The sequence below is a fragment of the Pseudomonas sp. R37(2017) genome (assembly GCF_002113375.1).
Classification (GTDB): domain Bacteria; phylum Pseudomonadota; class Gammaproteobacteria; order Pseudomonadales; family Pseudomonadaceae; genus Aquipseudomonas.
The window spans coordinates 1-41368 of the sequence record NZ_NEHO01000008.1 but is presented as its reverse complement, the minus strand read 5'-3'; the positions used below and the strand labels follow the sequence as shown (position 1 = coordinate 41368).

The 41368-nt window shown below is 61.0% G+C and carries 37 protein-coding genes; 29 read left to right on the top strand and 8 right to left on the bottom strand.

Annotated features, from left to right (window positions below; all coding sequences use genetic code 11):
• Positions 1-2913, bottom strand: a 2913-nt coding sequence (locus tag CAG47_RS14820; protein WP_218190680.1) for a VCBS domain-containing protein, incomplete at its 3' end; no start/stop codon positions are given.
• Between the two features lie 89 nt (positions 2914-3002).
• Entirely contained in the window at positions 3003-3290 is a 288-nt protein-coding gene (locus CAG47_RS14815) for a PilZ domain-containing protein (RefSeq protein ID WP_085617459.1), read from the bottom strand.
• Between the two features lie 203 nt (positions 3291-3493).
• On the opposite strand from CAG47_RS14815, the gene CAG47_RS14810 reads away from it, so the two are divergent.
• From CAG47_RS14810 to CAG47_RS14705, 22 genes are all read left to right on the top strand, one after another.
• A complete protein-coding gene (locus CAG47_RS14810; protein ID WP_085725606.1) occupies positions 3494-4159 on the top strand; it encodes a response regulator transcription factor in 666 nt (221 codons plus the stop codon).
• A gap of 60 nt (positions 4160-4219) precedes the next feature.
• Entirely contained in the window at positions 4220-4705 is a 486-nt protein-coding gene (locus CAG47_RS14805; RefSeq protein WP_085725605.1) for an adenosine-specific kinase, read from the top strand.
• 73 nt (positions 4706-4778) lie between these two features.
• The gene (locus tag CAG47_RS14800) at positions 4779-5519 is read left to right on the top strand and encodes a Mut7-C RNAse domain-containing protein (protein WP_085725604.1); all 741 of its coding nucleotides are present in this window, start codon (positions 4779-4781) and stop codon (positions 5517-5519) included.
• A gap of 108 nt (positions 5520-5627) precedes the next feature.
• Positions 5628-7754: a TonB-dependent receptor domain-containing protein gene (locus CAG47_RS14795; RefSeq protein ID WP_085725603.1), complete on the top strand. Its 2127-nt coding sequence runs from the start codon at positions 5628-5630 to the stop codon at positions 7752-7754.
• Positions 7755-7941: 187 nt separating this feature from the next.
• On the top strand, positions 7942-8406 hold the full coding sequence (locus CAG47_RS14790) for a MarR family winged helix-turn-helix transcriptional regulator (protein WP_085725602.1): 465 nt from the start codon (positions 7942-7944) through the stop codon (positions 8404-8406).
• Positions 8399-9472 (top strand): HlyD family secretion protein, encoded by a 1074-nt coding sequence (locus CAG47_RS14785; protein ID WP_256577441.1) that lies wholly within the window; start codon positions 8399-8401, stop codon positions 9470-9472. The genes CAG47_RS14790 and CAG47_RS14785 overlap by 8 nt, the downstream gene beginning before the upstream one ends.
• Positions 9465-11000 carry a DHA2 family efflux MFS transporter permease subunit gene (locus tag CAG47_RS14780; protein ID WP_085725601.1) on the top strand — a complete coding sequence of 512 codons (1536 nt, stop codon included), beginning with the start codon at positions 9465-9467 and terminating at the stop codon, positions 10998-11000. The genes CAG47_RS14785 and CAG47_RS14780 overlap by 8 nt, the downstream gene beginning before the upstream one ends.
• A gap of 166 nt (positions 11001-11166) precedes the next feature.
• Positions 11167-12444: a flavohemoglobin expression-modulating QEGLA motif protein gene (locus tag CAG47_RS14775; protein WP_085725600.1), complete on the top strand. Its 1278-nt coding sequence runs from the start codon at positions 11167-11169 to the stop codon at positions 12442-12444.
• Positions 12445-12602: 158 nt separating this feature from the next.
• The gene (locus tag CAG47_RS14770; RefSeq protein ID WP_085725599.1) at positions 12603-14144 is read left to right on the top strand and encodes a DUF3300 domain-containing protein; all 1542 of its coding nucleotides are present in this window, start codon (positions 12603-12605) and stop codon (positions 14142-14144) included.
• Positions 14145-14224: 80 nt separating this feature from the next.
• Positions 14225-15067: a DUF2950 domain-containing protein gene (locus CAG47_RS14765; protein ID WP_085725598.1), complete on the top strand. Its 843-nt coding sequence runs from the start codon at positions 14225-14227 to the stop codon at positions 15065-15067.
• Between the two features lie 536 nt (positions 15068-15603).
• Entirely contained in the window at positions 15604-16455 is an 852-nt protein-coding gene (locus CAG47_RS14760) for a sugar phosphate isomerase/epimerase (protein WP_085725597.1), read from the top strand.
• Positions 16456-16469: 14 nt separating this feature from the next.
• Positions 16470-17540, top strand: a complete 1071-nt coding sequence (locus CAG47_RS14755) for an isopenicillin N synthase family oxygenase (RefSeq protein WP_085725596.1) — start codon at positions 16470-16472, stop codon at positions 17538-17540.
• 44 nt (positions 17541-17584) lie between these two features.
• Positions 17585-18379, top strand: coding sequence for an ABC transporter substrate-binding protein (locus CAG47_RS14750; protein ID WP_085725595.1), 795 nt, complete (start codon positions 17585-17587; stop codon positions 18377-18379).
• Between the two features lie 64 nt (positions 18380-18443).
• Positions 18444-19991, top strand: coding sequence for an amino acid ABC transporter permease/ATP-binding protein (locus tag CAG47_RS14745; protein ID WP_085725594.1), 1548 nt, complete (start codon positions 18444-18446; stop codon positions 19989-19991).
• A 46-nt stretch (positions 19992-20037) separates the two neighbouring features.
• Positions 20038-20826 carry an SDR family oxidoreductase gene (locus CAG47_RS14740; RefSeq protein ID WP_085725593.1) on the top strand — a complete coding sequence of 263 codons (789 nt, stop codon included), beginning with the start codon at positions 20038-20040 and terminating at the stop codon, positions 20824-20826.
• A gap of 326 nt (positions 20827-21152) precedes the next feature.
• Positions 21153-21929 carry an ABC transporter substrate-binding protein gene (locus tag CAG47_RS14735; protein WP_085725592.1) on the top strand — a complete coding sequence of 259 codons (777 nt, stop codon included), beginning with the start codon at positions 21153-21155 and terminating at the stop codon, positions 21927-21929.
• A 103-nt stretch (positions 21930-22032) separates the two neighbouring features.
• A complete protein-coding gene (locus CAG47_RS14730) occupies positions 22033-22722 on the top strand; it encodes an ABC transporter permease (RefSeq protein WP_085725591.1) in 690 nt (229 codons plus the stop codon).
• Between the two features lie 12 nt (positions 22723-22734).
• A complete protein-coding gene (locus CAG47_RS14725) occupies positions 22735-23433 on the top strand; it encodes an ABC transporter permease (protein ID WP_085725590.1) in 699 nt (232 codons plus the stop codon).
• 9 nt (positions 23434-23442) lie between these two features.
• Positions 23443-24555, top strand: a complete 1113-nt coding sequence (locus tag CAG47_RS14720; RefSeq protein WP_085725589.1) for a succinylglutamate desuccinylase/aspartoacylase family protein — start codon at positions 23443-23445, stop codon at positions 24553-24555.
• 18 nt (positions 24556-24573) lie between these two features.
• The gene (locus CAG47_RS14715) at positions 24574-25338 is read left to right on the top strand and encodes an ABC transporter ATP-binding protein (RefSeq protein ID WP_085725588.1); all 765 of its coding nucleotides are present in this window, start codon (positions 24574-24576) and stop codon (positions 25336-25338) included.
• A gap of 125 nt (positions 25339-25463) precedes the next feature.
• Positions 25464-26372 carry a MurR/RpiR family transcriptional regulator gene (locus CAG47_RS14710; protein ID WP_085725587.1) on the top strand — a complete coding sequence of 303 codons (909 nt, stop codon included), beginning with the start codon at positions 25464-25466 and terminating at the stop codon, positions 26370-26372.
• Positions 26373-26793: 421 nt separating this feature from the next.
• On the top strand, positions 26794-29589 hold the full coding sequence (locus tag CAG47_RS14705; protein ID WP_256577458.1) for a multicopper oxidase domain-containing protein: 2796 nt from the start codon (positions 26794-26796) through the stop codon (positions 29587-29589).
• 73 nt (positions 29590-29662) lie between these two features.
• Here CAG47_RS14705 and CAG47_RS14700 read toward each other — a convergent pair whose 3' ends face one another.
• Positions 29663-30562 carry a LysR substrate-binding domain-containing protein gene (locus CAG47_RS14700; protein ID WP_085725585.1) on the bottom strand — a complete coding sequence of 300 codons (900 nt, stop codon included), beginning with the start codon at positions 30560-30562 and terminating at the stop codon, positions 29663-29665.
• A gap of 126 nt (positions 30563-30688) precedes the next feature.
• Between CAG47_RS14700 and CAG47_RS14695 the strand changes: the two genes are divergently transcribed.
• The 6 genes from CAG47_RS14695 to CAG47_RS14670 all read left to right on the top strand — a co-directional run bounded on the left by CAG47_RS14695 (position 30689) and on the right by CAG47_RS14670 (position 35813).
• Positions 30689-31669, top strand: coding sequence for a DMT family transporter (locus tag CAG47_RS14695; protein WP_085725584.1), 981 nt, complete (start codon positions 30689-30691; stop codon positions 31667-31669).
• A 162-nt stretch (positions 31670-31831) separates the two neighbouring features.
• Entirely contained in the window at positions 31832-32284 is a 453-nt protein-coding gene (locus tag CAG47_RS14690; protein ID WP_085725583.1) for a thiol-disulfide oxidoreductase DCC family protein, read from the top strand.
• Between the two features lie 89 nt (positions 32285-32373).
• On the top strand, positions 32374-33246 hold the full coding sequence (locus CAG47_RS14685) for a GNAT family N-acetyltransferase (RefSeq protein WP_085725582.1): 873 nt from the start codon (positions 32374-32376) through the stop codon (positions 33244-33246).
• The gene (gene puuE / locus CAG47_RS14680) at positions 33246-34160 is read left to right on the top strand and encodes an allantoinase PuuE (RefSeq protein WP_085725581.1); all 915 of its coding nucleotides are present in this window, start codon (positions 33246-33248) and stop codon (positions 34158-34160) included. Before CAG47_RS14685 ends, puuE begins: the two co-directional genes overlap by 1 nt.
• A gap of 710 nt (positions 34161-34870) precedes the next feature.
• A complete protein-coding gene (locus CAG47_RS14675; protein ID WP_085725580.1) occupies positions 34871-35524 on the top strand; it encodes a hypothetical protein in 654 nt (217 codons plus the stop codon).
• 82 nt (positions 35525-35606) lie between these two features.
• On the top strand, positions 35607-35813 hold the full coding sequence (locus CAG47_RS14670; RefSeq protein ID WP_085725579.1) for a co-regulatory protein PtrA N-terminal domain-containing protein: 207 nt from the start codon (positions 35607-35609) through the stop codon (positions 35811-35813).
• 187 nt (positions 35814-36000) lie between these two features.
• On the opposite strand, the gene CAG47_RS28710 is transcribed toward CAG47_RS14670, so the two are convergent.
• Positions 36001-36663 carry a hypothetical protein gene (locus CAG47_RS28710; protein ID WP_177408994.1) on the bottom strand — a complete coding sequence of 221 codons (663 nt, stop codon included), beginning with the start codon at positions 36661-36663 and terminating at the stop codon, positions 36001-36003.
• A gap of 6 nt (positions 36664-36669) precedes the next feature.
• Here CAG47_RS28710 and CAG47_RS28580 point away from each other — a divergent pair, with 6 nt between their 5' ends.
• Positions 36670-36927 carry a hypothetical protein gene (locus tag CAG47_RS28580; protein WP_158091317.1) on the top strand — a complete coding sequence of 86 codons (258 nt, stop codon included), beginning with the start codon at positions 36670-36672 and terminating at the stop codon, positions 36925-36927.
• 507 nt (positions 36928-37434) lie between these two features.
• On the opposite strand, the gene CAG47_RS14660 is transcribed toward CAG47_RS28580, so the two are convergent.
• From CAG47_RS14660 to CAG47_RS28995, 4 genes are all read right to left on the bottom strand, one after another.
• Positions 37435-38184 carry a hypothetical protein gene (locus CAG47_RS14660; RefSeq protein WP_085725578.1) on the bottom strand — a complete coding sequence of 250 codons (750 nt, stop codon included), beginning with the start codon at positions 38182-38184 and terminating at the stop codon, positions 37435-37437.
• Positions 38185-38286: 102 nt separating this feature from the next.
• Positions 38287-39900: a DUF5666 domain-containing protein gene (locus CAG47_RS14655; protein ID WP_085725577.1), complete on the bottom strand. Its 1614-nt coding sequence runs from the start codon at positions 39898-39900 to the stop codon at positions 38287-38289.
• Positions 39897-40739, bottom strand: coding sequence for a DUF6502 family protein (locus tag CAG47_RS14650; RefSeq protein WP_085725576.1), 843 nt, complete (start codon positions 40737-40739; stop codon positions 39897-39899). Before CAG47_RS14650 ends, CAG47_RS14655 begins: the two co-directional genes overlap by 4 nt.
• Positions 40740-40869: 130 nt before the next feature.
• Positions 40870-41368 (bottom strand): hypothetical protein (locus CAG47_RS28995; protein ID WP_085725821.1); only part of this gene is annotated, 499 nt, incomplete at its 5' end.

Genomic DNA, 41368 nt, shown 5'->3' with positions numbered 1-41368 from the left:
GGGTGCGTCATTGCTGCCAGTGACGGTGACGGTCACCAGCTGGGTGTCGACGCCGCCGAGGCCGTCGCTGACCTGCACCGTAAACACCTCGTTGTGACTCTCGCCGGCCTTCAGCGATTGCACCGCACTGGCAACGCCGTCGCTGCCATTGGCCAGGGTGTAAGTCCACTGGCCGCTGGTGTTCACGGCGATCGAACCGTAGGTGCCGGTGGACGCGCCATTGATGCTCCAGGTCGCCGTGGCATCGTGATCGATGTCGGTCGAGCTGAACTGGCCAGTCACGCTGAGGGTGGTGTCTTCCTGCACGGTGCCAACATCATTGCCGGTGGCGAAACTGAGCACCGGTGCGTCGTTGCTGCCGGTGACGGTGACGGTCACCAGCTGGGTATCCACGCCACCGAGGCCGTCGCTGACCTGCACCGTGAACACCTCGTTGTGACTCTCGCCGGCCTTCAGCGATTGCACCGCACTGGCAACGCCGTCGCTGCCGTTGGCCAGGGTGTAGGTCCATTGGCCGCTGGTGTCGACGGCGATCGAACCGTAGGTGCCGGTGGACGCGCCATTGATGCTCCAGGTCGCCGTGGCGTCGTGATCGATGTCGGTCGAGCTGAACTGGCCGCTGACGCTGAGGGTGGTGTCCTCCTGCACGGCACCGGCATCGTTGCCGGTGGCAAAACTGAGCACCGGTGCGTCATTGCTGCCAGTGACGGTGACGGTCACCAGCTGGGTGTCGACGCCGCCGAGGCCGTCGCTGACCTGCACCGTAAACACCTCGTTGTGACTCTCGCCGGCCTTCAGCGATTGCACGGCACTGGCAACGCCATCGGTGCCGTTGGCCAGGGTGTAAGTCCATTGACCGCTGTTGTTTACGGCGATCGAACCGTAGATGCCGGTATTTGACCCGGCAATACTCCAAGTGGCAGTGGCATCGTGATCGATATCGGTCGAGCTGAACTGGCCGCTGACGCTGAGGGTGGTGTCTTCCTGCACGGCACCGGCATCGTTGCCGGTGGCGAAACTGAGCACCGGCGCGTCGTTGCTGCCGGTGACGGTGATGGTCACCAGCTGGGTATCGACGCCGCCCAGGCCATCGCTGACCTGCACCGTAAACACCTCGTTGTGACTCTCGCCGGCCTTCAGCGATTGCACGGCACTGGCAACGCCGTCGGTGCCATTGGCCAGGGTGTAGGTCCACTGGCCGCTGTTGTTCACGGCGATCGAACCGTAGGTGCCGATATTTGCCCCGGCAATACTCCAGGTCGCCGTGGCATCGTGATCGATATCGGTCGAGCTGAACTGGCCGCTGACGCTGAGGGTGGTGTCCTCCTGCACGGCACCGGCATCATTGCCGGTAGCAAAACTGAGCACCGGTGCGTCGTTGCTGCCGGTGACGGTAATCGTCACCAGCTGGGTATCGACGCCACCGAGGCCATCGCTGACCTGCACACTGAACACTTCGTTGTGGCTCTCGCCTGCCTTCAACGACTGCACGGCACTGGCAACGCCGTCGCTGCCATTGGCCAGGGTGTAGGTCCATTGGCCGCTGTTGTCCACGGCAATCGAGCCGTAGGTGCCCGTATTTGACCCGGCAATACTCCAAGTGGCAGTGGCATCGTGATCGATGTCGGTCGAACTGAACTGACCGCTGACGCTGAGCGCGGTGTCTTCCTGCACCGCACCGGCATCGTTACCGGTGGCAAAACTGAGCACCGGTGCGTCGTTGCTGCCGGTGATGGTGATCGTCACGGCCTTGGTCACCGTCGCCCCGAAATCGTCAGTCAGCGTCACCGTGAACACTTCGGTCTTGGTCTGGCCCTCAGCCAGGTACTGCGCCGCGCTGTTGTTCAGCGTATAGGTCCAGCCCACGGTGCCCGCCGCGTCGCCGGTGCTCTCGTCGCTGACATTGGCCACCAGCGTACCCAGCGCACCGGATGGCGCGCTCACGCTGGTCACATGGGCGTCATCGGCCAGGTCCACGTCGCCGAAGGCGAAACTGCCGCCGGCCACCGTGGTGCCGTCCTCGGTCACCGCACCGTTTTCGAGTTCTGCCGCCGACACCGTTGGTCCGTCATTGGTGCCGGTGATAGTGATAGTCACATTCTGCGTTGCCGACGAACCATGACCATCACTGATAGTGACCAGGTAGGTTTCGGTGACTGTCTGTCCGTGGGCCAGGTACTGCGCCGCCGCATTGCTCAGGTTGTACGTCCATTGCACCGATCCGTCGGCCGCATTCGCAGCTTCGCTTACCGGCGAGAGCACGAACGTACCAAGATGAGTAGTGTTGCCCTGCGCCGCCGCGAACGTCGCTGTGTGCGTGTCACTCAGGTCGATGTCGTTGAAGGCAATCGTGCCGCTGGTCGTCAGCGAGTCGGTCGTGTTCGCAGTGGTATCGGCATCCTCGGTCACGATGCCGGCCTGCGCGCCGAGGCTGATTGTCACACCATCATTCACGCCCGAAAACTGCACGGTCGCGGTGGCCCAACTGAGCGTTCCGTTGCCGAGACGTATCGCATAGGTAAAGCTGTCCGTCAGAAGCTCGCCAGTAGCAAGCGCCTGGAGTTGTGCCTTGAAAGCAGAGGTGAAGGTAGCGGCGTCGTAGCCGACCTTACCGTCCGAGGTGATCCAGATCTTTGCACCATTCAAACTGGTGTCAGAGCTCGTCGCCTCGGCCCGCGCCGTATCCTGGGTCAGAAGGTCGGCCGGAGCATAAGTCTTGGTGGTAGCAGAAAGACTGTCCGCGTTGTCGATTGACCAGAGTGTCTTCGCGTTACCGCCGAGGTCATTGGACATGACGTCCCAATACATGATCCCCTGCAGATTTTCAGTGGTTGTGAAGACGTCGTCCTTCGCCTGCGGCGTGTTGGAAAACGAGGTAACGGTCCCGCCGCTGGTAGTTGTAGTGCTAGCCATGTCTTTCTCCCTAGAGTGTCACCCTGAGTGAAAAACCGCTGTGGGCCGCTATCAGCCACAAGTCGATTCTTCCTCCAACCACGAACACATCAATCCATCGGTACCAGCCGGCTGGCCAGCAACTTCACGCCCACCCCGGTCCTGCCGCCCTGCGGTTCAATACGCACGATTTGTCCTTGCGCCTTGAACTTCATGGGGCCGCCGGGAGTGTCGAGTTCGATCTCGAAGTCAATAACGCTACCCACCTGCTGCTCGTAATCGGTTTCGAAATACAAACCGGAGGCGCTGATGTCACGGGTGACACCGCTACCCCCGCCGATCAGTTGCAGCGACAGGGTGACTTGTTCACGGGGCTCAATTCGGTGTGCGTCTTTCATGGCGGCAGTCTAAAAACGACTGCTGTTTTCTACATGAGCGCGCTATCCCTTTTTTCTAGGAGTCAATCAGCCGTAAAACCGTGCTTTCATAGGACAAATGTCATGGGAGGGGTTGCCTGATGCGTTATGGAAAAAGGCGACAGGCAGCAACGATTGCTATCATCATCAGCTAACACAACCCGCCTAAAGAGGCAGCGAGCCGCATGCCAATTCAAGTCCTGTTAGTCGCTCTACCGCTCGTGGCCTGGGGCCTTGAGCGTCTGGTCGAAAGCGCTCAACCGAGGTTGGCGCTGGCGGGTTCGACAGCGTCGGTGGCGCAATACCTGCTTTCGCTGCACCAATACGCACCGGATGTGGTGGTACTGGACCTGGACAGCGAGGACTGTATCGAGTCGCTGGCCGACCTGCACAGCCGGACCAAAGCCAAGATTCTGGTAGTGACAGGGTCGAGTGACTCGGCACTGCATGACAGTGCGGTGCTGGCGGGTGCACGTGGCGTGGTGGATAAGCGGGAGTCGGCATCGGCCTCGATATTGCTCAAAGCCATAGAAAAAGTGCATGAAGGCGAACTGTGGATTGACCGCAATGCGACCAGCCGTATCTTCCTTGAACTGGCGCGCAAGAAAACCGAGCGCGATTCTGACCCGGAGCAACACAAAATCGCCAAGCTGACGCGCCGCGAACAGCAAACCATTGCATCGTTGGCCAGAGACCCCTCTGCCCCTGGCAAGTTGGTGGCCGAGAAGCTGCACATCAGCGAGCACACGCTGCGCAACCATTTGACCTCGATCTACAGCAAGCTGGGCCTGACGAACCGCGTGGATCTATACGCCTACGCACACAAGCATGGGCTTTCCACAGGCGACTGAGGGCTGTGCCTGGTTTGTTGCCGGACCCTGTCAGCAACATCGTGAAAGGAGGCGTTTGAAATGCAACTCATCACGTTGAAAATCGATAAGCCTGAATTGACGAACTTCATTCTGGGCCAGACGCACTTCATCAAATCCGTCGAGGACATCCACGAAGCGCTGGTCAATGCCGTGCCAGGCATCCAGTTTGGCGTGGCCTTTTGTGAAGCCTCTGGCCAATGCCTGGTGCGATGGTCTGGCACCGATGCCTCGATGATCAAGCTGGCACAGGACAATGCGAAAGAAATCGCCGCGGGTCACAGTTTCATCATTTTCCTGGGCGACGGTTTCTATCCGCTGAACGTGCTGAACGCCATCAAAATGGTGCCAGAGGTATGCCGCATTTTTTGTGCAACCGCCAACCCAACAGAAGTGATTCTCGCCGAGACGAGCCAAGGGCGAGCCATTCTGGGCGTAGTGGATGGCTTCCCTACCCAAGGCATTGAAGACGATAACGACGTCCAGTGGCGCAAGAATCTGTTGCGGCAGATCGGCTACAAGCAGTGAGTTGCAGAGCGGGGCCTGCGCAGAGTGTCCGGACCAGACGCGCAGACCCTGCAGCCCTGCCATACTGTCAAGCATGACCAGTGCAACTTTCCGCTTCTATGAGGAACTCAACGATTTCCTGCCGGCCGAACGGCGGCGGCAATCCTTCACCTGCGAGTGCGCGCAAGGGGCGACGATCAAGCACATGATCGAGGCGCTCGGGGTGCCGCACACCGAGGTCGAACTGGTGCTGCTCAACGGCGAGTCGGTGAGCTTCAATCGGATGATCCTCGACAGTGACCGGCTGGCGGTGTATCCCAAGTTCGAAGCGCTGGACATCAGCCCGCTGCTGAAGGTTCGTGCGCAACCCCTGCGGGTGCTGCGTTTCGTCGCTGATGCGCACCTTGGCGGGTTGGCCAGCCTGCTGCGCATGAGCGGCTTCGACACGCTCTACGACAATGGCTTCGAGGATGGCGAGATCGCCGAGATCGCCGCCACGCAAGGGCGCATCGTGCTGACCCGCGACCGCGAACTGCTCAAGCGGCGAATCATCAGCCACGGCTGTTATGTGCATGCCCTGAAACCGTCGCTGCAGTTGCGCGAACTGTACGAGCGCCTCGACCTGGCACGCAGCGCGCGGCCCTTCAGCCTGTGCCTGCATTGCAACCTGCCGCTGCACGAGATCAGCCCGGAACTGGCTCGGCTGCTGGTGCCGCCACGCATCGGCACTCTCTATTCGCACTTCCTGCGCTGCGACGCCTGCCAACGGGTTTACTGGGAAGGTTCGCACTGGCGCGGCATGTGCGCATTGCTGGCACCCCTGCTGAACCGATAACCGCCAGCCCTTGGTGGACACAAAAAAACAAAATTGCCCTGTGCTCCCTTCGTTCCTTCTTGCGTCGCACTGTTCATTGCCCGTTCCCGTACGTCTGGAGTTTCCCCCATGTCCTCGCCCGAATACTTGCCCACTGTACTGCTGGGCCTGGCCCTCGTTTGTCCGGCCATGGCCGAGGCTCAGGGCCTGGAACTGGGACAAGTGCTGATCGGGGCCGAAGACCAGAGTGATGAAGACCAGGTGATCGAGGACGCCAAGGCGCGGCTGGCCCAGGTGCCCGGCGGCACCAATGTTGTCGACATGCGCCGCCCGCTGCAGGGTCGCGTCGCCAGCAACCAGGATGTGCTGGCTTACCAGCCGGGCATCTATGCCCAGTCGGCAGGCAACGAAGGGGTGAAGATCTCGATCCGTGGATCGGGCATCAACCGCGCCCCGGGCGCCCATGCCTCGGGGTTGTACACCCTGCTCGACGGCCTGCCGCTGACCGGCCCTGGCGGCACGCCTTATGAATTGCTGGAGCCGCTGTGGCTCGACCATGTGGAAGTGCTGCGCGGCGCCAACGGATTCGACCGCGGCGCCCTTGCCCTGGGCGGGGCCATCGATTACGTCAGCCACACCGGCTACGACGCGCCAAAGTTGCAGGTGCGCTACGCGACCGGTAGCCACGGTTATCAGCAACGCCAGGTCAGCTCCGGTCAGGTGCTGGGGAACTTCGACTATTACCTGGCCATGACCGACGCCAACGCCGACGGCTACCAGGACCACACGGCCAGCGAGAGCCAGGGCGTCATCGCCAACTTCGGTTATCGCTTCAATCCCGACCTGGAAACGCGCTTTTACCTGCGTCACCGCCAGACCGACAACGATCTGGCGGGACGGGTGACCAAGCACTCCATCGAGCACGACCCACGGGCGGCCAACCCCGCGTACGTGGCGCGGGACGACCGCCGCGACGAGCCGGGCAGCACCTTTATCGGCAACAAGACCACCTACTACATCGATGACGATTCGAGCATCCAGGCCGGGCTTGTCTACCACGACTACCCAATGGATTTGCGTGAGGGCCCCAACCGCCTGAAGGTGGCGTACACCGATGTCAGCGGCACGTTCGACTACAAGCGCCGCGACACGCTCCGGGGCCTGGAAAGTGTCAGCACTGTGGGTCTGCGAACAACCAGGCACCTGCCCAATGCCGGCGCCAGCGAGTTCGTGCGCATCCCCACCGGCAACACCGCCGGCTATGCGCCAGGCACGTTGATGCGCAATTTCACCTACCAGGGTTCGGACAGCGTCCTGCATGTGGGTAACGACCTGGAGATCGCCGACGACCTGTGGCTCACCACCGGCCTCGCCGCCATCTACACCCGCCGAGAAAGCGATGTCACCTATCCGCAAGCGGGCGGCAAGACCAGCCTGCACGACTGGGACTACGCCCCGCGCGTGGGCCTGCGCTATCAGCTGACGCCCGACCTGCAACTGTTCGGCAATCTCAGTCGCTCGGTGGAAGCACCGCATCCGTGGTCGCTGATCTATAGCTCGAACATTCGCTTCCCCGCAGGCAGCGGTCCCGCCACAGGCACCCAGCGTGATCCGGTCAAGCTGCAAAACCAGACCGCCACCACCCTGGAAATCGGCGGTCGCGGCGACAGCGCGCTGGGGCAGTGGAGCCTGGCCTGGTACTACGCCCAGGTGCGCCACGAACTGCTTTCGGTGTTGCCGGACGCCAACGCCACGACGCCCTACGAACTCAACGCCAGCCCCACCGTGCACCAGGGCGTGGAAGCCAGCCTGCTGAGCCCCCTCTGGTCGCCGGACAATGGCGGCCGGTTGAGCCTGCGCCAGAGCTATACCTTCAGTGACTTCCACTACCGCGACGATGACCGCTTCGGCGACAACCGCCTGCCGGGCCTGCCGATGCACTATTACCAGGGCGAACTGCGCTACGACTGGCCCCAGGGTTTTTTCGCCGCGCTGAACACGCAATGGGTGTCGAAAGTGGCGGTCGATTACGCCAACAGCTACTACGCCGATCCCTACGCAATATTCGGCGCGACCCTGGGCTACAACGCGCCCAAGGGCGACTGGCAGACCTGGCTGGACCTGCGCAACCTGACCGACAAGCACTATGCCGCCACGGTCACGCCCGGCTACGACGACAAAGGTCTGGACGCCGCACGGTCCACGCCTGGCGAGGGCATGGCGATGTACGTCGGGGTTTCGTGGAGCCTGCTCTGAGACCGGATCAGCCGGCCGCAGGGCTCCTGGAAAAACACGCTCACGGGGTACTGAAAGGCACCGCTCGGTGCCCGTCCCCTGCTCTCGTCGGGAGAATCGATTCACCTGAAACATTTCGAAAATATAGATAGCTGACTAATTACAAGCTCAACTATGATGAGCTGACTCTAGCGCAGCAGATACCTCCATGACTGACATATTGACCCTTGGTTTTGCCCTGCACGACAGCGCCCGGCTGATGCGCAAGCGGTTCGAGCAACGCGCGCGGCATGTCGGCCTCACGCGCTCGCAATGGCAAGTGCTGGCCATGCTGTCGACCAACGAGGGCATCCATCAAAAAGGCCTCGCCGATCTACTGGAACTGGAATCGATCACCCTCGTGCGTCTGCTGGACAAAATGGCCGAACGCGGCCTGGTCGAGCGCCGTCGTCACCCTACGGATCGCCGCCTGTCCCTGCTGTTCTTGACGGAACAGGCCCATCCATTGCTGGAACTGATGCGTGACATGGGCCGAACGACCCGCGAGGAAGCCACGCGCGGGTTCTCTGCCGAAGAGGAACAACTGCTGCTGCAGATGATGAAGCGGATGAGGTCCAACCTGATCGAAGCCTGCAGTCTTCCCGTTGAAGAACAGGAGCATCGTCATGATTGAGAGACGGCAACTGGTGCGTACCACGCTTTTTGCCTTGCTGCCCATCGCGCTGCTGGTCGGCGGTTACCTGTATGTCACCGGCGGGCAGATCGTTTCCACCGACAATGCCTACATACAGGCCGATCGTGTCGGCGTCTCCACCGATGTCTCGGGGCTGGTCGCCTCGGTGGATGTCAAAGACAACCAGCAGGTGGTCAAGGGTCAAGTCCTGTTCACCCTCAAGCCCGAGCCCTTCGAGATCGCGCTGGCCAGTGCCCGGGCGCAACTGAGCAATGTGCGTAACCAGGTCCTCAATCTCCAGGCCAATTACAGGCAGGCGCAGGCCGAAATCGACCAGGCCCAAATCGACCTGGCGTACTACCAGGCCAGCTTCCAGCGCCAGCAAACCCTGCTCAGTGTCTCGGCAGTGTCCAGAACCAACTATGACGATGCCAAGCACGCGCTGGACAGCACCCGGCAGAAAATCACCGTGGCCAGGGCCACGGCACAAATGGTGCTGGCGCAACTGGGCGGGAACATCGAGACCCCCGTCGAACAACAATCCACCTATCTGATTGCACAGGCCGCCGTCGACGAAGCGCAGCGCAACCTGGACAACTCGGTGGTCAGGGCTTCGTTCGACGGTGTCGTGACCAACGTGGATTCGTTGCAGGTCGGCGCCTACCTGCAACCGCCACAATCGGGCATCAGCCTGGTGTCGGCCGACCACCTGTGGGTCGCCGCCTCCCCCAAGGAAACCGAACTGACCCACATGAAACCCGGTCAGTCCGTCGAGATCAGCGTCGACAGCTATCCCGGCGTGCAGTGGCACGGCACCGTCGACAGCATCAGCCCGGCGTCGGGCTCCAGCTTCTCGCTGCTGCCGGCACAAAACACCACGGGCAATTGGGTCAAGGTCGTGCAACGGATTCCCGTGCGCATCAGCATCGATGATGCCGCGCAGAAACCGCCTCTGCGCACCGGCATGAGTGTGCAGGCAGACATCCATACCGGTTCGGCACGTGGCCTGCCGCACCTGTTCTCGGGTCTGCTGGCGAGCAAGGCCCCGGCTCTGGCCCATGAGTAGCCCGGCACCGACCGAGCCGGTGGCCCATCGCGGGATGATCACCGCTTGCGTCGTGCTGGCGGTGATCATGCAAGCGCTCGACACCACCATTGCCAACGTCGCCCTGCCCTACATGCAAGGCAGCATCTCGGCCAGTTCGGACCAGATCAACTGGGTGCTGACCTCCTACATCGTCGCCGCCATCATGACGCCGCCGTCGGCCTTTCTGGCCCGGCGTTTCGGGCGCAAACGGGTGCTGCTGTGGGCGATTGTCGGCTTCGTGGTCTCATCGATCCTTTGCGGCCTGGCGCAGTCGCTGGAAGAAATCATCCTCGCCCGCCTGCTGCAGGGCCTGGCGGGCGCGGCGCTGGTGCCGCTGTCCCAGGGCATTCTGCTGGACATCTACAGCCTCAAGGAACGCGGCTCAGCCATGGCGCTGTTCGGCGTGTCGGTCATGGTCGGCCCCGTCCTGGGGCCGATGCTCGGCGGCTGGCTGACCGAGAATTTCAGCTGGCGCTGGGTATTCTTCATCAATTTGCCCATTGGTCTGGTGGCGCTGGCCGGGATCGTCTATTACGTCAGCGAAACCACCACCGACACAACTACCCGTCTGGACTGGCTCGGCTTTGGTTCGCTGAGCGTGGCGATCATGGCCCTGCAACTGTTCCTGGACCGGGGTGAGCAACTGGGCTGGTTCGCCAGCGGTGAAATCCTCGTCGAGGCGATAGTGGCCGCTGTCGCCCTGTATGTGTTCGTGGTCCACACCTTCACCACCGACAACCCCTTCATCAGCCCGAAGCTGTTCAAGGACCGTAACTTCTCGATCAGCGTGGTCTTTATTTTCATCGTCGGCATCACCTACCTCGCCTCACTGGCGTTGATGACCCCTTACCTGCAAACCCTGATGGGCTATCCGGTGCTGACCGCCGGCATGGTGATGGGCCCGCGCGGCCTGGGCACGATGCTGACCATGTTCCTTGCAGGCCGACTGCTGGGCAAAGTCGATACCCGCCTGCTGTTGCTGACGGGCCTCGGGCTGTCAGCACTGTCGATGGGGCTGATGACCGGCTGGACACCTGACGTGTCGATGCAGACTGTCATCTGGGTCGGCTTCATCCAGGGCACCAGCCTGGGCATGCTGTTCGTGCCCTTGACCACGGTGGCTTTCGCGACCTTGCCCGCCGCCTTGCGCGCCGAAGGCACCGGGCTCTACAGCCTGTCGCGAAACGTCGGTTCCAGCGTCGGCATCTCCATCGTGACCGTGCTGCTCACCCAGAACATCCAGATCAACCACGAGCAGATCGGTGCCTACGTCACCCCCTTCAACCGCGCGTTCGATGCAGGGGCGATCAAGAGTTACCTGGACCCGATGGCCGCCTCCGGCCGCGCGACCCTGGACGCGCTGGTCACCGTGCAAGCCAGCTGGGTCGCCTACGTCGACGACTTCAAATTGCTGATGCTGTTGTCACTGGCGGTCATGCCGTTGTTGCTGATTATCAGGACGCCAAAAGCCCAGGCCCATGAAGAACCGGCACCGGTGATGGAGTAAGGGCAGGCTTGCAGCGAACTTCGCAAACGTAAAACCGGATTACCCGAGCCGCCGTCATGTGCCCGCAGCGCTCAAGGCATTCATCGACTTTGCTCGCACGGTTCGCCAGCCCGACACGTGATGACTAAGCTTTTGGAATGCCACCTCGTCCTTCAGGAAGATATCCATGAGCGCCGCCGACCTGTCCGAACTCGATGCCGCCCTGCCCGGTCTGACCCGCAAGATCCGCGTGCTCGATGCCCTGTCCTGGCCCGATGGGGTCGAGGAAGACTTTCTGGCGAAATGGCGTGGCGGGCGGGCGCAGTTACCCAGGGTCGAGTTGCAGCCCCGCGACCACAGCGCCGACATCGCCGCCCTGGAAACTTTTATCGGACAATGCGATACAGGGCATCCGGCCGGGAATTTCCTGGCCATGACCGCCCGCAGCTATGCCACCGCCGGTCACATGCTGGGGGCCATTGGCACGCCTGCGTTCACGCAATATTCGTCGGCACTGTACCGGCGCCCGGACTTCTACTACGCGCGCTTGCAACTGAGCATGCTCGACGCGGCGCGATTCTTCCTCAAGACCACCGACGCCCTGCTCGGCGGTTCGCGAATTCCACCCAGCCCGGCCGAGATTCCGGCCAAGGCGTTCGCCGCCTGGATTCAACCGGAACTGGACCGCTTCTTCGGCGTCGGGCAGATCACGGTCGTACTCGATCCAAACCTGGCCGCCAAGGCCATCGCCGGCTCGAGCCGCATTCGCCTGCGGGCCAGCGCGCTGTTTTCGGAGCTGGACAAGAATCAGCTGTTGCAACACGAGGCCTTCGTGCATGTCGCAACCGCACAAAATGGCGCGCGGCAGCCCAACCTCACAAGCCTCGGCCTGGGAGCGCCCCGCACGACCCAGACCCAGGAGGGCATTGCCACCCTGGCCGAACTGTTCACCGGCAGCATGGACATCAACCGCCTGCGTCGCCTGGCCCTGCGCGTATTGGCCGTCCAGCAGGCGCTCGAGGGTGCCGACTTCATCCAGGTGTTCGAAGGTTTTCTGGCGGCCGGGCAGTCGCAAGAGGAATCTTTCCGCTCAACCCAACGGGTGTTTCGCGGGGCCGATCTGCGAGGTGGTTCGGCGTTTACCAAGGACGCCGCCTACCTGACCGGGCTGCTCGGCGTTCACACCCTGCTGCGCATCGCCATCCGCGATAACCGGCCGGAACTGGTGGGGCATTTGTTTGCCGGGCGCCTCAGCCTGGGGGACACCGTGCGCCTGGCGCCGCTATTCGAGTCCGGCTGGCTCAAGGGACCTGCCTACGTTCCGGCCTGGGCCAGCGACCTGCGCCTGCTGGCGGCCAATCTGGCCTTCTCGGCGTTCATCGCCCAGATCAAGCTGGATGTGCTGGACCTGGATGTACTCATGGCGTTCGCCGAAGAACACGAAAGCGATGCCAGCGCCCAGTGATCGACGCTCAATTCTACAGGCAGCCTTGACTCTTCAAATCAACTGCTACCATTAGGAAGCGGTGTCGAGGCCGGGCTCTGTGGCTTGCAAAGTCGGCTTCTACCGCCAGGGATGGGTCCACTCACTTCAAGCCTGCCTGACCCCATGGGGGGTGCAATGTGCACAATCCATTAGTTTACGCGTTGTCGGCTGTACTGTTCTTGAGCGGATCTTCCTGCCTGGCACTGGGTTCGGATGGTACCGCCGCCGCACCGGCACCCGCCGCAGCCCCCGCTCCGGCCAGCGCGACCACGGCAGCGCCAGCCGCCCCGGTGGCCAAGGATCCGGTGTTCAACGAGGAACAGCTGGATCAGATGCTGGCGCCCATTGCGCTTTACCCGGACCCACTGTTTGCACAGGTGCTGATGGCCACCACCTACCCCGGGGAAGTCGGCGAGGCGGTCGCTTGGTCCAAGGCGCACCCCGACGCCAAGGGTGACGATGCGGTCAAACAGGTGGCGAACCAGCCCTGGGATCCGAGCGTGCAGGCATTGGTCGCCTTCCCGCAGGTTCTGGTATTGCTGGGACAGGATCCCGTCTGGGTCCAACGCTTGGGTGATGCCTTCCTGGCGCAGCCCGACGATGTCATGCAAAGCGCGCAACGCTTGCGTCGCCAGGCACAGGCAGCCGGCAATCTGGAGAGCAACCAGTATCAGAACGTGACGATCCAGAATGTCGCGCCTTCAGCACCGGCGACCACGAACGCGGCACCAGCCCCTGAAGCGGCCCCGGCCAGCAATTCCACCATCATCATTCAACCCGCTGATCCGCAGGTGGTGTACGTCCCCACCTATAACCCCACAACCACCTACGGCACCTGGGCCTACCCGGCGTCGCCGCCCGCGTACTATCCACCGCCACCGGCCTATTACCCTGGTCAGGCGCTGATGACCGGACTCGCGTTTGGTGCCGGTGTGGCGATCATTGGATCCTTGTGGGGTGACTGTGACTGGGGCAACAACGACGTCGACATCGACGTCAATCGCTACAACAACATCAATGCAAACAACCGGATCAACAGCAACAAATGGCAGCACAACCCGGTGCACCGCAATGGGGTGCCCTATCGGGACAATGCGAGCCGTGCCCAGTACGGCCGGCAACTCAACGGTGCCAATCAGCGCGAAGCCTACCGCGGGGACAATGCCCAACGTGCCCAGGCCCGTGAAAATGCCCGCACCTCAATGGACAGGCACGGTATCGAGCGACCAGCCACCAGCAACCGCGAAGCCCGTGATCAAACGCGCAAACTCCAGTCCGCAACCGCAGGCGGCGACCGGCTGCAGGCCGGTGCAGACAGGCCCAAGGCGGCTGACAGAGGCCAGGGCACTGCCAGAAACACCCGGGAGAACCAGCAACCCCGCAGACAGGCTGCTGAAGGCAATCTGCAGTCCAGAAACCAGAGCTCCCAGTTGAATCAGCGCAGAGAAGGCTCCGCGCAAACGCGCCAAGCGACCAATAAACGGCCCGCTGCCAGTGCCGGCAGTGCCCGCAACAATGCGTTCGCCGGCGCACGCTCGCCGTCACAGGCCAACATGCAGGCCAATCGTGGCCGGGCCAGCCAGGCATCCGCCCAACGCCCAAGCGCCTCGCGATCGGCCGGTCACCAGGTCAGCCGGCCGTCCAATCCACCAGCGCGTCAAAGGGGGGGCCGCCGTTGAACAATCATCCGCGTGTGAAGGGACTGACGGGCTTGCTCCCACAGGTCCTTGCGATAGCAGCCGGCTTGGTGTGGTCATGCATGGCGACGGCGCAGGAGGCCTTTCCAACACCGGAAAAGGCCGCAGAAGCCTTCGTCGAAGCACTGGGCACGGATCACTCCGACCAGGCCCGCCTGACCGAGCTGCTGGGCAGCGACTGGCACAGCTACATTCCCCGTGAAGGCGTACAGCGCGAAGATGTGGATGCGTTCTTGCAGCAATACCGCGAGCAACATCACATTGAAAACGCCAGCGAGCGCAAGGCAATCCTGGCGGTTGGCAAGGATAACTGGACACTGCCCATCCCCATGACGAAAGACGCCAGCGGTTGGCGCTTCGACTTGAAGGCCGGCAGTGCCGAAATCCGCACCCGTCGAATCGGCCGCAATGAACTGGCCGCCGTGCAATCGGTGCTGGCCTATCACGATGCCCAGATGGACTACGCGTCCGTCGATCGTGACGGTGACGGCGCGCTCGAATATGCGCAGAAAATCGTCAGCACCCCCGGCAAGCACGACGGACTCTATTGGGTGGAGGACGACAGCGACCAGATCAGCCCGCTGGGGCCTTCGTTCGGCAAAGCCGTCGCCGACGAAGAATGGCATGGATACCGCTTCCGCATCCTGCATGGCCAGGGTCCTTCGGCCCCGGGTGGCGCCTACAGCTACCTCATCGGTGACAAGATGAGCCGGGGCTTTGCACTGATCGCCTGGCCGGCGAAATACGACGACACCGGGGTGATGAGTTTCATGATCAGCCATGAGGGACAGGTGTTCGAGAAAGACCTGGGGCCCGATGGGGAAAAACTGGCGAAAGCGATGAAAAGCTTCGACCCGGATGACAGTTGGAAAGAAGTGCCGGACGATCAGGCGCAGCAGGAGTGACCGGGACGAGCCTTCCCCTTTCTCGAATCCGAGTGGCTTGCAGGCAACAGCCAAGGCCAAAGCGACCGGTCTGCTGGCTAGCTTGATCGCAATTGAACCCGTTTCCCTGTAGGAGCGAGCATGCTCGCGATGCACGCCAGGACAACGCGGGCATTCAGGCAGCACGCGTTATCGTTGACGTCCATCGCGAGCATGCCGCAAGCGGGCACCCGCTCCTACAAAAAAGCAGAACAAAGGCAGGACCGCGTACCCCCTCGCAACGCAATGTCGCTTGGCAGTCTTCAAAATGATGTCGTAATACCGGCACCCCTCGCTAATACCCAACGTAGACAAATATTCGCCAGCAAAATCCATCCTCGTACGCGGGATAGATAGCCAGCTATTCGTTGATAAAAGTCTGAAGTATTCATTTGAACTTTCGGATTCTTTCGTCACTCGGCCTGTGCCTAACATCGGCTCCACAGCGAACCAGCCTCGACAGGCTGGCACCGTCGAAGTGCTTTTGCAGTAGGCCCTGGGATTTTTGAGGATCACCGATGAAGCTGGAAATTTTTCGCACGCTGTGGGGTTACACCGCCAGCAAGGCTCAGGCACTCGAGGAGATGCTGCAAGCGGGCTTTGATGGCATGGAGGCACGCCTGCCACTGGACGCCCGTGAACGGGCCGAGTTTGGCGCCTTTCTCCAGGCCAATCGCCTGGGTTATATCAGTACAGTCTTCACCGCGTACGACGTGCTTCCGGACCAGTCGGCAACGCCTGCCGTGCATCTCAATGACCTGGAGCAAAAACTCGCCTGGGCCGCCGAACTCGGTCCACGCTTCGTCAACGTACTGGCGGGCAACGACCGCTGGTCCTTGCCGCAACAAGTGGAGTTTTTTGGCCAGGCGCTGGATCTGGCGCGCAAGCACGGCCAGGTCTGCAGTTTCGAAACCCACCGCTCGCGTTCGCTGTTCAACCCCTGGGTGACCCTGGAGTTGATCCGGCAATTGCCCGATCTGTTGTTCACCAGTGACATCAGCCATTGGGTCGTGACCTGCGAGCGTCTGTTGAATGACCCGGCCGATGACCTCAGCGCTTTCATCGAGCGGGTTCACCATATCCAGGCCCGGGTCGGCTACGACCAGGGTCCGCAGGTTCCGCACCCGGCGGCACCCGAGTATGCAAAAGAACTGGCCTTCCATCAGCAGCACTGGGAAAGCATCTGGCGCTCGCAGCAGGCCCGCGGTTATCAGGTCAGCACCCTGACCCCGGAATTCGGCGCCGACGGCTACCTGCATCATTTGCCCTTCACCAATGTCCCGGTCGCCGACCTGTGGTCATTGAACGTGTGGATGGGCCAGACCGAGCGCGAACACTTCGAGCGTTTCCACCACTCAAGCCATCCTTAGGGAGCCGATGCGTCATGCCTGACAATAAAAACAACAGCGCCAGCACTGACACACACAAAGCCAACTTCAACAGCATCCCGGTGATCAACATCGCCGGTCTGTTCAGTTTTGAACTGGAACACCGCCTGGCCGTGGCCGAACAATTGGGGCGCGCCGCCAGCGAAGTCGGGTTCCTCTATATCACCCATCACGGTATCGACCCGCAACTGATCGCCAACCTGCGCAAGGCGGCCAAGGACTTCTTCGACCAGCCCCTCGACACCAAGATGCGCCACTACATCGGCACGTCGCAAACCCACAAGGGCTTTGTGCCCGAGGGCGAAGAGGTCTATTCCAAAGGCAAGCCGGACCACAAGGAAGCCTTCGACGTCGGCTTTGAAGTCCCGGCCGATGACCCACTGGTGCTGGCCAACACTCCGTTGCTGGGGCCCAACGACTGGCCGCAACTGGCAGGCTTCAAGGCGTCGGTACAGGCCTACTATGAAGCGATCTTCGCCCTGGGCCGGCGCCTGTTCGGCGGCTTCGCCCTGACCCTGGGCCTGGAAGAAAACTACTTCGACAGCCTGGTCACCCGTCCGCCATCCAAGCTGCGCCTGATCCACTACCCCTACGACGGTGCCGCCCATGACGCACCGGGGCTTGGCGCCCATACTGATTACGAGTGCTTCACCATCCTCCTGGCCGATAAACCCGGCCTCGAGGTGATGAACAATCTCGGACAATGGATCGATGCACCACCGATTGCCGATGCCTTTGTGGTCAACATCGGCGACATGCTGGAGGTGATGACCGCAGGTGCATTCGTTGCCACCGCGCACCGGGTGCGCAGCGTGAAGGAGGAACGCTATTCCTTCCCGCTGTTTTATGCCTGCGACTATCACACCCAGATCAAACCGCTGCCCGGCTTCGCCGAGGCAGGCAACGACTACGAAGAGATCACCATCGGCGAACACATGTATGGCCAGGCGCTGCAGACCTATCAGTATCTGCGCCAGAGGGTGGCCAACGGGGACGTTCAGCTGCCAGGCAAGGCACGCAAGCCCGCCAGTTTCGGACATTTGAAAAATCAGGCGCAACCGTCCTGATTGAAGTTTTCAGCCAACCCCCTACCTACGCCGGAGTCGGAAAAATGAAAAACAACAAGAAAAACCTGGTGAGCCTGGCCGTATTGGCAGCCGGCATGTTCGCTGCCTCGATGAGCATGGCCGCGACAGACACGTTCAAGGTCGGCATGGAAATCACCTACCCGCCTTTCGAATCCTACGACAAGGACAAGAATGTAGTGGGCTCGGACCCCGAGCTGGCAACGGCGCTGGCCAAACACATGAACGCCAATGTCGAGTTCGTCGACACCAAGTTCCCGAGCCTGATCCTGGGCCTGAACTCCGGCAAGTACGACGCAGTCATTTCCGGCATGTACATCACGCCGGAGCGCCAGACTCAAGCCCAGACCATCGCCTACGCCAACACCGGCGCCGCGGTCATGGTGCCCAACGGCAGCGAGATCAATGCGAAGAAGCCTGAAGACCTGTGTGGCTTGAAGCTGGGCCTGGAACAGGGCACGACCTGGGTCAAGGAATTCAGGAAGCTGTCCGACGAATACTGCGTGCCGAACAACAAAGGCGCCATCACCGTCAGCGAGTACCCTTCGGCCCCTGAAGTGACCCAGGCCCTGCTGTCCAAAAACATCCAGGCCCAGGTCGAAATCGCCGGCGCGGCAAAAATGATCGCGGAAAAGACCAACGGCCGGGTCGTGATCACCACCGAGCATCCGATCTATCAGCAAACCCTGGGCATCTTCGTCAAGAAAGGTAACGAGCAAACCTACCAGGCCGTGCAAAAGGCCTTCGAGGAAACGAAAAAGAGCGGAGAATATGCCGCAATCCTCAAGAAATATGGCTTGGAAGAACCGACGGCCAACTAAGAACCTGTCCCAGTAGTCTGGTTATCTGCCGCCCCTGCACCGGGGCGGCAGATCGAGGTGTCCCATGCAATTCGATTGGTCGTATTTCCTTTCCCTGTTCTCCCTGCCGGACTTCTGGAATGCCTGCGTCACGGTGATCCAGCTCAGTGCCCTGGCCTGGTTCATCGGCATGCTGCTGGGGTTTGTCCTGGCCACGGCCAAGCTGTCCCAATCGCCCTTGCTGCGCATTCCCGCTGCGGTCTACATCTGGTTCTTCCGCAGCATCCCGTTGCTGGTGCTGGTGGTGTTCGTCTACAACCTGCCGCAACTGTTTCCCGGCAGCGGACCGATTCTGTCCAACCCCTTCTACGCAGGCTTGCTGGCCCTGGTGGTGACGGAAGCTGCGTACATGGCGGAAATCCATCGTGGCGGCCTGATCTCCGTGGCCAAGGGCCAAAGGGAGGCCGGGCGCGCGCTGGGTGTCGGCCTGTTCGGCATGCAACGCCTGATCGTGATCCCCCAGGCGTTCCGCATTTCTCTGCCCACGCTGATCAATGAATACATCACGGTGGTCAAGCTGACATCGCTGGTCTCGGTCATCTCCCTGACTGAAATCCTCACGGTCGGCCAACGCCTCTATGCCACCAACTTCCTGGTCATGGAGACCCTGGCGGCGGTAGGCGTCTACTACGTGTTGATCGTCACCGTGTTCGGCTACTTCCTGCAGCGCCTGGAGCGCTACCTGGACCTGAACTTCCGCAAGCCGCACACACTCGACGCCGCCACCATCGCCAGGTTCAAGGCCAGCGCCGAAGCGTTGCCCGACACGGCGCGCAAGGCCGCCTGCAACAACACAACGCCCATCCTGCAACTGAACAACATCCAGAAGAGCTATGGCACGCACAAGGTGCTGCTGGGTATCGACCTGAATGTCGATTACGGCCAGGTGGTCTCGATCATCGGGCCATCCGGCTCCGGCAAGACTTCGCTGATCCGCACGGTCAACGGACTGGAAAGCATCGATACCGGCGACATTCTGTTGTTCGGCGAAAAATTCATCGAGGCGTCGGACAAACCCAACAGCTCCCGCCTGCGCAAAGGCGTACGGCACATCGGCATGGTGTTCCAGAACTTCAACCTGTTCCCGCACCGCACCATTCTCGACAACGTCACGCTGGCGCCGCGTTACCACGGCCAGCCGGGCGAGCTGAGTGAACATCGTGCCTATGCGCTGCTGGACAAGGTCGGCCTGCTGGCCCATGCCCACAAGTACCCGCACCAACTCTCCGGCGGGCAGCAACAACGGGTGGCGATCGCCCGTGCCCTGGCGATGGAACCGCAGATCATGCTGTTCGACGAGCCGACTTCGGCCCTCGACCCGGAACTGGTCAATGACGTGCTCAACGTGATTCGCGACCTCGCGAAGGAAGGCATGACCATGCTGATCGTGACCCACGAAATGGACTTCGCCATGTCGATCTCCGATCGGGTGATCTTCATGGAAAACGGCAATATTCAACTCGATGCCGCACCTGAAACCATACGCTGCGATGCCGTAGGAGAACGGGTGCGGCGCTTCATGGGTATCGAAGCCCGATCGCCAAACCTGTCCGCAGCGGTGGATCACGCATGACCGGGCAACGACTTTCCCTGGGTTTCTTTCTGTCAGGAACACACGCGTGAATCTTGGAATTGCAGGACGCTGGGCGCTGGTGTGCGCCGCCAGCAAAGGCCTGGGCAAAGCCTGCGCACAGGCACTCGTACGCGAAGGCGTGAACGTGGTGATCACCGCACGGGGCGAACACACGCTCAATGAAACGGCCCGTCAACTCAGGGCGATAAACCCTGAAGTGACGGTCATCGCCGTGGCCGGAGACATTTCCACGCCCGAGGGGCGAACGGCAGCGCTCAAGGCCCATGAGCATTTCGATATCCTGATCAATAACGCCGGAGGCCCTCCCCCCGGGGATTTTCGCGAATGGAATCGCGATGCCTGGCTCAAGGCGCTGGACGCCAACATGCTGACCCCCATCGAATTGATCAAGGCAACGGTAGACGGCATGGCGGCACGGGGTTTTGGCCGGATCATCAACATCACGTCCAGTGCCGTGAAGTCCCCTATCGAAAGCCTGGGCCTGTCCAATGGCGCCCGCAGTGGCCTGACGGGGTTCATCGCCGGGCTTGCCCGGCAAGACAACATCGCCAACCGCAATGTGACGATCAACAACCTGCAGCCGGGCTCGTTCGACACCGATCGACTGCGTGACAACCTGATCGCCGCCGCCCAGGAGTCGGGGCAAGACGGTGAGGCGTTCCTTGAGGAATGCCGTCGCGAAATCCCCGCCAGGCGCTTCGGCACGCCCGAGGAATTCGGTGCGCTGTGTGCCTTCGTTTGCAGCAGCCATGCCGGCTACCTGACCGGACAGAACCTGTTGATCGATGGCGGCGCCATTCGCTCCAGCCACTGATACCCCCTGTAGGAGCGAGCATGCTCGCGATGGTCGCCTGAACGACACGGGGTAACCTGATGCCCCGCGTTATCGTTGACGACCATCGCGAGCATGCTCGCTCCTACAGTTGAACAGCCTTACGCCCCCCCACAAAACCGCTCGCTAATGCCCACACCATTGGTGCGCTTTGTCACGCCCGGGACTGATATGTTTTTTTTCAGTTATCTTGATTATTGATTTTTGTTGTGTCATTTATAGTCCCGCCGATCACAGGAGTGATCCACCGCGCCAACCCGGATGGCGGGCAGCCGTTCCCCTCCAACGCCCTCCAGGGAGTCAACAACATGAACAAGACAGAACTTCTAGGTGCTCTGGCGCTGTGCGCTTTCAGCTTTCTGGCACACGCCGACGAAGACAGCCTGCGTATCGGTATCGAAGCCGCCTACCCGCCCTTCTCCTTCAAGACACCCGAGGGCAACGTCAGCGGTTTCGATTACGACATCGGCAACGCCTTGTGCGAAGAAATGAAGGTCAAGTGCGAGTGGGTCATTCAGGAGTTCGACGGCATGATCCCGTCGCTCAAGGTGCGCAAGATCGATGCCGTGCTGTCGTCGATGTCCATCACCGAAGACCGGATGAAGTCCGTGGACTTCAGCAAAAAGTACTACCACACACCGGGCAAGTTCGCGATGAAGGCCGGCAGCGTGATCAATGACCCTGCGGTGGACCTCAAGGGCAAGAAACTCGGCGTGCAACGCTCCTCGACCTACGATCGCTTTGCCACCGAGCAACTGGAAAAAGCCGGTGTCGTCGTGGTGCGTTACGGCTCGCAGAATGAGGCGTTCCTCGACCTGGCCTCGGGTCGTCTGGACGCCACCCTCGCCGACATCGTCAACACCGACGAGAGCTTCATCAAGACACCGGCTGGCCAGGGCTTCGCACTGACAGGGCCAGACATCAACGACCCGAAATACTTCGGCCGGGGCGCCGGGATCGCCGTGCGCAAAGGCGACAGTGCCAACGTTGCGCGCCTGAGTGCCGCGATCGACGCCATTCGCGCCAACGGCAAGTACCAGCAAGTGATGGCCAGGTACTTCGCGTTCGATATCTACGGCGAGTAAGCCTTAACCCTGCCCGTTGACCCCAGCCCCGACGTCGGCCCGTGCCGGCGTCACCCGGGGCTTGTCTTGCGCGCCTCGCGGCGCTCGCTTGAGGAACTTCATCATGCTCCACGGCTACGGATCGAGCATTCTCGATGGCGCCTGGCTGACCATAAACCTGGCGCTGACCTCCATGTCCCTGGCGATTACCCTGGGCCTGATCGGCGCGGCCTTTCGCTTGTCGCCGCTCAAATGGCTGGCCATGCTCGGGGAAAGCTACACCACCCTGATTCGCGGCATTCCCGACCTAGTGTTGATCCTGCTGATCTTCTACGGCGGCCAGGACCTGGTGAACCGCATTGCCCTGGCACTCGGTTACACCCGCTACATAGACATCAATCCCTTCATCGCCGGCGTCTGCACCATGGGCTTCATTTTTGGCGCCTATCTCTCGGAAACCTTTCGCGGCGCCTTCATGGCGATCCCCAAGGGCCAGGCCGAAGCTGGCGTGGCCTATGGCATGGGCGGTGCGCAGGTGTTCTGGCGAATTCTGGTGCCACAGATGATTCGTTTCGCCATTCCCGGGTTCACCAACAATTGGCTGGTGCTGACCAAATCCACCGCGCTGATCTCGGTGATCGGCCTGCAAGACATGATGTTCAAAGCCAAGAACGCAGCGGATGCCACACACGAACCATTCACGTTTTTCCTCACGGTGGCGGCGCTGTACCTGATGCTCACCAGCCTGTCCTTGCTGGTGCTGCGCTATCTGGAAAAACACTGGTCGGTCGGCATCAAAGCCGCCGAATTGTGAGGGGAAGCACCGATGATTCTCGACTACAACCTGATCTGGGAAAACCTGCCGCTGTACTTCAATGGCGCCTTGTTGACCCTCAAAGTCCTGCTCATTTCCCTGGCCCTGGGCCTGGTATTGGCGATTCCCCTGGCGCTGATGCGGGTGTCGCGCTCGCCGCTGATCAACTTCCCGGCCTGGCTCTATACCTACGTGATTCGCGGCACGCCGATGCTGGTGCAATTGTTCCTGATCTACTACGGCCTGGCGCAGTTCGAAGCCGTGCGCCAAAGCATGCTCTGGCCTTACCTCTCCAGCGCCACCTTTTGCGCCTGCCTGGCGTTCGCGATCAACACCAGTGCCTATAGCGCGGAACTGCTGGCCGGCAGTCTGAAATCCACCCACCCTGGCGAGATCGAAGCGGCCAGGGCCATGGGCATGTCACGCCTGACCCTGTACCGCCGCATTCTCCTTCCGTCGGCCTTGCGCCGGGCATTGCCGCAGTACAGCAACGAAGTGCTGATGATGCTGCAAACCACCAGCCTGGCTTCCATCGTCACCCTCGTCGACATCACCGGGGCCGCACGCACGATCAGTTCACGGTTCTACCTGCCATTCGAGGCGTTCATCACCGCCGGGCTTATCTACCTCGCCCTGACCTTCATTCTGGTGCGTCTGTTCAAGCTGGCCGAGCGCCGCTGGCTGGCGTACCTGGCACCGCGCAAGCACTAAGGAGCTGCCATGGAGCACATTCAATATCTGTTGCCGTGGAGTGCCTCGGGCACCGAACGGACACTGTCGCTGTTTCGTTTTGGCAGCGGGCCACGCAAGGCCTACATCCAGGCGTCCCTGCATGCCGATGAGTTGCCGGGGATGCGCGTCGCCGTCGAACTCAAGCGCCGCCTTCTGGAACTGGAAGCACAAGGCCGCCTGACCGGGGTGATCGAGTTGGTGCCAATGGCCAATCCGATCGGTATCGCCCAGATGTTCCAGGCGACCCATCAAGGGCGCTTCGAGTTTTCCAGCGGCAAGAACTTCAATCGCGACTTTCCGGTGTTGGCCGATGCGGTTGCACCGCTGCTCGAAGGCCGACTGACAGACGATGCCGACGCCAACATCGCACTCATCCGCCGCGCCATGGGCGAAGCCCTTGCCGCCATGCCAGCGCCAGACTCGGAACTCGACGGCCTGCGCCGCCTGTTGCTGCAACATGCCTGTGACGCCGATGTGGTGCTGGACCTGCACTGCGATTTCGAATCGATCATGCTGTTGTATGCGATGCCGCAGCACTGGCCACGCTTGCAGTCGCTGGCCGCTCGCCTCGGTGCCGGGGTCACGCTGCTGGCCGAAGATGCGGGCGGCAGCGCCTTCGACGAAGCCTGTGCCATCGCATGGCTACGCCTGGCCGAACTGTTTCCCGAAGCCAATATTCCCCTGGCCTGCACGGCCACCACCATCGAATTGCGGGGCATGGCGGACACCGAGCGCGAGCAATGCGCCGACAGCGCCCAAGCCATTCTCGGCTATCTCGCCGACCAGGGCCTGATCAGCGGTGACTGGCCAGCGGCACCGCCGAGCCATTGCCAGGCCATGCCATTCGCTGGCGCGCAGTACGCCTGTGCGCCCCATCCGGGCGTGGTGAGTTTTCTGCAACCGCTGGGCGCCCAGGTCAAGGTCGGCGATCCGCTGTTCGAGGTCATCGACCCGCTGACCGACCGCCATAGCGTGGTGCGCGCCAGCACCGACGGCATTCTCTATGCCCGCGAACGGCTGCGCTTTGCCCAGCCTGGATTGTGGCTGGCCAAGGTCGCCGGCTCCACCCCCATTCGCCAGGGTCGCTTGCTCAGCGACTGATTCCAGAGAGTTCAAACCATGTACAAACTTGAAGTTCAGGACCTGCATAAAAGTTACGGCGCGCACCAGGTGCTCAAGGGCGTGTCCCTGCAGGCACAGGCCGGTGACGTGATCAGCATCATCGGTTCCAGCGGCTCTGGCAAAAGCACGTTCTTGCGCTGCATCAACCTGCTGGAGCAACCCAATGCAGGCAACATCGTGCTCAATGGCGAACCGCTCAAGCTGGTGGCCAACAAGGCTGGCGGGCTGAAGGCCGCCGAACCCAGGCAGTTGCAACGCATGCGCTCGCAACTGTCGATGGTGTTTCAACACTTCAACCTCTGGTCGCACATGAGCGCCCTGGAAAACGTCATGGAAGCGCCGGTGCATGTGCTGGGCCTGTGCAAGAAAGTGGCACGGGAAAAGGCCGAGCACTATCTGAACAAAGTCGGTGTGGCACACCGCATGAACGCCTGGCCGGCGCATATGTCCGGTGGCGAGCAGCAGCGCGTGGCCATTGCCCGCGCATTGGCGATGGAGCCGCAAGTGATGCTGTTCGATGAGCCGACATCCGCGCTCGACCCCGAACTGGTCGGTGAAGTGCTTAAAGTCATGCAGGACCTGGCACAGGAAGGTCGCACCATGGTGGTGGTGACTCACGAAATGGGCTTTGCCCGCGAAGTGTCCAACCAACTGGTGTTCCTGCACAAAGGCGTTGTCCAGGAGCGCGGCGACCCGCGCGAGGTGCTGGTCAACCCGCAGTCCGAACGCCTCCAGCAGTTTCTGGCCGGGAGCTTGAAGTAACACCGCCGCTCCCCGTCCACTGCTCGGCGCTGCCCTGACAGGTTGGCTTCGGATACACTCCAGCCAACCTTGTCAGGGCATCAGGCACAGCCCTGCCCTCACCTTCAGGAACCGTTGAGCCGGATATGCCCACCCCATCGAAAGACACCACCGTCTATGCCGCGCCGGTCATGCGCAAACTCACGGAAATCGTTTCCGAACTGCCGCCGTCACTGCGCAAGGTGGCGGACTTTATCTTGCGTCATCCGCTCAAGGCCGCGACGCTGACCATCGAAGAGATGGCCCTCGAAACATTGACCTCACCTGCCGCCGTCAACCGCCTGGCCAAAGCGCTGGACCTCGGTGGCTACAGCGGCATGAAGGCCGAGCTGGTCGCAACGTTGCAGCAGATGGTCTCGCCGGTGGACAAACTGCGCAACGAGCTTGCCCATCGCCCGGGCGGCGCGTTTGGCCTGCATGAGCAACTCCAGAGCGCCAGCAGCAACCTGGCCACGGCAACGACCAACAACCACGCCGACACCTTCGAAGCCTTCGTCACTCGCCTGACCGAAGCGCGCAAAATCTACATCCTGGGCTTTGGCAACAGTGTCTACTTCGCCGGCCTCGCCGCCTCGACCCTGATGCCTTTCTGTGCGGACGCCACGGCCATCAGCATGGAGGGCGGCAACGAAAATGCCGCGTATCGACTGGCCGCGATCACCGATCGAGACGTGCTGCTGGCAATCTCCCTGCCCCGCTACTCCCTCGACACCCTGCAACTGGCTCGCTTCGCCAATGAGCGCGGCGCATCGGTGCTGGCGATTACCGACTCACCCGCCTCGCCGCTCACCGGCATTGCCGAGCACACACTGTTCGCGCCTTGCGATCACCCGGTGCTGACCAGTTCCAACATCGCCATGCTGGCCCTGATCGAAGGCCTGGTCGCCGGTGTGATGGCGCGCAACAAAGAGGCGGTCAAACTGGCGACCGAACTGACTGAAAGCGTGATGTCGTACCTGCATATCCCTGCCAGCGGTAAACCGGCGAAAAAGTGATGCGTTGCGGTTTTGTCTGCCGGCCACGACAGCCTGTAATCGGCCATCGAAACCTTTAAAGATGGCCACTCCTCGTTGCCCCAAATCGCCCCCTGTATTGGGGGATATTCCCCGACATCGAGGCTTTCATCCTGGCTTCTCCTGCGTCTGCCTGAAGCCAACTGACAAGGGAAACATGGCGTAGAGCCATTAGCCACCTCCTGTCACTTTCGGCAGGAAATATGCATCGCCCGCATCCCGGCACGAAATCAATCAAACGTTTCGCCAGCCGGGCTGGAAGCAGTGGCTCGTTGCCCACGTATTGCCACTCGCCCCGCCGAACCTGCCAGAGGTGTTTGCGATGAAACTGGATACAGGAAGATTGAAACCTGGTTCCTTGTCCAAAACCAGACTGGCGCTGAGTATCTCTGCTGCCGCGATCATGTTGGGGCTGGGCTTGTCCCAGGCCCGGGCAGTCCCCCTCGACAACACCGATCCACCGCCGCCTACCGACCCATCGGCGTTCACCAATCCGCCCGCCGATCCCAATGCCGCATTGAGGGACCTGCTCAAGCTGCCCCCGGCCAATGTCGGCGCCTTCGATTTGCCTAACGGGGTGATCGGTAATCATACAACCCCGCTGGTCGACAATGTGCTGCCACCCAATCTGCAAACCAGCTTCAACATCCCCACCAACGGTAATGCCAGCCCACTGTTCGGGGCTCAACCGTTCACCCAGAAGCTCGAGCTTTTCGAAGAGTTCGGCTCGAACAGACTGGACGCGACCGACCCGCCATCACCCGTTCCGTTTCCGGTTCCGACGGTAGGCCCCGCACCGGCGCAAGATCCTTTGAACGTGGCGCGTAGCGGTCCGTCGCCAGATGCACTGGATGCCTTTCTCAGGCAGCCGGCATTGACGCCCTTCCCGACAGAATTCTCCAATGTACTGGACCGCAACCCCTGGAAGGCGCAGATCGAGGATTTCCTCAATCGCCGAGTCGATTCGCCCGCGGAAGGCCGGCCACCGGGAAAAGGCTGGTCGCACCAGCGTTTCAATGAGTTTTTCCCGCGCAACGCCTTCAAGACGGTGCAAGCGGGCGCGCACGTCAACAGCGGCTTGCGTGATCACATGCAACGGCATAACTACGCCGTGGGGGAATTTGCCCCGGGCGGGCTTTATCACAACACCAACGGCAACCCGGCCAACGAGGGCACCACCAAGGGCATTCAGGTGCAGTTTCACCCCAACATGCCTGTCCAGGACCACAATGCGTTGTGGACATTCGACGGCACCTTTCCGCCCAAACTGCTTCAAGTGCGCTATGGCCAAGCGATGTTGATGCGTCATTACGATGCCTTGCCCATTGACCCATCGGCCAACCGGGGCTTTGGCCTGCACACCCTCACCACCCATGAACATAACGGCCACTCGCCCGCGGAAAGCGACGGTTTTACCAACGCGTTCTTCTTCCCGGGCCAGTTCTACGACTATCGCTGGCCGATCCAGTTGGCCGGCTATGACAGCATCAACACCAGCGCTCTGGACCCGCGCGCGGCGTTCCCGTGCGACCCTGGTGAAAGCATTTTCGTCAACGATGCCAATCCGGGCCTCAAGACGTGCAACAACGGCACCATCAAGATCCGTGGCGACTGGCGCGAAACCATGAGCACCCACTGGTTCCACGACCACATGCTCGATTTCACCGCGCAGAATGTCTACAAGGGCAATGCGACGATGATGAACTACTACAGCGCCGTGGACCGCGGCAACGAGGCGGTCGACGACGGGGTCAACCTGCGCGTGGCCAGTGGTTCGGCGCTGGGGTGGGGTAACCGCGACTATGACGTCAACCTGACGATCGCCGACAAGGCCTGGGACCAGACCGGCCAGTTGTGGTTCAACCCCTTCAACACCGACGGCTTTCTCGGTGACCAGGTGCTGACCAACTGGGAGTACAAGCCGTTCCTGGACGTACGTGCCCGCCGTTACCGTTTCCGCATTCTCAACGGCGCGGTTTCCCGCTACTTCAAACTGGCGGTGGTGCGTCAGGTCAATGGTAATGGTGGCGAGTTTCCCGGCCCGAAAAACTCCGGGGTTTCCTATAACCGGGTGCCGTTCCACATGATTGCCAACGACGGCAACCTCATGGAGCACGCGGTGCCGTTCGACGGGACCCTGGATCTGAATGGCGATGGCGACAATCAGGACAACAATGCCATTCTGCCAATGCAGGGCATTGCCGAACGCTATGACATCGTCATCGATTTCGCGAAAAACGGCATCAAGCCAGGCGACAAGATTTACTTCGTCAACATCGAGGAGCATGAAAACGGCAGGCGTCCCCAACGCGACATTCCATTGGCCGATATTCTGTCCGAGCAGTATCGGCCCGTGGTCAGGCAAACCAGCCACGGGCCACAGTGGGTCAATGGAGACCCGGGCGTGGGCCTGTTCCTGCAGCTGAACGTCAAGCCCTACACCGGTCAGGATGTCAGCATGAATCCGGTCGACTTCGAGCCCGCCAAGCCTGGCAAGCCCGCGGGCAAGTTCATGATCCCGCTGCCCATGCACCGTGATGACCCTGCCGATATCGCCCGGTTTGCCCAGGCGCGGCACCGCACCTTTATCTTTGGTCGTTCCGACGGCACCGATGAGAAGCCCTGGACGATCAAGACCGATGGCGGCCCAGGCTTCAACATGGACCCGCGGCGGATTTCAGCCGCGCCACAACTGGCCACCGGTCCGACACCGGCAGGGTTCAAAGGTGAAGGCACGCTGGAAATCTGGAAGATCCAGAACGGCGGCAATGGCTGGGATCACCCGGTGCATGTGCACTTCGAGGAAGGGGTCATTCTCAGTCGAGGTGGCAGGACGCCACCAGAATGGGAAAAAGGGGCACGCAAAGATATGTACCGTATAGGCCCCGATCCTGACAGCCGAGACAATGTCGAAATGGCCATCCACATCCGTGAGTTTGCCGGGACCTACATGGAGCACTGCCACAACACTCAGCATGAGGACACGGCGATGCTGCTGCGCTGGGACTCCGAGCACCCGGGTCAGTTCCAGTTGATGCCCACGCCATTGCCCAGCTGGGACGGCGTGAAATTCGTCAACTCGGTTGCGCTGCCGACATTCCGTACGGGAGACGGCGTCGGGCCACAGGTCAAGGTCAACAATAACCAGGGAGACAGCAGCGGTAGCGGTAGCGGCGGTGTCAGCGGAGGTAAAGGCTGACGTCGTCTATCAAACGCAAACCCAAAGCCGCCTCTCATTCCAGTCGGCTTTGGGTCGATGACGCATTGGCAGGTCAGTCGCCCATAGATCCCAGGAGCCACTGCCGAAATATCTCGGCAGCGGCGGAACGCTTGCGATGCTTGAGCGACACCAGGAACTCGCCTTTGCCCGTCACGCACTCGAAAGGCGCAACCCGCTGCAATTCTCCCTTGGCCAGCGCTTCGTCAGCCATGAACGTCCAGGCCAGGCCGATGCCCATGCCTTGCTGAACGGCCCGATAAGCCAATGTCAGCTGGTTGAAGACCGGGGCCTTGTCCCGCGGTGTGTAGTCGATGCCAAAGTGGCCAAACCATTGATGCCAGTCCAGACACTGCCAGGCGCACGTGTCGATCTGCACCAGGTTGGCCTGCGCCAATTGCTCCAGGGTCTTGATCCCCGAAACATCCAACGAAGGATGAGCCACGGCATAGACGATTTCCGGCAGCAGGAAATCGCTGTCCAGTGAGGGCCATTCGCCAGAACCATAGAGAATGCCCACGTCGAAATCATTGAGGCTGGCCTCATCGAATTCGTTGATCGCGTGAACGTGCACGGCGATATCGGGATAGGCCTTGTTGAACTCGATCAGTTTCGGGAACAGCCAGAACTGGGCCAGGGCATGGGTCGCCAGCACCGAGACGGCGTTGGATTGGTGGACATTGCGAATTCGCGTGACGCTTTGGTACATCGTGGAGAGAAGCACGTTGACTGTCATCAGCAGTTCATCCCCTGCGCTGGTCAACTTGACTCCCCTCGGTTTGCGCTCGAAGAGCGGGACGCCCATGCAGTCCTCGAGCTGGCGCATCTGTTTGCTCACGGCGCTCTGGGTCAGAAACAGCTCGCCTGCAGCACCCGTGAAACTGGCATGTCGTCCCACGGCCTCGAATGTGATCAGGGTTTCCAATGGGGGCAAGGTACGCAGGTAACGGTTAATGTGGGTTCTCCTGAGGGGGTGATTGCGACCCGATATTCCGCAGCGGAATGGGTGGCCAACTATTTATCGCAGGTGGCGCTTGTATACCATGGCTAGAATGCCGCTAAACAGCCTGTCAGAGCCGAGATGATGAACAGTGGGATTGTATTTGCGATTTTGGCGGGTGCCATCTGGGGAGGGGTGATTCTCGCCCCATCGTTGCTGCCGGAATTCAATGCCGTGCTGATCAGCAGTGTGCGGTTTGCGCTGTACGGGCTGATTTCGCTCCTCGTGGCGTTACCGATTGCATCACGCCTGCTCTCTCAGTTGACGCGTCGCGATGCCTTGATGCTGCTTCGCCTTTCATTCACCGGGAACATCCTGAACTACGCGCTGCTGGGCGCTTCCGTACAACTGAGCGGGGTGACGGCCGCCGCCCTTATCAACGGCATGATGCCGGTTGCCATTACCTTCCTGGGGCGTGGCGACGCCGGATCCCTGCCCCTGACAAAGCTCAAGCTGCCCCTGTTGCTGGTATTCCTGGGCATCGTATCGGTCAGCCTGGAACACTCAGGCGCGCAGGCGGCGAACACCTCGCTGTTTTCCCAGTTGCTGGGCCTGGCCTGCGGGATCAGCGGTGTGGTCTGTTGGTCGTGGTACGCGACCCACAATGCCCGTTATCTCAAACAAAGCCATTTCAACAGTAGCGAATGGTCGACACTACTGGGCATCGTGACGGGTGTCGTGGCGGTCGTGTTCGGCATCGCTGCCTTGATGCTGTTCCCGAACCTGGTACCCGCCCAGCTTGAAAACAGCCGCTGGATGGCTCTGCTGTGGGTCTGCCTGTTCCTGGCACTCTGTGGATCATGGGTTGCCAATGGGCTGTGGAACGCCTGCTCGCGTCGCATGGCCACATCGTTGAGCGGCCAGATGATCGTGTTCGAAACGCTGTTTGCCTGTGTCTACGGTTTTCTGTTCAGCCAGCGGGTGCCTGGCTTGATGGAGGTGACGTCAATCGTGCTGTTGGTGGGTGGAGTCGTCTGGGCGGCGAAGCGGCACCAGATAGCGGTCCCCTGCAGGAGCGAGCATGTCGAATCGTCGCACCGTCGCGATGGACGTCAACGATAACGCGTGCTGCCTGAATGCCCGCGTTATCGTTGACGTCCATCGCGAGCTTGCTCGCTCCTACAGGTTGATCTGTCGCACCGTAATCAATCGACCAACTGCCGACTTTCAACGCTGGCACGCGGTTATGATCAGGGACTGTCAGGCGCCCTTGGACCCACGCTCATGCCAGCCTCGCAAATCCGCCCCACACCCGCTCCACTGCTCGAACCAGGCGAGACGGTGGTCTTGTTCGACGGTGTCTGCAAGCTGTGCAATGGCTGGGTGAGGTTCGTGATTCGCCATGACCGCCAGCGCCACCTGCGCCTGGCGGCGGTTCAGTCACCCGAGGGACAGGCCCTGCTCGCGTGGGCAGGTATGCCCATTGATCAATTCGACACCATGGCGGTGATCCGCGGCCGACACTACTGGGTGCGTTCACAAGCATTTTTCGAAATCTTTGCCCGGTTGCCCGCACGCTGGCGCCCCGTGAACCTGCTGCGCATCTTCCCTCGCAAGGTTCTGGATTGGGCGTACGATCGCATTGCGCTCAATCGTTATCGGCTTTTCGGCAAATACGACACCTGCCTGTTGCCTGATCCTGATCATGAACAGCGCTTTTTGAAAGCGCCCCTGTGAACGCCTGCAGGTGACGTGACAGCCTGGATCAATACGCGGGTTGAAGCTATACCGAAAGGGTTCAGAGTGCGACTGAGGAGAGCTTCGCGGTGTCGAACCAGCTGGTCATACGCAACATGACCCGTCCCGAGCTGGACGAGCTCGTCGACTGGGCTGCCCGTGAGGGTTGGAACCCCGGCTTTCACGATGCCGAGCTGTTCTGGGCTACGGACCCTGCCGCCTTTATCGCGGCTACCCAGGGCGACGAATTGATCGGCGGCGGTGCCATCACCTCCTACAGCGGCGAATTCGGTTTCATGGGTTTTTTCATCGTTCGGCCTGAGTACCGTGGTCAAGGCCTGGGCAATACCCTCTGGCACGCACGTCGCGAACGTCTCCTCGCCCGCCTGCGCCCAGGCGCGAGCATCGGCATGGACGGCGTCTTCGCGATGCAGGACTACTACGCCAAGGGTGGTTTCGTCTTCTCCCATCGCAACATGCGTTTTCTTGCCACGACCACCGAACGCCCGTCGAGCTCGCAGACAGGCGACCAGGACATCATCCCGTTGGCCACCTTCCCGTTCGATCAGGTTGTCGATTACGACCGCAGCTGTTTCCCCGCCCCGCGCGCAATCTTCCTGAGTGGGTGGATAGCCCAGGCCGGTGCGCTGGCCCTGGGTTGCCGGCGCGATGGCAGGCTAAGCGGCTATGGCGTCGTCAGGCGCTGCCGGGAAGGCTGCAAGATCGGCCCCTTGTTCGCCGATGACGCCCTGGCAGCCAATGCCCTCTACGCGCGCCTGGCGGAATTTGCGCAGGGTGGCCCGCTGTTTCTCGATGCCCCGGAGAACAACCCCGCTGCGATGGCGCTCGTGCACCAACAGGGCATGACCGAGGTGTTCGGCTGCGCACGCATGTACCTCGGCCCTCCTCCGGCGATCGCGCACGAACGTGTGTTCGGCGTCACGACCTTCGAGCTGGGCTGATGTCCGCGCGCGACCTTGTCGGTTATGGCGGTTGCCCACCCCATCCGCAATGGCCCGGTGGGGCGCGCGTCGCGGTCCAGTTCGTACTCAACATCGAAGAAGGCGCGGAGTCATGCATCCTCAATGGCGATGCACAATCGGAGGCCTGGCTTCACGAGCTACCGGGTCGCCCGCCACGTGTGGGGGAACCGGACCTGAGCGTCGAAGGCATGTACGAATACGGATCACGCGCAGGGGTGTGGCGCATTCTGGAGCTGTTCAACGCCCGGGGCTTGCCGCTGACCGCCTTTGCCGTCGGCCGGGCACTGGAACTCACCCCGGCGATTGGCCATGCGCTCTGCGCTGCCGGGCATGAGATTGCCGGGCATGGCTACCGTTGGCTGGACTATCGCGACATGCCTGAAGACCAGGAGCGGCGCCATATCCGCCTCACCCTCGACGTGATCGAGCAGATCTGCGGTAAACGCCCCGCAGGTTGGTACACAGGCAGGGTCAGCCAGAACACCCGCCGCCTGTTGCGTGAGGAAGGTGGGTTTCTCTACAGCTCGGACGCCTATAACGACGACCTGCCCTATTGGCTCCCAGGCTCGCCCGCCCACCTGGTGATCCCCTACACACTGGTCAACAACGACGCACGCTATCTGCTGCCCAATGGTTTCGCCTGCGGTGAAGACTTCTTCCGGCTGCTCAAGGATGCGTTCGACCTGCTGTGGCAGGAAGGCGCGCAACACCCGAAGATGATGAGCGTCGGCCTGCATGGACGGATCAGTGGCCACCCCGGCCGTGCGATGGCGCTGGCGCGCTTTCTCGATTACGTGCAAGGCCACGACGCGGTGTGGATCTGCCGGCGCGAAGAGATTGCCAGACACTGGATCGCCCGATTCCCGGCCGAATGCTCATCGGATAAAAATTGATTGGGTCAGGACTGACGATAAAAGTCTTTGGGTATTAGTTCAGCCAATCAACTTGCTTGATACCAGGTGAGCGGCCTCTCGATATACCCAGTAAGCGTTGCCGGAGTAGCGAGGCGCACTGCACGACGCAATTGACTGTCCGGAATGTGCTTTTTTCGAGGGGAAACGGGAGTTCATTGACCTGGTTTTTTACCCCGGCCAAGGCTTTTTTGAGGGCTGATTGGCTTATAACCACCGATTTTCCCTATGGAATATGGAAAAAAGCACGAAAAAATTTGAACGACTTTCATCGGCCTCCCGATTCGCCGAAAGCCAGTCATGGTGCTGGTTGCGCCCTCCAGTAATGGCAATGTGCGACCAATCAGGAGACTGCCGTTGGTCAGTAAAACTGATCAAAAAATGAACGGATTCGGATTTTTTCGTTCAGACTACGCAGCAGGTGACACGGGCTGCGAGCCTCACCTACCCCCCCAGAAGCGGAAGTTAAACCTCACCAATGCGCCAAGTGCGAATGAGGTTTTTGTTACCTGAAAATGGAACTTGTCGAATGAATAAAAGTTCATTCGAGAAACTCGCTTTTTTCTTCGCAGCGTAATGCCGCAAGATTAAATAATAGAAATTGCTGGATCCTGACTGCGGTCAGCAACGGAAAAAACCAACTAAGCCGTGCTGAAGTCAAGTTGATCCACTATTAGTACAAAGAGGTCGTCATGGAGCTTGGTTTTCTTACTTCGCCAGCCGCGGAATATGTACGCCTGGGCGTTGTTTATTTTCATCTTATCGCCTGTTGTGTGGCAATCGGGCTGGTGTTGACCAGTGACATTGCAATGGTCAAGCAACTCCTGAAAGGGGATGTGTCGGGTCACCATGATGACGCGCACATGGACAGCCTGCAAAAAACCGTATCCCATGCACTTGTTGTACTCTGGATTACGGGCATTGCTATTATCGGGATCGATTATGCCGGCAAGGGAATGGAATATTTCCTCAATCCAAAGTTGCAAGCCAAAATCGGCATCGTTGTGCTGTTGACCTTTAACGGCTTCCTGTTGCACAGCGCTGTATTGCCGGCCCTGAAAAAAGCCGGTTCGCTTCTCAACCTCTCCTTCAGCCTGAGCATGCTGGCACTGTTCTCCGGCGCCTTCTCTGCCGTGTCGTGGTTCTATGCCGCCATGCTCGGTGTCGGTCGCCCGCTGGCCTGGAAATACTCGCTGGTCGAGTTGCTGGCAGCCTATCCGGTTCTCATCGTCGGTGGCTTTGCAACGATGGTGCTGCTCACCGCCTGGGCAAAGAACAAAAACGCTCAAGGCCGTATGGAGCAAGACTCCTGGGACAACAAAAACGCCGCCCTGGCTGGCTGGTAATGCCAGGCAAGTTCAGCTTTGGCCAATGAATTGTGCTGTTAACCCTTTACTGAATCTCACTTTCTTACTTGAGGAAACCCAAATGAAATCCATGAAAGCTCTCTTCGTCATCGCTGCTCTGACCGCTTCTTCCCTGGCCATGGCCACAGGGGGTGGTGACAAGACTTTCAATCGCATGGAATCGGCCCGCAAAGTCTCGATGGAAGCCTTCCACGTTGCGCAGAAACAAAAGGCTGAAGCCGCGGTAGCGCAAAGCAAGGCCAAGGCAAGCGATCGCACCAACGGCTGATCTGTGTAGCGCGTGCGCGGTCTGACAGGCTGGAATTGATTGCTCTGACATTTCGAACCGCGCAACACGATGGCAAAAAAAGAAGTCGCAAACCCCGAAACTGCTTGGGGTTTGCGACTTTTTTTCGCTACGTCCTCTAAACTCCCGGGACGTTTTTCATGGGTACGCCTGCGCGTCGCGCGCTGGCCTAGTGCTCAACCTCAACCACGTCGATATCCGGCGCGTCTACGGCATCCGGTGCGTCATCCGCATCCTCTCTGGCGGCCTTCGCGTCAGCTTTGGCAGCCTCTTTGGCTGCCTTCGCGTCAGCTTTCGCGGCGTTTCTGGCTGCATCGGCGTCTGCCTTGGCGGCGTCCCTGGCATCGTCTGCGGCAGCCCTCGCGGCGTCCCTGGCGGCATCCGCCGCAGCTCTCGCGGCATCTCTGGCTGCATTTGCATCTTTATCCGGTACGCCAGCCGCTCTTGCAGCGTCCCTGGCAGCATCCGCCTTGGCTCTGGCGGCATCTCTGGCTGCATCCGCCTCAGCTCTGGCGGCGTCCCGGGCTGCATCTGCATCAGCCTTGGCCGCGTCTCTGGCTATATCAGCGTCATTTCTTGCAGCGCCTCTGTCTTCCGCGGCTTCCCTGGCAGCGTCCCTGGCGTCTTCTGCGGCTTCCCTGGCTGCATCGTTAGCATTTTCTGCGGCTTCCCTGGCTGCCTCATTAGCGTCTTCTGCGGCTTCTCTGGCTGCATCATTAGCGTTTTCAGCAGCTTCCCTGGCTGCATCGGCGGCGTTATCCGCGTCGTTGTCATCGTCATTGTCGCGAGCGTCGTGGTTACGCGCATTGCCCGGGCCTCTGTTCCCGACCATTCCGCCATGGTCATCGTCGTTGTCGCGCGCATTGCCCGGGCCCCTGTTACCGGCCATGCCACCATGGTCGGCATTGCCGCGACCGTCACCACCATGGCCTGCTGCACCATGACCGCCACCGCCGTCACCACCATGGCCACCGCCTCCGGAGCCTCCACTGCCGGAGCCACCGCCGCCACCACCGTGACCGCCTCCAGAACCTCCGCTGCCGGAGCCACCGCCGCCACCGTGACCACCTCCGTCACCACCGTGACCGCCTCCTGAACCTCCGGAGCCTCCGCCACCACCGTGACCTCCACCTCCGGAGCCACCGCCTCCGCCGTGACCACCACCGCCTCCGCCCCCACCACCGCTGCCACCATCCTTGGCATACACGCTGGAGAAGCTACCGATGTAATCAGGCACCAGGACAGTCGAAGCCGACAGGACCCCGCCAATCGCCAGAGCCAGCAAACATTTCTTGAGCAGCATAATGCACCTCCGCTTGGAGTTGCGCCGTCATCTCCGAATCGAGCGCAAAGTCCAATGAGTTCCCGGCCGCCCATTGGAGCGGCCAGCCAACCGGCATGGCCATTAATCTGCAGCAACAACGAGCAACTGCGCTTTCCGAACGATCCTTCAGAGCCAGTCAGCATTTGGACGTGGGAAATATTCCCACATCTTTAGATTAGACCTGTCAGTCCGAGTGTCAACGACCGAACATCAGATCCGAGGCAGGCGGTGGCCTGGGTCAAGGCGACGTACCCATCAAAGCGGGGAAAAAGGCAGGTATCAGTAGGTGTGGCTGAACACCAGTCCAGCCTCGCCATCGGGGCTGGCATCGGAAAACCCCTTGACGGCATATAACTGAAACTTCCAGTTCTGATTGAGCTTATGGGTGAGAAAGAGGGTCAGTTCCTTGATCTCGTCGCCCGTGGAAACGACCTTCTGCCGCCAGTCGTAGGACACCCCCGCCGTGGTGCGCGCAAACACGGGCATGGCGAGGCCGAGGCCGGCGAATATCGGGTCGTCGAAGTCAGAGCCCGACGGGTCGCCGAATTTTTTCCAGCCCAGGGTGGCGAATCCGGTTACCCGGCCGAAGGCCTTGGCGACATCGACCTGGGCGGAATAGTCGGTTTTGCCGGTGCCCAGGCACTCGTCTTCGTCGGCGGTGGGCAACTTGACCTTGCCGATCAGGTCCACGAACAGCCCGTCGATGTTGCCGTCGAGCACGGCATAGTCGGCACCGACGACTGTGTCGCCCAAACCGCTTTCCACTTTGCCGCACCCGCCGGGCAACGGCTCGCCGTCAGGGCCGACCGATGGATTGGTGATGCGCAGCCAGGGCACCGTGAGCTTGTAGGTCATGGGACCGGTTTCGTATTTACCCACCAGCGGGACGTACCAGGTTTCGGAAGTGGTGCCAGTGCCATAATCGCCCCGGGAGTAGTCGGTTCCGATCGAGGTCGAGAAGGTATCGGCCAGGGCCGGCAAGGCCAGGCTGGCAAGCCAACCGACGAGCAGGATGCGCTTGGGGTCCATGTTCACCTCGTGTCTTGCGTCATCGAAGCTCACGCGCATGCTTTGTTGCGTGATTTACTCAGCCTAGTGACTTATGGCAAAAGTGCATCATGCCTGTACTGTTTAACCCGACCTGCCAGAGTGGTCGACCTTTTCAACCTTCTCGATTTTTTCGACTTTGTCGACCTTCTCGACTTTTTCTGGTCGATCGACTTTGTCCACTTTTTCAACCTTTTCCGGCCGATCGACTTTCTCGACTTTCTCGGGACGTTCGACCTTTTCGACTTTCTCTACCCGCTCTACCCTCTCCACTCTCTCGCTTTTGCCGGATTGATCGACCCTCTCGACTCGCTCTGACTTGCCTGAGTTGTCCACGTCTACGCGTTCTATTGTGTCGCTACCGCCATGACTGTCATTGCCCCCGTGACGAGTATCGTCGACAACGTTGCTCTCGTTCTCGGAGCGACCGCTCCTGTCACTGCCCGAGTTCCCTGAGCTCCCTGAGTTCCCCGAATCCCCCGAGCTGCCGGAGTTGTTGGAGCCGCTCGAGTCGCCCGAATTGCCCGAACCACTCGAGTCGTCCGATTCTTGCTCGCTGCTTCGAACTCGTCCGTGCCGGTTGCCGGCTGACGAATCGGAGCGCTCGCGGGGCAATTCGATACGCGTGGCCTGTATGTCCCGTGCGCCGCTGAACACGCCGATGACCCGAACGCGTCGATCCAGCGCCAGCTCCGAAGACTGCACACCGACAAACGCGGTGTCGCGCGCCAGCGTCACATTAAAGCCACCCACCACCAAACGGCGGTCCTGCCGGCTCTGTACCAGGCCCTCGATCACCGCATTGTGTACTCGACCAATGAAGGGCAGGCTCGGGTCGGGGCGACTCTGGCTCACGTCCAGCTCGCGGCCGGACCAGTGGCCGCGCACCAGCATTTCCTGCGCCGGCCCTGTGTGATTGCTGAGTTTGAGCCCCTGCAGATAACCGCTGCGATCCACCGGGCCGATGGCACTGGCGTCCTTGAGGCCGGGCGCTCGATCGATGCGGCTGGCCACCACTTCACCACGGGCATCGCGCAACCCGCTGACCCGTACGGGATCACCCGGACGCAGACCGGCAGCGACTTGAGCACCATTGGCCAGTCGTACCGGTTGCCCCATGACACGCATGGGCATGGAATCTCGAGGCAAGGATGTCAAAGGGCCTTCGTAGACGTGCAGGATCGAAATGCGTCCGGCCTCCAGACCTCGCCGGGAGTTGAACGCCTGCACGGCAACCACTTGGCCGATCGCCAGGCGGGTGCTGGTGGCGGCCACGCCGTTCTCGCTGACAGGAACGTTATTGTCGAAGTGCACTTCCAGGCCATTGACGCAGATCGAGGCAAACCCGGTGATGGTGCCGACAATGCCAGTACCGCCGATCCCGCCGTTGTCGTCGCTGATGCCCGTGCCACCCACGCCGCCTGCAACGGCACCGGTACCGCCAATGCCGCCGGGGCGTTTTTTCAGCGGCGCGCCGGTACCGCCCATCCCGCCGGTGTCGGTACTGATGCCAGTGCCACCCATGCCGCCAGGCGCCGCCCCCGTACCGCCGGTGCCACCCGGATCCTGGATGACCGGTACCTCAATGGTGCCCGCTTCATTCTGACTCACGCAGGCTGGGGCGGCTTGCAACACAATCGCAAACCCGAGGCCCAGTGCGAGGGCCACTGCTCGGATCAGGCACAATTTACTGGTCATGGCTTGGGAGCCGTTGGCAAGTCGGGATCGGAAGTTTCAGTGTAGAAGTAAAGTCCGACCGTGATGCGCTGTCGCGGTTCAAGGCTGGGCAGATCGCGGAATTCCATCTCGGCGGCGAGTCGATTGAAGCTCAACAGGGCCTGCATGCCCTCGCTGGCAACGGCGTCGCGCAGCGCCTCGACGCTCATTGGGGTCAGCGCGTCATAGTGGACGCTGCGTTCAAAGAAGGCCGGTCCCTCGCTGCTCAGGTTGTGTACCGCGGCGCAGGCATGATCGTGCAGGTTATGCCCCAGGTAAGCCGCTTTCTCGTCGAAGCCCTTTTGCGGCACGAAGGCCTGGGCTTCGAGGTGCACGCACTCTTGTTCGTCAAGGCGCACGACCCCCAGGCGCAACCACTCGTCCAGTACCACCCGCGCCCTGATATCCGTACTGACCTTCGCCACCAGGGCGTCAAAGGAACGGTCGCCGCCGACACTGGCCAATCGAGGCAGCGGCAGTGGCTGGCCGGCGTCGTTGCAGAACGGTGCGCAGGTCCAGGCATTGACCAGTTGCGCGCCGAAGGTGATGTTTTCCGGAAGGGTGGAGGATGCGGGGTCGCTGGTGTTGCGCAAACGCCGTACGTCCTTGCGGTGCACGCCGGTAAGCAGGCTGATGCGGCTGTCGGTCGGTGCCTTGTCGCCCAGACGGAACTCACGGTCCGCCACGTCGACGAAAACCTCCTTGAGCAGGTCGACAAATACCAGATAAGTGACACCTTTGCGCAGCATCAGGCGTACCAGCGGCCGCATGACGTGCCGCAGGGCTTTGAGGAGCGAGGTGGGCAAGGTAGACGATTGCATTCAGCGCATTCCTGGACAGTTAACCCCAGTATAGCTGCGTGGGAATTAATCCCATGAAGGCTGGCGCTTTTTTTGCCGTGCCTCATGCAAAACCGCTCTGCACGGTTTTGCATGAGGTCATCAGGCCGCTTCAGATCCGGCTGTTGTCGTCGCCTGGTTCGCCGCCAGCATGGTTGCCATTGTCGTCGCCCGGCTCACCGCCGACATGGACGCCACGATCGTCACCCGGCTCGCCGCCGACATGAACGCCACGATCATCACCCGGCTCGCCACCGACATGAACACCACGATCATCACCCGGCTCGCCGCCGACATGAACGCCATGATCGTCACCCGGCTCGCCACCGACGTGAACGCCATGATCGTCACCCGGTTCTGCATGGGTACCACTGCGACCCGAGTTCGAGTTTCCGGAATTGCCATGGCCTGAATTGCCATTGCCATGGTCGCTGCCGCTATGACCGCTGTTGCCACCGTGGCCACTGTTGCCGCCATTGCCACCGCTGTTACCGCCGTGGCTTCCGCCACCGCCACCACCATTGCCACCACCGCCGTTACCGCCGTGGCTTCCACCACCGCCACCACCATTGCCGCCACCGCCGTTACCACCGTGGCTTCCACCGCCGCCA

Coding starts and splice junctions, on each gene's coding strand:
- CAG47_RS14775 (WP_085725600.1), top strand. CDS start 11,167: ATGAGCGCCGCCGACCTGTCCGAACTCGATGCCGCCCTGCCCGGTCTG.
- CAG47_RS14675 (WP_085725580.1), top strand. CDS start 34,871: ATGGAGCTTGGTTTTCTTACTTCGCCAGCCGCGGAATATGTACGCCTG.
- CAG47_RS14730 (WP_085725591.1), top strand. CDS start 22,033: ATGCTCCACGGCTACGGATCGAGCATTCTCGATGGCGCCTGGCTGACC.
- CAG47_RS14710 (WP_085725587.1), top strand. CDS start 25,464: ATGCCCACCCCATCGAAAGACACCACCGTCTATGCCGCGCCGGTCATG.
- CAG47_RS14745 (WP_085725594.1), top strand. CDS start 18,444: ATGCAATTCGATTGGTCGTATTTCCTTTCCCTGTTCTCCCTGCCGGAC.
- CAG47_RS14805 (WP_085725605.1), top strand. CDS start 4,220: ATGCAACTCATCACGTTGAAAATCGATAAGCCTGAATTGACGAACTTC.
- CAG47_RS14815 (WP_085617459.1), bottom strand. CDS start 3,290: ATGAAAGACGCACACCGAATTGAGCCCCGTGAACAAGTCACCCTGTCG.
- puuE (WP_085725581.1), top strand. CDS start 33,246: ATGTCCGCGCGCGACCTTGTCGGTTATGGCGGTTGCCCACCCCATCCG.
- CAG47_RS28580 (WP_158091317.1), top strand. CDS start 36,670: ATGGTCATCGTCGTTGTCGCGCGCATTGCCCGGGCCCCTGTTACCGGC.
- CAG47_RS14715 (WP_085725588.1), top strand. CDS start 24,574: ATGTACAAACTTGAAGTTCAGGACCTGCATAAAAGTTACGGCGCGCAC.
- CAG47_RS14670 (WP_085725579.1), top strand. CDS start 35,607: ATGAAATCCATGAAAGCTCTCTTCGTCATCGCTGCTCTGACCGCTTCT.
- CAG47_RS14810 (WP_085725606.1), top strand. CDS start 3,494: ATGCCAATTCAAGTCCTGTTAGTCGCTCTACCGCTCGTGGCCTGGGGC.
- CAG47_RS14795 (WP_085725603.1), top strand. CDS start 5,628: ATGTCCTCGCCCGAATACTTGCCCACTGTACTGCTGGGCCTGGCCCTC.
- CAG47_RS14705 (WP_256577458.1), top strand. CDS start 26,794: ATGTTGGGGCTGGGCTTGTCCCAGGCCCGGGCAGTCCCCCTCGACAAC.
- CAG47_RS14695 (WP_085725584.1), top strand. CDS start 30,689: ATGATGAACAGTGGGATTGTATTTGCGATTTTGGCGGGTGCCATCTGG.
- CAG47_RS28710 (WP_177408994.1), bottom strand. CDS start 36,663: ATGGTCGGGAACAGAGGCCCGGGCAATGCGCGTAACCACGACGCTCGC.
- CAG47_RS14785 (WP_256577441.1), top strand. CDS start 8,399: ATGATTGAGAGACGGCAACTGGTGCGTACCACGCTTTTTGCCTTGCTG.
- CAG47_RS14790 (WP_085725602.1), top strand. CDS start 7,942: ATGACTGACATATTGACCCTTGGTTTTGCCCTGCACGACAGCGCCCGG.
- CAG47_RS14735 (WP_085725592.1), top strand. CDS start 21,153: ATGAACAAGACAGAACTTCTAGGTGCTCTGGCGCTGTGCGCTTTCAGC.
- CAG47_RS14780 (WP_085725601.1), top strand. CDS start 9,465: ATGAGTAGCCCGGCACCGACCGAGCCGGTGGCCCATCGCGGGATGATC.
- CAG47_RS14690 (WP_085725583.1), top strand. CDS start 31,832: ATGCCAGCCTCGCAAATCCGCCCCACACCCGCTCCACTGCTCGAACCA.
- CAG47_RS14800 (WP_085725604.1), top strand. CDS start 4,779: ATGACCAGTGCAACTTTCCGCTTCTATGAGGAACTCAACGATTTCCTG.
- CAG47_RS14650 (WP_085725576.1), bottom strand. CDS start 40,739: ATGCAATCGTCTACCTTGCCCACCTCGCTCCTCAAAGCCCTGCGGCAC.
- CAG47_RS14655 (WP_085725577.1), bottom strand. CDS start 39,900: ATGACCAGTAAATTGTGCCTGATCCGAGCAGTGGCCCTCGCACTGGGC.
- CAG47_RS14765 (WP_085725598.1), top strand. CDS start 14,225: ATGGCGACGGCGCAGGAGGCCTTTCCAACACCGGAAAAGGCCGCAGAA.
- CAG47_RS14755 (WP_085725596.1), top strand. CDS start 16,470: ATGCCTGACAATAAAAACAACAGCGCCAGCACTGACACACACAAAGCC.
- CAG47_RS14760 (WP_085725597.1), top strand. CDS start 15,604: ATGAAGCTGGAAATTTTTCGCACGCTGTGGGGTTACACCGCCAGCAAG.
- CAG47_RS14660 (WP_085725578.1), bottom strand. CDS start 38,184: ATGGACCCCAAGCGCATCCTGCTCGTCGGTTGGCTTGCCAGCCTGGCC.
- CAG47_RS14720 (WP_085725589.1), top strand. CDS start 23,443: ATGGAGCACATTCAATATCTGTTGCCGTGGAGTGCCTCGGGCACCGAA.
- CAG47_RS14725 (WP_085725590.1), top strand. CDS start 22,735: ATGATTCTCGACTACAACCTGATCTGGGAAAACCTGCCGCTGTACTTC.
- CAG47_RS14750 (WP_085725595.1), top strand. CDS start 17,585: ATGAAAAACAACAAGAAAAACCTGGTGAGCCTGGCCGTATTGGCAGCC.